We start from the raw sequence: 57,671 nt of genomic DNA, 5'->3' as shown, positions 1-57,671 counted from the left end.
CGGGCTGGAAACTCGTGACCCGGCCGCGGCTTCCGGCGGTGGGGTGGCATCGGCGACCTCGCCGACAACCCGTTCGTTCGCGCGGCCGTCGCCATCCGGGAGATGGCGAAGATCGCCCATTAGCGCTGGCACGCCCCCCGCCGCCGCCGTCGCCGAGTCGGCGGCGGCGGTCCGCGATGACCACGTAAATCACCCTCGGTCACATCGTTGCCGCTTCTGCGTGATTAGTGAACGTTCCCGCGTCCGCGCCGGCAACCTCTCGGAATAGCAGGAGACGACCCTCGATCGGGCCGCCGCCGAGCATTCGAGAATGCGTAGCCCAAGAATGTTTCGGGGGTCGTTCAAAACGTGGTAATGGCGAATGCCTTACGCAACGACGGTCACACAGTGTGACGCCCGGGGCCGCGGCTGGCTGGCGCCGCCGCGGACATGACGGCCGTCACGCGCGGCCGTCCACTGTCGATTTCCGCGAAACGGTCAGGCCGAACCGCGCTGACACAGACGGCATCGAACGACCGAGGCGCCACTATTGGGGCAATCTGGATATAGCGGAAGGGCGTCGCGGTGCCCCGGAAAGACATTGATCAACTACGCTGCACCGGAACCCTCGGCCACGCTGCGTATATGACTACTCGCCGGTCACGTGTCAGTGATCACGTTCAAGGCTCAAATTTATGGCTCGATGGCCTCCGTGTGGAACTGTCGGGAAACATTCAGGAACCCAACCGTAATGGCGCTATTGAAGAGCGCCAGTTGCCGGTCGTGAATACGGTTCGCTTTAGCGGCGATCCGTAAAGGACGGTCACCGGAATTACCGTCCCCGTCACTTTCGGTAACAGACCCCGCGAGGTGAGAGAACCGTCGATGAGTGTCACTGAAATGCCCCCAGGAAGGACCGAGCGCACCGCCGCGCCCGTACCGACGAACTCGACCGCGAGCGCGCCCGCCGGTCTGGACGACGATCGGACCGGCACATCGCTCCCCGACCCGGGCGACGACGCCACGATGGCCATCCCCGACGGCGGCTACAACTACGCCGGCTTCAGCGTCCTGGCCGGCCAGGCCCGGCACGCGCCGGCACACGGATACAAGGTCGAGATGCGGCCCCTGGCCCGCCGCCGGCCGATCTCCACGGTGCTGATCACGCTCTTCGCCTTCGCGTTCGAGAGCACCTTCTTCGCCTGGCTGCTCTCCTCGATCGAGGTTCCCGAGCGCACCCTGCACCCTGGGCTGTACGCGGCGACGATCTTCATGATCGTGGCGACCGCGCTGATCGAGCTGTTCCGGCTGGTCAACGTCGTCACGCTGTGCCTGGCAACCCTGTGGGCCCGCGACCCGGTCCCAGTGGTACCGCAGGCCGACCTGCGGGTGGCGTTCCTGACCACCATCGTGCCGGGCAAGGAACCCGTGGAGATGGTCGAGCGCACCCTGCGCGCCGCCCTCCAGGTCCGCCACCCCGGCCGGTACGACGTGTGGCTGCTCGACGAGGGTAACGACGAACAGGTGCGCGAGATGTGCGCGCGCCTCGGCGTCAACCACTTCAGCCGCAAGGGCCGACCCGACTACAACACCCCCGCCGGCGCCTTCAAGGCCAAGACCAAACACGGCAACTACAACTCCTGGGTCGACGCCAACGGCGACGACTACGACGTGTTCGTCTCCGTCGACCCGGACCACGTGCCGCTGCCGAACTTCTGCGAACGCCTCCTCGGCTATTTCCGCGACCCCGACGTCGCCTTCGTCGTCGGACCCCAGATCTACGGCAACTACGACAACGTCGTCACCCGCTGGGCCGAGTCACAGCAGTACCTCTTCCACTCCCTGCTGCAGCGCGCCGGCAACAGCCTCGGCGTCTCCATGCTCGTCGGCACCAACAACGCCGTACGCATCAGCGCCCTGCGCGGCATCGGCGGCCTTCAGGACTCCATCACCGAGGACATGGCGACCAGCCTCGCGGTGCACAGTGGACGCAACCCGCAGACCGGCAAGCGTTGGCGCTCGGTCTACACCCCGGACGTGCTTGCCGTCGGCGAGGGTCCGTCCTCCTGGACCGACTACTTCAGCCAGCAGCACCGCTGGTCACGCGGCACCGACGAGGTCGTGGTCACCTCCTTCGCCAGGTTCATGTGGAGCCTCGGCTTCCGCCGCGGCCTGCACTACGCCCTGCTCACCTCCTACTACCCGCTCACCGCACTCGCCTGGCTGCTCGGCGCGGTGAACGCCGCCTGCTACCTGGTGCTGGGTGCGAAGGGTGTGCAGGTGCCGCAGGAGGTGTGGCTGATGCTCTACGTGGACGCCGCGCTCTTCCAGGTCGGCCTCTACGTCTGGAACCGGCGCCACAACGTCAGTCCGCACGAGGAGACCGGCTCGTCCGGCCTGGCCGGCATGCTGGTGTCGACGCTCTCCACGCCGATCTACGTGTCGTCGTTCCTCGACGCGCTGCTGCGCCGCAACAGCAAGTTCGTGGTGACGCCCAAGGGCGACTCGGCCAGCCCGGACCGGCTGCTCACCTTCCGGCAGAGCCTGCGCTGGGCGGCGTTCTTCGCCGCGCTGCTGGTCATCGCCCCGTTCGCCGGCCACGTGCACGGCGCGATGTGGCTGTGGCCCGCCCTCAACCTGGTCATCTGTCTCCTGCCACCGACCATCTGGCTGGTACAGGACCGGCGCCACCGCCGCGTCCCGTCCCGTCCCGCCGGATCCGACCGCACGGGCGCCGACGCCGGCGCCACCGGACCCGCCCTAACAGTGGAGTCGTACGTATGAGCCCCCGCCCCCGCCCGACCGCGGCCCGCCGCCTGCTCAGCGGGTTCGTCACCCTCGTGGTCCTGACGGTCCTCGCCGTCGTCAACCGGCCCATGGTGGTCTTCGGCGCCGAGAAGCTGCACGAGTTCCAGATCAGCCGGCCGTCCTACACGCAGAAGCACGGATACTGGTCGCGCCTTCCGGTGCCGGCCGACTTCCGGGTCAACGCGATCCACGCCGCGCTGCTGCACACCGGCAAGGTCCTGATCATCGCCGGCAGCGGCAACAACCGGGAGAACTTCGAGGCCGGCACCTTCCGCACCGTGCTCTACGACCCCGCACACGACAAGTTCACCGAGGTGCCAACCCCCACCGACGTGTTCTGCGCGGGACACACGTTCCTCGCCAACGGCAACCTGCTCGTCGCCGGCGGCACCAAGTCGTACGAGGTCCTCGAGAAGGACATCGCCAACGCCGCGGGCGTCATGAAGATCAAGAACGAGTCCGCCGTCGGCGGGCCGCGGTTCTTCCCCAAGGGCACCCGGCTGACCGGCAAGAACGGTTTCGCGTACCTGACCCGCGCCGACGTCACCGTTCCCGCCGCCGTCACCATGAAGCACGGCGACGCGGTGATGACGCACGCCGGCGAGGCGGAGGTGTGGGTCGACGCCGAGCTCGCCGGCGACACCGCCATCGTCCGCGGCCCCGCCCAGTACGCCCTGGCCGGCCTCACCGGCGACGACCGGCGCAACCTCTACGGCGTCGCCGACAAGATCACCCGGGAGAAGCAGGAGTACGGCGGCGACAACACGTCGTACGAGTTCGACCCGAACACCGAGCGCTACATGCGCACCGGCAACATGGTGAAGCCCCGCTGGTATCCGACCCTCGCCGAGACCCCGAACGGCGACATCCTGGCCGTCTCCGGCCTCGACGGGTTCGGCCGGATGCTGCCCGGCAACAACGAGCGCTACCTCACCGGTCAGCGGCGCTGGGTCGACGCGCCCGAGCTCAAGCGGGTCTTCCCCACCTACCCCGGGCTGCACCTCATGCAGGACGGCCGGCTCTTCTTCTCCGGCTCCAACTCCGGCTACGGCTCCGACACCGAGGGCCGCACCCCCGGGCTCTGGGACCTCACCAACAACCGCTTCCAGACCGTCCCCGGGCTGCCCGACCCCCGCATGACCGAAACCAGCTCCTCCGTTCTGCTCGCACCCGCACAGGACCAGAAAGTCATGCTCTTCGGCGGCGGCGAGATCGGCGAATCACCCGTCTCCACCGCCCGCACCGCCATCGCCGACCTCGACGAACCCAAACCCACCTACCGACCCGGCCCCAACCTGCCCGAACCCGCCCGCTACCTCAGCACCGTGCTCCTGCCCGACGACACCGTCCTCACCACCGGCGGCTCCTCCGGCTACCGCGGCGGCGAATACCAGGGCAAGACCCGCAGCGACCTGTTGAACGCGCAGATCTACCACCCCGCCAGCAACAGCTTCGCCCGCGCCGCCGACTCCACCATCGGCCGCAACTACCACTCCGAGGCGATCCTGCTGCCCGACGGCCGGGTCATCACCATGGGCAGCGACCCGCTCTACGACCCCTCCGGCAAGAACCCCGGCACCTTCGAGCAGCGGATCGAGGTCTACTCCCCGCCGTACCTGTTCAAGGGCGACCGGCCCACCGTGGCCGACGGGCCCGCCGCGGTCCAGCGGGGCACCACGGTCACGTTCACGACCGCCGACGCGGGCCGCATCCGCGCCGCCCGGCTCATGCGGCCCAGCGCCGTGACCCACGTGACCGACGTCGACCAGCGCTCCGTCGCCCTTGACATCACCCCCGTGCCGGGTGGCCTGGCCCTGTCCGTCCCGAAGGCCAAGGGCCTGGTGCCCTCCGGCTGGTACCTGCTGTACCTGGTCGACGACCAGGGCGTGCCGTCCGTCGGCCGCTGGGTGCAGGTGCTCTGACCGATGGCGCGTCATGCCCTGGTGCGGCCACGCGGCCGCCGCCCACTCCTGGTGGCGGCCGCACTCTGCGCCGTGCTGCTGCTCGGCGCAGCCGCCTGGTTCGTCGCGAAGGGGGACGCGACGGACCGGGCGGGGACCGGCGGGGCGACACCGGATGCGAGGGGTTCCGATGCCGCCCCGACCGGTCGGCTGGCCGGCTGGCCGCTGTTCGTCGAGCGCACCGGGCTGGCCGTAGATCACCTGCGCGGCCTCGAGGCCGCCGGACGCACCGGCGAGGCCGCGGCGATCCGCCGGATCGCCGAGCAGCCGACGGCCACCTGGTTCGCCGACGAGGCATCCGGGTACGCCGACCGCGCCCGCCGCCTGGTCCGCGAGGCCGGCGCGGCCGGCCAGGTGCCGGTGCTGTCCGTGTACTACCTTCCCCAGCGCGACTGCTCGGGTCACTCCGCCGGCGGCGCGCGTGACGCCGCCGCGTACCGGCGGTGGGTCGGCGCCCTCGCGGCGGCGCTCGCCGGCCATCGGGCGATCGTCGTGCTCGAGCCGGACGCCGTCGCGCAGGCCGTCGACGGCTGCCTTCCCGCGGCCGCGGCGGCCGAGCGCTACCGGCTACTCGGCGTCGCCGTCGACGCGTTCCGTGCCGTGCCGGGCGTGCGGGTCTACCTCGACGCTGGCAACCCGACCTGGGTCGAGGCGGGCCGGATGGCGCCGGCCCTGCGGGCCGCGGGCATCGACCGGGCGCACGGCTTCGCGCTCAACGTCGCCAACTTCGAGAGCACGCCGGACAACATCGCGTACGGGACGGCGCTGTCGGGGCTGCTCGGCGGCGCGCACTTCGTCGTCGACACCAGCCGCAACGGCAACGGGCCGGCGCAGATGGGCACCGGCGACGGGCACTGGTGCAACCCGCCGGGCCGGGCCCTCGGTACGCCGCCGACGGTCGAGACCGGGCATCCGCTCGTCGACGCGTACCTGTGGATCAAGCGGCCGGGCGAGTCCGACGGCGCCTGCACCGCCGGCTCACCGCCGGCCGGCCGTTGGTTCCCGCGGTACGCGCTGGAACTGGCCGGTCACCCGGGCTGACTGGAGCGCATCTGACGGTTGGACACACCAGACGACCGTTGCGGGACCCCACTGCCGGCCGGTCGACCGAATCCGATCAACCCGGGGTCTTGGTCGCGGCACCGAACGCGGCGACGGCGTCGATCACCGCCTCGAAGCGCGGCGAGTGGAACAGGTCGAAGGTGTGCTGGCCGTACGGCAGCTCGAGGAAGTGCACCGGGCTGGTCGAGACCGCCGCCAGACGCTCCGCGAACCCCCGGGCGGCCGCGGCCGGGATCGTCAGGTCGTTGCCGCCGTGCACGATCAGGAACGGCGGCGCGTCCGGGCGCAGGTAACCCTCCGGTGAGGTCGGCACGTCCAGGTCCCGGTCCAGCTCACCGAGATAACCGCCCAGGCTGACGGCGGCGGCCACACCGGTGTCGGCCGCCTCGAAGCCCGGCTGGAAGCGCGGGTCGCCGGGGGTCAGCGCGCACAACGCGGCCAGGTGCGCGCCCGCCGAGCTGCCCGCGACGACCACGGTTGCCGGGTCGCCGCCGTGCTCCGGGCCGTGCTCGCGGGCCCAGGCGATCACCCGTTTGGCGTCGCTCAGGTGATCGTGGAAGCCGAACTCCGGCTTGAGCCGGTAGTTCGCGCTGATGCACACCCAGCCCTCGGCGGCCAACTGGTAGAGCAGCGGCAGCGACTGACTGTCCTTGTGCCCGGTCGCGAAGTGGCCACCGTGGAAGTGGATCAGGATCGGCGCGCCGGCCGGAGCGGACCGGTGCCGGTACAGGTCGAGCTGTTGGCGGCGGCCACCCGGACCGTAGTCCAGGCCGCGCAGGTGCTCGACGTCGCCACGGCGGCGCAGGAACGGGGTCAGCATGATCCGCGCCCAGGGCCAGCGGCGCTCCGGGGCGGCCAGCCCGGCGGTGCGCAGGAAGTCCCGGACCACCGCGCGGGCGCGCAGGCCACGGGCGAAGATCAGAGCGAGGCCGACCAGGCAGAGCACCGCGACGGCCACCATGATCCAGCCGGCCGGCGAGGTGATGTCGCCGCCCGCGACGGTCAGCACGGTGGTCAGCGCCAGCAGGTAGAACGCCAGCTGGGACAGCTCGCTGAGGACCAGGCCGGCCCACATGTCGACCCCGCCGAGCACCCGCGACCGGCGTGGCAGGACGAGGACGGCCAGGGTGGCCACCGTGAGCAGGACGACCGGAAACACGAACCCGAACGGCATCTTTCACTCCTAGGTGGACGGCCGTCTCAGCCTATCCACCCCTATCTCGGCATGATCGGCTCGTAGTCGGGATGGTCGCGCGCCGATGGCATCGCCGGAGAGGAGAGCCGTGGCCGGCACGGTCGTGTCCGAGACGAAGGCATCGATCGCGTCGAGGTGTTCGGGTTGCAGGCCCCGGTTGGGTAGGGGGCGATCCGAGTGGTGGCCGGTTCGTCGTCCGGCGACGGGACGACCTTCACGCTCACTCGCCACCCGTCGTGCCGGATCACCAGGCCAGCAACAGCGCCAAACTGCAAGCCAGCTCGAGCTCCCTGGTGACCTTGCGGTAAGTGGTGTAGCCGTCGCCTGGAGACGATGGCGGGGCATCCGGGCTGTCCGAGCGGCTCCGGCACGAGGGCGCGGCAGCCACGGCGGTCAGGTGCGGTCGGACTCCAAGGGTTCCGCCGTTGGCGACGTCCTCCCGCTCGATCTCGTCGAAGCGGATGCGCACCGCGGCTCGGCGTGCTTTGAGGATGTCGACCGCGGCGGCGGTGACGGCCTCGGCGAAGTGCCGTCGCTGATCCAGCGTGCGGCCGGACAGCAGTTCAACGGTGATGTTGGGTATTGACCCCCCTGCATCCCATAGACAGAAACATTGTTCTGTCACACGGAACACTGTCAAGGCAATCACATTGATCTGCATCTTTGTGTTCCATGTATTGACAGGCTGTTCCATGTAGCAGAACATCCACGGAACGAACCGTCCCTGTAACCCGCGCCACACACTGGAGGGGGAGCACGTGACCACGCTCGACTGGTCAGTACTCGGCGGGTATTTCCTGGTCATGGTCGGCATCGGCCTGTGGGCCAAGAGCCGCGTTCACAACGTCGCCGACTTCTTCACCGCGAGGGGCATGATCCCCTGGTGGCTCTCCGGGATCTCGCATCACATGTCCGGATACAGCGCCATCATGTTCGTCGCCTTCGCGGCCGTCGCCTACAACTACGGGCTCGCCATGTACGTCTGGTGGGCCCTCACCATCGGCCTCGGCGTCGGCGTCGGCGCCTTCATCTTCGCCGCCCGCTGGAACCGGCTGCGCTCCAAGCACGGCGTGGCGTCCCCGCTGGAGTACCTGGCCCGCCGCTACAACGTCCCCACCCAGCAGGCGCTGGCCTACAGCGGCGCGCTGCTCAAGGTGGTGGACATCGCCGCCAAGTGGGTGGCCATCTCCGTACTGTTGCGGGGTTTCGCCGGCGTGCCGATCCTGTGGGGCATTCTGATCACCGGAGCGGTCACGCTCGTCTACATCACCCTCGGCGGGCTCTGGGCCGACGTGCTCACCGACTTCGGCCAGTTCGTCATCCAGGGCGTCGCCGGAATCGCCATGTTCTTCGCCTTCATGGCCCATCTCGGTGGCGTCTCCACGCTGTGGACGATGTGGGACGACCTGCCGAAGGGGCACGGCGATCCGTTCAGTGGGCCGTACACCCTGACGTTCTTCCTGGCGCTGCTGTTGATCAAGACCTTCGAGTACAACGGCGGCATGTGGAACCTGGCGCAGCGGTACATGGCCGCCCCGTCCGGCTCGGCGGCCAAGCGCTCCGCACTGCTGTCCAGCGGCCTGTGGCTGGTCTGGCCGCTGATCCTGTTCATGCCGATGTTCGCCGCGCCGCTGATCGTGCCCGGCCTCTCCAACCCCGAACAGGCGTACGTCGAACTGGCGAAGACCCTGCTGCCCCCGGGCGTGATCGGTCTCGTGCTGGCGGGCTTCTTCTCGCACACGATGGCGATGGTGTCCTCGGACGCCAACGTGATCTCGTCGGTGGTGACCCGTGACATCGCTCCAAGGCTGGTGCGCGGGGTTCGCGACCTCAGCGAGAAGGCCGCGCTGACGTTCGCCCGGGTCACCACGTTCTCGTTCGTGGCGATCAGCATGGTGATCGCGATCAGCACCGAGGGTCAGGGCGTGGTCCTGAAGATCGTCATCGACCTGGTCGCGGCGACCATGGGCCCGATCTCGATCCCGCTCATGCTCGGGCTGCTGCCCTGGTTCCGGCGTAGCGGGCCGACCGCGGCACTGGTGTCCTGGGCCGCCGGTCTCGGCGTCTGGGCAGTGATCAAGTGGGTGCTGGAGGAGACCAGCCAGACCATGGTGGTCGGGGTCCCGCTGATCACGTCGCTGGTGCTCTACGTGGCGATCGGCCTGCTCAAGCCGGAGCGCACGGCGCCGCGCGACGAGCTCATCGATTCGCTGGACACCGATCCGGCTCCGGAGGCCAAGCCGGTCTCCGCGGCCTGAACCTGTCGGGCCCGCGGCCCACGGGCCTCGCCCCGACAGGCTATTCCATGTAGTGACAATCTGTCCTATGCAACGGGATACGAGGGAACGTTGATGGAGTCACGACCCGCCACGGCCCCCGACCAGCTGGCCGGTATGGACACCGAGCGGCTACGGAAACGGTTCCTGGTGGAAAACCTCTTCCGGCCCGGAGAAGAGGTGCGGTTGACCTACTCCCACGAGGACCGCATCGTGGTGGGCGGCGTGGCCGGTCCCGCCGAGCTGCCCTGCCCCGGCGAGTTGCGCTCGGCGTACTTTCTGGAGCGCCGTGAACTGGGTGTGGTCAACGTCGGAGGACCTGGCGCGGTGACCGTCGACGGTGTGCGGCACGAACTGGGCGCCAGGGAGGTCCTCTACGTCGGGCGCGGCGCCCGGCAGGTGAGCTTCGACGGCCGGTTCTACCTCGTGTCCACGCCGGCGCACACCAGCCACCCAACCGTCAAGGCCACGCTCGACGACGCGGAAGCGGTACGCCTCGGCTCCCGGGACGGCTCCAACGAGCGCACCATCTACAAGTTCATCCACCTCAAGGGCATCCAGAGCTGCCAGCTCGTGCTCGGCGTCACGGTGCTCGAACCGGGCAGCATGTGGAACACCATGCCGTGTCACACCCACGAACGCCGTACCGAGGTCTACTTCTACTTCGACCTGCCCGAGTCCGACCGGGTGGTGCACCTGATGGGCCCGCCCGACGCGACCCGCAACCTCATCGTCGCGCCGGAGCAGGCGGTGATCTCGCCCTACTGGTCGGTGCACTGCGGTTTCGGCACGCGCAGCTACGCGTTCGTCTGGGCCATGGGTGGCGAGAACCAGGCCTACGACGATGTGGAGCCGGTCGCGATCGGCGACCTGCGGTGACCGGTCCGGCCCCGTCGATGTTCTCGCTCCACGGCAGTACCGTGCTGGTGACCGGCTCGCGCGGCGGAATCGGCCGGGCCACGGCGGTGGCGCTCGCCCGGGCCGGCGCCGACCTGGTGCTGCACGGCCACACCGATGGCCTCTTCGGCGTGGAGAAGGACGTCCGCGAGGCCGGCGGCGACGCCACGCGCCGGGTGTTCGACCTGTCCGACACCGCTGCCATCCCGGCGGCGGCGGCCGGCCTTCCCCAGGTGGACATCCTGGTCAACAACGCGGGCATCATCCGGCGCGTACCGGCCGCCGAGCACTCCCTCGACGACTGGCGCGCGGTCCTGGACGTCAACCTGGACGCGGTGTTCCAGCTGAGCCGCGCGATCGGCGTACGCATGCTGGCCCGCCGCCGCGGGAAGATCATCTCGGTCGCGTCGATGTTGTCGTTCCAGGGCGGTGTGCAGGTTCCCGGCCACACCGCCGCCAAGCACGGCGTAGCCGGACTGACCAAGGCGCTGGCCTGCGAGTGGGCCGCGGAAGGGATGCAGGTCAATGCCATCGCTCCCGGCTACATCTCGACCGACAACACCGCGGCACTGCGCGCCGACCCGGTCCGCGAGCCGGAGATCCGATCGCGGATCCCGGCCGGGCGGTGGGGCCGGCCGGACGACGTGGCCGGCGCCGTCGTCTTCCTCGCCTCCGCCGCGGCCGACTACGTCAATGGTCATGTGCTCGCCGTCGACGGCGGATGGCTTGCCCGGTAACCGCCTCGCCGGATCCGCCCAACCGCTGCCAGTAGGCTGAATCGGTGGCCAGGGAAGGCAGTTCCATCGACAAGACGCTGGCGGTGCTCGAGGCACTCGCCGAGCACCACCGCGTGACCGACATCGCCGTCGCGACGGGCGTCTCCAAGTCGACCGTGCACCGGATTCTCCAGGCGCTCGTCACGTGGGGTTTCGCCCGCCCCGACGGGCTCGGCACCTACGAGCCCGGCCCGCGGATCCTCACCCTGGCGGGCCGGGTGATGCACCGTTTCGACCCGGCCCGGCAGGCGTCCGGCGCGCTGCTGGCCCTGCGCGAGACCACCGGCTTCACCACCCACTTCGCGATCCGCAGCGTCGACGAGGCGGTGTACGTCGACAAGCAGGAGGGACGCCGGCCGTACCAGATGCCGTCCCGCATCGGCATGGGCGTCGCGCTGCACACCACGGCCATCGGCAAGGCGATTCTGGCCGAACTCAGCGACGAGGAGGTGCTGGCGATCTGCCGGCGCACCGGCCTCGCCCCGCGCACGCCCCGCACCCTCACCAGTGAGGAAGACCTGCTGACCCACCTGGCCCGGGTCCGGGCCGTCGGCTACGCGGTCGACGACGAGGAGAATGAGCCGGGCATCCGCTGCGTGGGAGCGGCCGTCTTCGACCACACCGGGCAGGTGCTCGGTGGCATCTCCGTCTCCACCCTCGCCATGGACATGGGCATGGCCGGTCTGGAGGCGCGGGCACCGGAGGTCATCGCCGCGGCCCGGGACGTCTCCGCCGCGCTCGGAGCCGTCGCACCGACCGCTCGCTGACCGCCATGACGACGCGGGCGGCCGGCGGCTCCCTTCACCACCGTCGAGATCGTCCACGACCGGGCCGACGGCGTCGTCGTCGAATGCGTCGAGGAGTCCGAACGCCTCCGCATTCGGGTGGTGTCCGCCGGTTACCGCCCCGACTGGCAGGTTCAGTTCCCCAAGGCATCCGTGAGAGCGGCACCCGCCACGTGGTGACCGGCGTCCGGGAGGCCTCCCGAGGCGGCTCCTACCGCACCTGCGGTGACATCCGCCGGCTCCGCTGGTTCTTCTCCGCGGCTTTGGGGTTCTGGCACCGGAAGTGTGATCGATCATCTCTGATTGATCGTTGGTCGACGGTGTGACGCGACGATCCTGCGGAGGTGGGATCCGACCTGGCGAACAAAATGCAGGTGAGCGCCGGATCGGATGTCGATCACCGCGATGCTGATGCCACCTCGGCTGACGGCGGCGACCGCAGCGCGCAGCGCACCATGAAGGTGAATACGGGCGTCCTTCCTCACCTCTCGGGCGCGGCAAACAGCCAGCGCAGTGCGTCCGGAAGAAAGACACCGGCATGGTTGGGGCTGTGGCCACCGTCGCCGAGTACGAGCCGGAAGTCGTAGCCGGCTTCGGCCAACGCGGCTGCGACGCGCAGGTTGCTGGCGAGCCAGTTTCGTTCGGGCTCGTTCCAGTGCAGGTCTCGGTGGCCAGCCTGCATGAAGATGCGCAACGGCTTGCGCGGGACGGTAGGGATCAACTCCGGGTAGGGGTTTCCGGTGGGCATCTGTACGAAGCTGGACAAGCAGCAGATCACCCGCCGGAACTTGTCCGGGCGTTGCCACGCAGCCGTAAAGGCGCCGTTCCCGCCGCTGCTGCCACCGCAGATGCCCCACCGGTCGGGGTCGTCAGTGATCGAGTAGCGCTGCGCGACCTGCGGGATTATCTCGGTCAACAGGAAGGTGACCAGGCGATCGTCGAAGGCGTCGTACTCGACGTTGCGGTTCTTCGGCTCCTGCGTGTCCGCGAGGACACCGGGGTCGACGAACAGACCAATGGTGACCGGGATATCACCGCTGTGGATCAGATTGTCCAACACGATCACGCCGCGAACCTCGCCCCGCGGATCGAGGTACCACTGTCCGTCCAGGAAAACGATCAGCGACGCGGGCTGCGACCGGTCGTACTGAGCCGGCACGTGAACCCAGAACTTCCGCGACGTACCCGGGTAAACGGCGCTGCCGTCCCAGCTGAACTCGACCGTCTGACCCACCGGCACCCCGGCCCGCCGACGCGAGTCAGGCCCATGGGCGTAGCAAACGTTCGTCTGGTCGACGACGAGCGGACGGAACGGCACCTCAACGGTCACCCCGGGCACGCTATGTGCCGATCCTCGACCCGGCAACAAGATTCCCCTCAGCCAAGCCGGCCCTCTCCAGGGCGGATCCGCAACTCACGAACACAGAAGTCGGCCGCCGAGGAGTGGGCTCGACAAAGGGATCCGAACTGCTTTGGACACCGGTTGAACGTCAGTCTCAGCACCGCATAATCGTCTGAGGATTTCGTGTCCATGAGTTTCGACACCATCCCAAGGCCGCTGCTTCGATGCCGGTCGGGCGGGCTCAAGCGGGCGCGGTCAGGGTCGGCCAAAATCGCTTGTGACCCGACTGCATCATGGTGATGCTTGCGCTCTGTCTAGGGGCGATGAGCGACGAAGGGGCACCTGAGTGGAATCTTCAGAGCAACTCGGGACTTGGGGCTCCGGCACGCATGTTGCGGACGCGGTTCTGCTCGATGGGGTGGTGCGCAAGACGGTCGGGCCTTGGACTCCTGCGGTGTTCGCTTTGCTCAGGCATCTTGAGCAGGTCGGTTTCGCGGGCGCGCCGCGCGTGGTCGGCGACGGGTACAGCTTTGTTCCGGGTGAGTCTCCGCATCCGCACGCCTGGTCCGACAAGGCCGTAGGTGGAGTAGGGGTGCTGCTGCGTGGCCTGCACGATGCCACCGCGACGTTCACGCCGCCCGCCGATGCCGTGTGGCAGGTCAACTGGCTGCGCCAGCTTGGCGGTGACGACGTGGTGATCGGGCATTGTGATCCTGGGCCGTGGAACATCGTCGGCGAACACGGGCGGGCGGACGCCTTCATCGACTGGGAGTTCGCCGGCCCGGTGGATCGCCTCTGGGAACTCGCCGAGACGGTGTGGCTGAACGCCCAGCTCGTCGACGACGACGTCGCAGAGATGCAGGGCCTACCCGATGCGCTCACCAGGGCTCGTCACGCTCGAGCCATCGTTGACGGGTACGGCCTGCCCCGAAACGCGCGAGACGAACTCGTTGATCGACTTGCCGACGTCGCGATCCACAACGCCCGCCACGAGGCGGTCGCCCAAGGCATGACCATCGACAGCACCGCGGCGATCACCGACGACGGCTACCCGATCTTGTGGGGCATCACCTGGCGAGCGCGAAGCGCCTCGTGGATCGCGCGGAACCGCACCACGATCCGCCGGGTCATGCTCGAATAAACACCGCTCGACTCTCGACTTCACGTCGAATCCTCCGAGACGGCGGAAGGTCCTGCTTCACCCGTCGATTGTCGGTTGCCATCGAGGTTTGTCCCTCGTCGACGGGCCGGCCGGTCCGCTGCGGAACGCCAAATCATCAACACCGACCACGGTCACGACTCCTGCCTCAGGCACCGGCAAGGCGCGGACCAGCCGTAACAGGGTCGTGCGTGACACTTCGGCAGCCAGAAGCCGTGTCATCCGTGCGCCCGGCCGACCGCCCAAGGCCAGGGCGATCTTTCCAGAAGGCCCCGTAGCAGTGGAGTCCGCCGCGCGTATGGCGTGGTGACACCGGGCACCTGCTCGGCGAAGGTCCGCCGGGAACAGACGGTGTCGTCGCAGAAGAACCGCCGAACACGTACCTTGACCAGCGTCTGTTGACCGCCGATCGCTGAGTCCGCCAGGATCCGCCAGCACCGGCTGTGCACCTGTACTGACCAACCTCCACAGCCTGGACACTGCGCTTCACCAGCTAGAACGTCGGTGTCCAGCCAGATCGACCGTCCTCCGGCACGTACCTGATTGATCCGCAGCGCCGCGAGATGCGGCAGCAGAACCCCGAGTCCAAGATCACCACACCGCGAACATGATCATCCATATCAGACCGGCGCTGCGCCTCGTGCGGCTCTTGGACGAAGAACGTCAGCGTTACGGCGCGACCCCGTGGCCGGAATCGTCGGCCGTCGGCCACGCCGCACCCACACCACCGATCTGTACGTCCGCTGGCTGCGGCGGAGGGCCTTGGTCATCTGATGCGTGGACGCGCCACGGTCCAGGTGACAAGGGCGCTCGCGGCCGTCGCAATGGCTAGGCTGCCGAGAATGGCCCAGGTCAGGGTGCCGCGGTTGAGGTGCATCGTCACCCGGGTCCCGGTCTCCGCGCTGAGGCCCGAGGCGACGCCGGCCAGTGCTGGCAGGGTGGCGATGAGACCTAGCATCGAGCCGATCATCACCAGCAGCCAGGTCTCGCCGACCGCTAAGCCGAGCAACTGCCGTCGGGTGCCTCCGACCGACTTCATCACCACGAAATCGGTGCGCCGCCCGTATCCCGCCATGGCCATGCTGTTGGCCACTGCTAGGCCGCTGAAGCCGACCGAGACCACCGTGAGCATCGTGGCCAGGCTCTCGGTCAGCTTGGCATCGGTGTTGTAGTCCTGCAACGCGAACTGCTCGGCGTCCTGCAGCCTTGCTCCTGCGCTGAGGTGATCCGGCGCCAGATCTGCGGCCATGAAGAGGTTGTCGGTCAGAGCCGTCGGGTCGTGTCGGCGGACCGTATCCCGGGACAGCACGAGTGAACCCCGCTTCTCGTCGGGCGGCAGCACCTGGGCGACCCGCAACCGGGCGCTGAGGCCGTCGGCGAACCGGACGGTTACCGTCGAGCCGGCCTGAACCTTCAGAAGCTTCGCCATGGTCGTGTCCAGAGTCGCCTCGCCTGGCCGCGACCAGCGCGGATCCTGCGATCCGACCCCGTCGATCACGGTGATGTCGCCACCAGGCGGGGTCACGAACAATCGGGTCGGCAGCGGCGCCCGGCCGGCCGGGTTCTCCCGGATCACCGCGTCGCTGAGCCCGGGCGCGTTGCCGGGGTCGATGAGCACCTGCCCGGCCAGTTGCCGGGTGACCTCGGCGGGGTAGGCCATCCGCATGGTGTCGACCAGGCCACTGATCAGGACGGCGAAGCCGACCGCGACGATGACCGGAGCCGCGGTGGAAGCGGCTCGCCGGGTCGCGGTGAGCAGCTCGGCCTGGGTGAGCATCGAGCCCGCGCTGGACGACCAACGGGCGAACGGCGCCGTCGCCAGGCGTGCGATCGGACCGATGACGATCGGCGCCAGCAGAGCCACGGCGGCGATCAGGCACATCGACGTCGCGATCGCCAGGTTGAGGCGGCGGTCTGCGCCACCGACCGCGGTCATGAAGGCCAGGACGACACCGAGCCCAAGCATCGCCAGTCCTGCGATCCACCTGCCCCGGCTCATCGGGCGCTGCTCCGTCGCGGCGTCGAGCAGTGCTTCGATCGGCGCCACCCGGGCGGCCGAGCGGCTGGTCACGCAGGCGCCCAGCACGGCGACTCCGGCGCCGATCGCGGTGGCGGCCAGCAAAGGCCACGCCGAGATGGTCATTCGGGAGTCGGGCGGGGTGACGCCGAGCCGATTCAGCGACGCGAGCATGGCGGGCGCGGCGAGGATGCCAGCCAGACAGCCGCCCGTCGAGCCGAGCAGGCCGATGATGACCGCTTCGCCGAGCACCATCCGGCGGATCTGGCGCGGGTCGGCACCAATCGTGCGCAGCAGCCCGATCTCGCGGCGGCGCTGCGTCGCGGCTAGGGCCAGGGTGGCGGCAACCACGAACAGTGTGGTGAACAGAACCATGATCGCCATCGCGCCCATCAGCTGAGCGCCCAGGAACCGCTTGTGGGTGATGTATCCCGGCTCCACGACGCCACGGGCGTCACCTGCCAGCGCAGAGCCGCCGTCACCTACGATGCTGCCAGCCCCTTCGGTGACGGCCCGGGCGGAGGAACTCCGTGACACCAGCAGCCCGATGGTAGTCACCCCAGTGTCTCGCCGGGCAGCCTCGGCGTCGGTGAAGTAGAAGCCATGGCCGTCCGTCGTGCCGCTCACCGTGTAGGTGTGCACGCCGTCGGTGTGGCCGATCAGGATCGCGGATCCGGTGGCCACGCCCAGGTCAGTGCCGACCACCACCTCGCTGTCGGAGGCCGGCGCTCGGCCGGAGGTGAGCTCGTACGGCGCCAGGCGGATGCTGGACCAGCCGTGTCCGGCCTCCATCGCGGCTTCGTCGGTTACCGGCTCGTCGTCGGCGAAGGCCTGGGCGTAGAAGTTGCGATCGATGATCGCAGCCTCGACGCCGCCGATTCCCTCGAGCTGCTGGACCAGGTCACCGGCTTCGCTCTCGCTCCACGGCACGCGGTCTCCGATACCGCCGACCTGGTTCACCGCCTGGTTCGACACCACCAGCACCGCGGCGTTGGCCACACGCGGCTGCAGCCTTGGCTGGATCGAGTCGTAGAGGATGAGGGTGACGGCGATCAGGCCGACTCCGACGATGACGGCGAGGACGGTGGCGAGAAAAGCGCGCCAGTGTTCACGGATGTTGGCGGCAGCGAGCATCATGCCTCCAGCCGGGCCATCTGGGCGGCGATCCGGCTGGGCTTCGACCCGTCGGCCTGGTCGAGCTCCATGCGGTCGGCGATCCGGCCGTCCTTGAGAAAGATCACCACATCGGCGTACGACGCGGCGACCGGATCGTGGGTGACCATGAGGATGGTCTGCGCCTGCTGGTCGACCAACAGGCGCAACAGCGCCAGCACCTCGCGCGAGGTCTGGGTATCGAGTGCGCCGGTCGGCTCGTCGGCGAACAGCACGTCGGGCCGGGTGATCAGCGCACGGGCCAAGGCGACCCGCTGCTGCTGACCGCCGGAGAGCTCGCTCGGCCGATGCGCTGTGCGCTCGCCGAGCCCGACCGCGGCCAGTGCGCGGATCACCTCGGCGGGGTCGGGACGTCGGCCGGCGAAGCGCAGCGGCAGCTCCACGTTCTGCGCTGCGGTCAAAGACGCCACCAGGTTGAAAGCCTGGAACACGAAACCCACCCGATCCCGCCGCAAGGCCGTTCTCCGGTGCTCGTCCATCCCGCTGATTTCCTCGCCGACGACGAAGATCTGCCCCGAACTGGGCTCGTCCAGGCCGGCGGCGCAGTGCAACAGGGTGGACTTGCCGGATCCGGAGGGGCCCATGATCGCGGTGAAGGTGCCCTTCACGAAGCGGATGGACACGCCGTCCAGCGCCTGCACCGCCTGGGATCCCCGGTGATAGACCTTGTGCACGGCACGGAGTTCCACCACCGCCCTCAAGGACGAATCTCGAGTCGCAGTCATGCCTTCGATTCGACCGTGGTGGCGCTCGCGAGCGCACTGACCCGGAAAATAGTCTTTAAGGTAGAGCCCGCACTACCGCGCCGGGATCGATCGATGACCTACCGTGGCTTCGTGCGAAGCCTCGGCGCGATGCCAAGCCGAACCGCCTGGCAGGCGATGGCGCTGGAACCAATCGGATTCCTCACCTCGGCCTGGCCCTGGCGAGCCCTGCTCTACCTGATCTCGGGTGTGCTCACCGGCGCCCTGACCATGATGTTGTTTGCCACAGCGGTCGCCGTCGGCGTCGTGACCGCCGTCGTGGCCGTCGGGGCCGTGCTGCTACTGGCCGCCGTGCTGATGGGACTGCCCTTCGCGCGCCTGGAACGCTGGCGGCTGCGACTCGTGGATCTGGACGGCACCCAGAATCCGCATTGGCCGCCGACGGAGCCAGGGCTCCGGGCATGGTTGCGTACCCGCCTGAAGGAGTCGGCGACCTGGCGTGAGCTGATCCTGATGGTGGTCTCCTTGACCGCGCTCTGGTGGGTCGACCTCGCGGTGCTGGGCCTCGCCATCGTGGTGCCGGCGGTACTCATCGAAGCGCCGATCAGGGACCCTGTCACCTGGCCCTGGGGCGTGCTCGGTGTTCTGCTGCTGCTCGCCGCACCCTATTCGCTGACAGCCTGGGCGGGCGCCCGCGCAACCCTGTGCCGGATCATTCTCGCGCCCCGAGACACCGAACTCGACCCGGACCTGAGAGAGATCAGCAAGTCGCGGGCACGGCTGCTCGACGCGTTCGAGGCCGAACGGGCCCGCATTGAACGCGACCTGCATGACGGCGCCCAGCAGCGGCTCGTCTCGCTCAGCATGACGCTGGGCCTCATGACCCTCGACATACCTGACGAGTCCCCGCTCCACGGGCATATCGATTCGGCGCAGGAACAGCTCACCCTGGCATTGGCCGATCTGCGCCACCTGGTCCGCGGGCTGAACCCGCAAGTACTCACCGACAACGGGCTGATAGCCGCGGTCGAGGAGGCGGCCAGCCGATTTCCGGTCCCGATCTCGGTCGACCTGCAACTCGCCAGGCGGCTCCCACCGCAGATCGAGACGGCCGCCTACTATGCCATCACCGAGGCACTGGCCAACGTGGCCAAACACAGCCACGCTACCCGGGTCGACCTGGTCGGGCGGCACCACGCCGACATCCTCGTCCTGGAGGTCAGGGACAACGGCGTGGGCGGCGCGGACGCCTCCGCCGGCACTGGGTTGACCGGATTGGCGGACCGGCTCGCGGTGTTGCACGGGCGCATGCGGATGTCCAGCCCACCCGGCGGTCCGACTCTCGTACTGATGGAGATTCCATGCCCCTTCGGGTGACCCTGGCCGAAGACTCCGCGCTCCTTCGCGAGGGCCTGGTGAGCATCCTCGGCCGGTTCGGGCACGACGTCATCGACGCGGTGGCGGACGCCGACGCGCTCACCGAGGCCGTCCACGCCCGACTTCCGGACATCATCATCACCGACGTCCGGATGCCGCCGGGCAACACCAACGATGGGCTCCGGGCGGCCGTACGGCTGCGCCGGTCCTTCCCCGGCCTGCCCGTACTGGTCCTCAGCCAGTACGTTGACCAGTCGTACGCGGCGCAGTTGCTGGACTCCGACGACGGCGATGGCGTCGGCTACCTCCTGAAGGACCGGGTCGGCGCGGTCGTGGAGTTCAATACCGCGGTGGAACAGGTCTCGGCCGGGCAGACGATCATCGATCCCGAGGTGGTCCGCCAGTTGATCAGCCGACGGCCCGATCCGAGGCAGCGGCTGACCGCCCGCGAACTTGAGGTCCTGGCGCTGATGGCACAGGGCCGCTCCAACGACACGATCGGCAAGTGCCTGCACGTGACGGACGCGGCGGTCAACAAGCACATCGGCAACATCTTCAGCAAGCTCGACTTACCGACCACGACCGACGGCCATCGGCGGGTACTCGCCGTGCTGGCCTACCTGCGGAGCTGATCCGCCGCGCACCACCAGGTCACCAACCCTGACACGGCTCTGGCAGGGCTCTGGCACATCGATGGATGTTGTCAAGTATCAATCGACAGAATCCGACATGGATACCTAACTATCACGCGTATCGATGAACGTTCGGTAGTTGCCCTCCGAGGATCGGGAATGCCACACGAAAGAAGTCCTACCGTGACGTCCGCCACATCGCCTCTCATTGAGGAGCACGGATGCTCATACGGCTCACGATCCTCGGCATAGCAGCAATCACTGGCCTTTCGTCTCCGCACCCGCCCAGGCCGCGCCACCTCCGCAGGAACCGGGCGTGACCTTGCGGGTCTTCGATGTACAGAACCCACTGGACAAGATCTGCACCTTGAAGCCCGCCCAGACCCCGAACATCGACAAGCTGATGCCGACAATCAACTGGAGCGGCGGCGACTTCGGCATCGAGGACAACTTCGTCGCGCAGGTGCTCGGCAACGTCACCGTCCCGGCCGCCGGCACCTACACGTTCCGCCTGACCAGTGATGACGGCTCCCGCCTGAGCGTGGCCGACCAACTGGTGATCAACCACGACGGCCTGCACGGAGCGACGGCCAAGGAGGGCGCGGTCAATCTGGCGGCCGGCATCCACGCGCTGCGCATCGACCACTTCGAACGCGGTGGCGGGCAGGCACTGACCCTGGAATGGCGTGTCCCGTGCGCCAGCTCCTTCACGGTGGTGCCGAACTCGGCCCTGAGCACCGACGCGGGCGTGGTCCGCGTGACGGCGCCCGGCCGCAAGGAAGTGCGAGAGCGCCGGCGACAGCCCGGGCGACGGGCTGCCGCTGACCAACGGTGCGCCCCGACTACACCCCGACCAACCTGCGTCCCGGCTCCTTCCAGCCCAAGGTCACCGGCATGGACCCACCCAGGCGGCAACGGGCCCGATCAGACTTTCGGTCGGTCCACAGCGCCAATTTCTAGTTGGGCAGCCAAGCCAGTTGGTCCATCGTGGATAGATGGGAGGCCTGCAAGCCGGAGTCCGACAGCGTCCACAGGACGTTCCCGGCGACCAGTGAACGCTGAATCATCGACGGGTAGCCCTTCGCCGCGGGCTGGGAGACCTCGTCGGCCAACCTGATGTCGTCGGTCACCCGCAGCACGAGGGCCACGCTCTGCGAGTCCTGTCCGTTCCAGGACGACACCGGTGTGACCAGGAGGTTCGCAGCGGGCCACCAGAGCAGGGCGTGCGGGTCGTACTCGGCCTCGGAGTAGGCCCCGGGGACCTGGTACCGCGCCAGCCGCCGGGGCTTCGTCGGGTCCGAGACGTCGAAGAGCGACACCTGGGTACCCTGGGTCCGGCCGTCGCCGTCCGCCTCCTGCCCGATGCCGATCAGCCGGTCCGCGCCGACGGGTTGCAGGTGGGCGGAGTAGCCGGTGATCTTGAGTTCGCCGGTTACCGCAGGCTTCCCCGGATCGCTGAGGTCCAAACTGTACAGCGGATCGGTCTGCCGGAACGTGACGACGTAGCCACGGTTGCCGAGGAAACGGACGGAGTAGATCCGCTCGCCCTTGCCGAGCCCGTCGACGATGCCCATCTGCGCGAGTTCGCCGTTCTGTTCGGTCAGCACCCGCACCGCGGACCGGTCGGTCTTCGAATCGGTGGTGGCGACCCGAAGACGACTCTCCCATTCAGACAATGCGTACTGGTTGATCAGAAAGCCCGGTACGGTCCCGGCCGCCCGGTAGACCGGCGGCTGGCTTCCCTCAAGCGCGAACTTGTAGAGGTCCGTCTCCTGGCGTACCGGCTTCGCCGCCCGGCCGGCGAAGCGGTCGAAGCGCCAGCGCTGGTCACTAGCCAGGTAGAGGCTGTTCGCCGTGGCATACACGGTGTCGCCGTCGGCGACGACGGCGACCGGGTCGCCGCTGCCGAGGGCGGGCCGGGCCAGGTCGAAGGTCAGGATGCTGACGAGCGAGCCGCCCGAATAGTCAGTGGGCCGACTGACCCGACCGCAGTCGACCCTGCCGGTGGTAGTCACCGCACCGTCGGTCACCTGCCAGCCGGGCAGCCAGACATCCGCGGGGGCGCGGTCGATCGCGTCGCGGTTCTCGGCGATCCGCCGCTTCTCGTCCGAGATGGTGGGCAAGTCGGGAAACTGGATCCGCGGCGTCGTGCGGAGCACGATCCGCGCGGTGGCACCGGTCATCCGGGCGTCGACCAGCTCGCCCTCACCCTGGTACCGGCTGACGACCTTCGGCGGGCCGGACAGGTCGACGCGCAACAACTGGGGACCCTCGGCGATCTCGACCTTCTCGCCGACGACGAAGCTGCGCTGGTAACCGGCCGGCACCAGCACGAGGACGGAGTCGCCGGTGAGCAGCAACTGGAGTTGACCGGCGTGCTGGACACCCAGGTCAACCCTGCCGGTTTCCTTGCGGGTGGCCACGTCCACCACGCGCAGCACACCCTGGCTGACGGTGACGATCCGTCGGCCGTCGGTCTTGACCAGGTCGGGCTCGTCCGCCTCCGACTCGTGCACGTTGGTGCCGGAGAAGGCCGGCCCTGGGGCGCTGTCCAGCTTGCTCGCGGAGCCCTCCACGGTCCGGACAGAGTCGTCGAGAAGTTCGGGCCCGCCGCCGAAGCCATATGGTCCGACGCTGGCCTTCGCCGCCCGACGCAGATCGGCGATCAGCTGATCGCACGAGTCGAACGCCACCAGGCGCATCGCGGCGCCGGTGGACGGGGACGCCGCGGGCCGCGCACTGGGAGCCGCCGTGCAGCTGGCTAGCGGAGCGATGAAGACGAGGGCTGCGCACATGATCAGACGGCGTGACATGGGGGTGTGACGCCACGCGGCGGGTCCTGGTTCCGCGAGCAGCTGTCGAAGCCGGTTGCGGAGGCGTAGCAGGCCCGTTCAGCCGAGCTGGGCGGTGCCGGGTGCGGTGTGGGCGGGCCGTGGGGTGTCGGCGTGGGCGAGGATCCCGGCGACGGCGATCAGGCTGGCGGCACTGGTGCTGAGCAAGACGGTCAGGTAGCCGCCGGTAGCGGTGAGCAGAAGGGCCGCGGCCAGGGGTGCGCCGGCTTTGGCGAGGGTGACGAACGCGGCGAGAGTGCCGGCGATGCCGGCGTACGCGCCGGTGCCGTACCGGTCGGCGAGAAGCTGCGGGGTGGCGAGGCTGACGATGCCGAAGCCGATCCCGAACGCGGTGACGGCGAGGATCGCTCCGGGCCGGCCTGGTCGACGCCGAACGGCGCGGCAGTTGGGTGTACTACCGCGCCCGGCCGGACATGATGCGGCAATTGGCCAGCCTGCTCACCTGACGCACCCCGCCGGCGTTTCGCTCGGGTGGCAGTGGTGGGCGCCCTGTCGCCTTGGGAAGCCACACTCAACCCGTTCAACCGACGTTCGCTTGCCAGATCACTTTTACCTCAGCAATCATTGAGTCAATGAACGCTGATTCTTTGTCGCTGACGGCGCGGGCCCGGGTGCACGCGGCCCTCGGCGACCCCGCCCGCCTCGCCATCGTCGACGCGCTCATCCTCGGCGACGCCTCCCCCGGCGAGATCGCCGCCGACCTCGCCATGCCCACCAATCTGGTCGCCCACCACGTCAAGGTCCTCCAGGAAGCGGGCCTGCTCGCGCGCACCAGGTCTGAGGGCGACCGCCGCCGCACCTACCTGCGGCTGGTCACTGGCGTGCTGTCATCGCTCACCACACCAAACCTGGAGAGCGCGGAGCGGGTGGTGTTCGTCTGCACCCACAACTCGGCCCGCTCCCAGCTGGCCGCCGCGCTGTGGCGTGACCGCATCGGCGGCGAGGTCGCCTCCGCCGGCACCGCCCCCGCCCCACGGGTGCATCCACGGGCGGTCCGGGTCGCCCACGAACACGGCCTCGCCCTCGACCCCACCGGCACCAACCATGTCGACGACATCCTCGGCGAGGGCGACCTGATCATCGCGGTCTGCGACAACGCCCACGAAGACCTCACCGGCCCGATCCGCCCGCGCCTGCACTGGTCCGTGCCCGACCCCGCCCGCGTCGACACCGACGAGGCGTTCGAGGCCGCCTACACCGACCTGGCCGACCGCATCGACCGGATCGCCCCCGCCATCCACACCGGAGCCGACCACGGCTGACCCCAGCCGCCCAGTGACATCCCCGCCAACGGAACCGGAGCCATTTCAACCCATGTACCAGATCACCCTGTGGCGGCGCCTGCTCGCCGAGTTGCTCGGCACGATGCTGCTGGTCACCGCCGTCGTCGGCTCCGGCATCATGGCGGTCCAACTGTCCCCGAACGACGTCGGCCTGCAACTACTCGAGAACTCAGTCGCCACCGCATTCGCCCTCGGCGCGCTGATCCTCACCTTCGGCCCGATCTCCGGCGCCCACTTCAACCCGATCGTCTCCGCCGCCGACTGGTTCCTCGGCCGCCGGACCGGCACCGGCCTGAAGATCAAAGACCTTGGCGGGTACGCCGTAGCGCAAACCCTCGGAGCGATCGCCGGATCGATCCTGGCCAACCTGATGTTCAACCTGGCACCCGTCACCATGTCGACCAAGGACCGCACCGCCGGCAACCTGTGGCTCGGCGAAATCGTCGCCGTCGTCGGCCTGCTTCTACTGATCTTCGCCCTCGCCCGATCCGGGCGCGCCGCCGTCGCCCCGGCCGCGGTCGGCGCCTACATCGGCGCCGCCTACTGGTTCACCAGCAGCACCAGCTTCGCCAACCCGGCCGTCACCATCGGCCGCGCCTTCACCGACACCTTCGCCGGCATCGCCCCGACCTCGGTGCCCGGCTTCGTCATCGCACAGATAGCCGGCCTGGTCATCGGCGTCGGAGTTCTGCTCGCCCTTTACCCGACGGCCGGTGATGCCGCCGACGATGTCGTCGTCGAGCCCAGCCGTGCCCTCTGAGATTCATCCCTCGAGAAAGTGACACTCATGAGCACCACAAAGCCCACCGTCCTGTTCGTCTGCGTTCACAACGCCGGCCGCTCCCAGATGGCCGCCGGATGGCTGCGCCACCTCGCCGGCGATCGCGTCGAAGTCCGCTCCGCCGGCTCCGCCCCCGCCGAGACGATCAACCCTGCAGCGGTCGAGGCCATGAAAGAGGTCGGCATCGACATCACCGGCCAGACCCCCACCAAGCTGACCTGGGAAGGAGCCCTGGAGCCCGACGTGATCATCACGATGGGCTGCGGTGACGCCTGCCCCGTCTTCCCCGGCAAACGCTACGAGGACTGGAAGCTCGAGGACCCGGCCGGCAAGGGCGTCGACGCCGTCCGCCCGATCCGCGACGAGATCCGTACGCGGATCGAGGTCCTGCTCGCAGATCTGCTCCCGCCTGCCTGATCCCGCATGCCGGAAGGGCAGCGGCATCAGGTCCGAGCGCTGCCGCAAGCAGTCGCAGCCGGGTGCACAACCGCAGGCATCCGGACTCTCCGGCGCCGTCTCCGTCGCGGTGCCAGTGCGCAGCAGGCGTCGCCGCGCCAGGCCTCGCGGCCTTCCTTGACCGCGACTACGGACCCGATGACGAGGGCGGCGACCGGGTCGGCCCAGGACCAGCCGAACAGGCTGTTGACTGCCAGGCCCACCAGCAGGACCGCAGAGAGGTACGTGCACAGCAGGGTCTGCTTGGAGTCGGCGACGGCCGAACGGGAGCCGAGTTCGCGGCCCGCCCGCCGCTGGGCGTACGACAGGCCAGGCATGATCGCCAGCGAGAGGGCGGCCAGAATCAGGCCCACGCCGGAGTGCTCGGCCTCCGCGCCGCCGACCAGTGCCCGGATCGACTCGACGCTCACGTACACGGCCAGGGCGAAGAATGAGACCGCGATGACACGCAGCGCGGCCCTCTCCCGCCGCTGCGGATCTTTACCGGTGAACTGCCAGGCCACCGCCGCGGCCGAGGACACCTCGATCACCGAGTACAGGCCGAAGCCGATCAGCGCGGTCGAGGAGGCGACGGTGCCCGCGGTGATCGCGACGACTGCCTCGTTGACGTTGTAGGTGATGGTCGCGGCGACCAGCAGACGCACTCGCCGGTGCAGCGCGGTCCGGCGTTGCGGCGACGGGCCGGCCGGGGTGATCTGGATCAGCGGTCCGGTCATCAGCAGCAGCCCATCGTCGCGGAGTCCGGGCAGGCGTCGGGATCCACGGCGAGCACCACGCCCAGCAGGTCACCCAGGGTGTGGGCCAGCCGGGGGTCGGCGAGTTCGTAGCGGACCCGCCTACCTTCCGGGACGGCCACGACCAGGCCGCAGCCGCGCAGGCAGGTCAGGTGGTTCGACACGTTCTGCCGGGTCGCGCCGAGCAACTCGGCCAGCTGCGCCGGATATCCCGGACCGTCGAGCAGCGCCAGGAGCAGCCGCGCCCGGGTCGGATCCGAGATGGCGTGCCCGAACCGGGCCAGCACCGCGCCGTGAGTCAACGTCCGCACACCCGAACAGTACAGCTATGGCTGTACTGTTCGCAGCCTGCAGACGCTGCGATAATCGAGCGCCGTGACCTGTCCGACAAGCCCGGCCTCAGCCTGGGCGGGCACCGCCCGCATCCGGCTGAGGCGGTCACCGTCCTGCGGGTTATCAAGGCGGCGCGGCGTCTCGGATTCACCCTCGACGAGGTCGCCGGGCGCCGTTTACAGTCACTCCGATCTCGGCTTGACCGGGAGTTCGATGGTGAAGGTGGTGCCGGGGCCGTCGTGGTCGTTAAGGGTGATGGTGCCTTGGTGGCGTTCGATGATGGTGCGGGCGATGACCAGGCCGAGACCGGTGCCGGGAATACATCGGTCGAGCGCGCTGGAGGCGCGGTAGAAACGGCGGAAGAGGCGGGGTCGTTCAGCGGCGGGAATCCCGATACCGGTGTCGGCGACGGACCAGGTGATGGTCCGGCCGGTGTCGTCGAGGGCGGCGGTAATGGTGATCGTTCCGTAAGCCGGCGTGTACTTGACGGCGTTCGACACCAGGTTGTCGGCGACTTGGCGTAGCCGGTCCGGGTCGGCGTGCAACTCGAGCTGTTCAGGCAGCTGTGTGGTGATGGTGAGGCCTTTGCCGGCGGCTGGTGAGGCGGCGGCGTCCACCACTTGCCGGATGATGGCGCACAGATCGGTGCTGGTGGGGTTGATGGCGAGGTGCCCGGACTCCAGCCGGGCCAGGTCGAGCAGATCGTCGGCCATGACTGACAGCCGTTCGGCGTTACGGGTGACGATGCGCAGGTAGTGCCGTTGTTCGTCGTGGGTAAGGTCGTCGAATTCCTCTTGCAGGAGAGTGACGGTGCCGGTGATCGCGGCGAGCGGGTTGCGTAGTTCGTGGGTAACCATGGCGAGGAACTCGTCCTTGGTACGGGCCAGTTCGATGGCGAGTTCTTCGGCGCGGCGCCGTTCCACGTACTGCCCGATCTGGGCGGCGAGGCCGCTGAACAGGCCCAGCAGGGTGTCTTCCGGGTCTTCGACGCGGTCCCCGTAGACGCACAGCGCGCCGATGACATGGCCGGCCGCGCACAACGGGACGCCGATGGCGACACGTAGTCCGATCCGGGCGGCGGCCCGGCTGCGTGGAGATTCGGTGTCAGCGCCCAGGTTGGGTATCCAGTGCGCCGTGCCGTCTTCGCATACCCGGCCGGGCAGCGTGATGCCGGGCTCCACGGTGTCGACGGCGAAGTCGTGCAGCCGCCGGCCGGGATGGGCGTAACGGGCGGCGCAGTTCAGCAGTTGCCGGTCGTCGTCGACGACCCACAGCTCGGTGACCGGCCAGCCCATCCTGACGCCGAGAGCCTCGACAACCCGGGCCGCGGCGGTGGTGCTGGAGTCGGCTTCGGCCAGGCCGCGGATGACGGCGGCTTCGGTGGCGGCGAACCGGCCGGCTCGCTGGGCGGTGGTGATGTCGTGGGCGAAGACGTGAAACACCCGGCCGGTGGGCTCGTCGGTGGCAATCATTGTCATCTCGATCGGGACCTCGTGACCGTTGGCGTGCCAGGCGGCCCACTGCAGCCGCCGGTCCCGCGTCTGCCCGGGCAGCCCGCTGGCCAGTGCCGCGATTTCGGCCCGGCCGGCGGCCCGCATTTCTGGATGCATGATCAGCTCCACCACGGACCGGCCGCACGCCTGCGCTGAGGTGTAGCCAAACGTGGTCTCCGCAGCGGGGTTCCAGGCGATCACCCGCCCGGTGGCGTCAAACGCGAGATAGGCGTCCAGCGCCGCGGCAAGCACGGCCGGCAGGCGGGGCAGTGCGGCGCCGGAGTTACCGAAACTCTCAGACTCTGCTGGCATCGGCTCCCCCTCCCATGAAAACGGTGCGATCGACCTGGCCGCATCGCCCCTGCCCGCAACGCTTATCGCGTACGGGACCGGGCCGGGCCCGGTAAGGGGCCATGCCTGGGCGGTATCGGCTGTTGGCTTCCCGCCCGCGTTCGGCCTCCCGGCGTAGCAGCGGTGAAAAGATTTTTGCGGTAATCAGATCTGCGAGCCCTTCGGCCAGGAAGGCGACCTTGCCGGCCATCGATGCGAGGGTGATGAACAGGAAAAGGACCAGTACGCCGAGTGCCATGACGACAAGTCTTCGCCCGATCGGCTGTGGCCGAAAGCGGCAGAAATGCCATATACATTAAATATCCTGCCAACCCGCCGTAACCTGTGTCACATGCTGCGTAACGTGGCCGTGATCGCCCTCCCCGAGGTCGCGGCCTTCGAGCTGGGCGTGCTCTGCGAGCTGTTCGGATATGACCGCAGCGACGAGGGTCTGCCCACATACGACTTCGCCGTCTGCTCGCTCGACGGGCGCCCGGTGCCCACCCACACCGGCTTCGCCATCAGCGTCCAGAACGACCTGTCCCGGGTCGAGGAGGCAGACCTGGTCGCCGTCGCGCGCTACTACCACAACGGCTACGCGGTGGCCCCCGAGGTGATCGGGGCGCTGCGCCGGGCGTACGAGCGGGGCGCCTGGGTGATGAGCGTGTGCACCGGCGCGTTCGCGCTGGGCGAGGCCGGCCTGCTCGACGGGCGCCGCTGCACGACCCACTGGCGGCACACCGACGAACTGGCCCAGCGCTACCCGGCCGCCAAGGTCGACCCCGACGTGCTCTACGTCCAGGACGGCAAGATCCTGACCAGCGCGGGCACCGCCGCGAGCCTGGATGCCGGGCTGCATCTCGTACGCCAGGAGCACGGCACCGCGATCGCCACCGCCCTGGCCCGGCGGTTGGTCGTGCCGCCGCACCGGGACGGCGGCCAGGCGCAGTTCATCGAGACCCCGCTGCAACCGGTTCAGTGCGAGACGCTGCAACCGGTGCTCACCCACCTGCTCGGCACGCTGGACCAGCCGCACACCGTCGACACGATGGCCGAGTTCGCCCACATGGCGCCGCGCACGTTCGTCCGCAAGTTCCGCAACGAGACCGGCGCGACCCCGCACGACTGGCTCACCAATCAGCGGCTACTGCTCGCCCGCCGGCTGCTCGAGGACTCCGACCTCGGCGTGCACACGATCGCCGAGCGGGCCGGCTTCGGCAGCGCGGCCACCCTGCGGCATCACTTCGCCCAGCGGCTGAGCATCACCCCGCAGGCGTACCGCGGAACGTTCCGGTCACACTCGGCATAAGCCCCCGGGCCGCTACCAGGGCCTTGCCGGCCGTGGTGGCGTCGGAGTCGCAGAGGACGATCTCGCCGATGGCGCCGCAGTCCACCCATGCGCACACGCCGAAGTTGATCTCGTACGCGGTGTAGCCTTCGCACTTGACCGACCCGCCAAACCGGCCGGGTCCACCGGGTGGTGGTCGCGGAGCTGGTGGCCCCCCGGGGCCGAAGTAGCCCGGCTGCCGGCGCTGGGCGCCACCCGTGATGTCGGGCGGAACGGCGATGAGGGGCTCACCGCTCTCGCCGCCCCGAAGGCAACGAGTTCTGCGTACTTCATCGCCCGTGAGGACCAGCGAACCTGCGCGGCTACGACGGAACTTCGCTTCGGGCGGATAACCGCTCTTGTCGCTGAGACGGTTCAGGGCCCGGAGCGGCTCGTGTGCCGGGAGTGCTCGGCGAGTTCGGCCAGCCGGCGCAGGGCTTCGACGTTGCGCCGGTACAGGGCCAAGTCGTTGATCTTGTTCTTGAACCAGTGCAGCGAACTCGCCCGGAAGTCCTCGTACATGGTTACCCGGGTCTCGCCCGCGTTTGTAAGTTCGAGGGTGATACGAACAGTGGCCTCACCGAGCGGCCAGATCCCGGCGCGCAGCGCGATTCCCCGTCTCGGGGTCAGGGCAGTCACGGTCGACGTGTCATTGATCGAGAGCGGCCACGGACCAACCTTATGGTGCAATCGCGAGCCCGGCTGTGGCCACGACGCGTCAACGTCACGGAATTGGGCCGTCCCCACGACCCAGTCGCTGTAGGTCCAGCCGTCGGCCAGGATCGCGTACACCTGCTCGGCCGCGGCGCGCATCGTACGAGGCACCTTCGCCATGACTGTCAGTTACCCGGCTGCCTGCGCGGCGAACACGTGACCAGCATGTTTACGGCTGAGGCGAGGGGTGAGCTGCGGATGCGTAACGCGACCACAGCTCGACCGCTGCTCGCGTCACCGTGGCGATCGTGTACGCGACCTCGTCGACCAGTTCCCGAGCCAGGAACCCGGTCCGGCCGAAGCGTGGGGCCAGCCGCTGGCCGGTGACCGCGTAGGCGAAGGCGCCCCAGCAGGCGGCCTGTTCTACACGGTGGTCGACGCGGCTGACGGCGCCGCAAGCACTGCGGGCGGTACGCCCGGTGACCCACGCCCCGTGACCGCGTTGGCCACCGCGACGCTGCGCAAGCCGTTCCTTCCCCGGGAACTGGTGAGCTGTGGGCAGAACGCCGTGCAGTCCGGCCACCGCGACTGCCAGAATCCGGCCGCCTGCCAGTAGACGCCGTCACGGTCAGGTGCTGCTGTGACTGGCTCCCCGTTTGTCAGAGGCGCGGCAGGGTGGCAAAGATCAGGGGTCTGAGGCGGTGGGACAGGCGGCACTGGTCACCTATACGGTCGAGCCTCGTACTGCGACCGAGGTCAGATTCTGCAGTCCGTCGGCGGCGCGCAGCAGGGTCGGAGCCCTGCTGGCCGCGTCGATACCGGCCACGTGTTCTGGCCGACGAGGGCGGCAACTATATGGTCGGTGCCGTTGCCGACGAAGCTGAGGTCGTCGATACCTTGGTTCAAGGAACTGACGCCGGCAAGCAGCGTCGGCTCTTCCCGACGCAGCCCGCTCACCCGTCGCCGGTCGCCGTAGGCCCTTGCCAGGGGTAGGTCCCGCAGCGCCCATGATCACCGGGGCGGCGGCACACCACCCATCGTCGTGCGCGGTTCTTCCGCGCGCTTTGCGTCCCGAACTATATGCTCGATCGACATGTGCTCGCGGCCGCTGATCACGACGTGAGGCGGAGGTGTTGGTGGCCGATCTGCTGCAGTTGCTCGATCACCTGTTGACGGTGTCGCACCATGCCCGGCCCGAAGACATCGCGGCCGCGGCGACGCGGTTCGCGCCGCTGGTCGACGCTCGGGAAGTGGTCGTCTATCTCGTCGACTACGACCAACGACAGTTACGGCCACTGCCCGGTCCGGACACTCCCTCCAGGGCTCCGATCGCTGTCGACGGCACCCTGCCCGGCCGGGCGTTCGCACTGACCGAGATCTACGAGACCACGAACGAACAGGCACACCACCTGTGGGTGCCACTGCTCGACGGCACCGAGCGCCTCGGCGTACTGGAAGCCGTCACCGATGCCATATCCGACCAGCACCGGCGTGACCTCCCGGTGGTGGCCAGCCTGCTGGCCGAACTGGTGATGACCCGGCGGGCCTACGGCGACGCCGTCGAACTCACCCGCCGTCAGCGCCCGATGCAGCTGGCCGCTGAAGTGTTGTGGAATCTCCTGCCACCGCTGACCTTCATCGGCCACGGCATCGCTGTCAGCGCCGCGCTGGAACCCTGCTACGACGTCGGCGGTGACGCGTTCGACTATGCCGTCAACGGCGACATCCTGCACCTGGCGATCTTCGACGCCGCCGGTCACGGCCTCGACGCCAGCACGATCACCTCGCTGGCGATCAACGCCTACCGCAACGCCCGCCGCAGCGGCCTCGACCTGGCGGCCATCTACGACTCGGTCGACGACTGGATAGCCCGCAAACACCCGCAGGCCTTCGTCACCGCTGTCCTGTGCGAACTCGACACCGCCACCGGCGCATTACGCCGAATCTCCGCCGGACATCCCGCCGAGCTGCTCCTGCGCGAAGGCAAACTGGTCACGGACTTCGTCGCGCCCACCGCGTTGCCGCTCGGGTTCGGCCGCCGGTTCGGGCGCGTCCCCACGGTGACGGAGGAAACCCTGCAGCCCGGCGACCAGATACTGCTCTACAGCGACGGCGTCATCGAAGCCCGCACCCACGACAACGAGTTCTTCGGCACCGCCAGACTTGTCGAGTTCATCACCCGTGCCCTGGCCGGCCGGCTCTCGGCGCCCGAAACCATGCGCCGGCTCGTCCACGCCATTCTCGAGCACCAGCACGGACAACTGCAGGACGACGCGACCGCGGTCCTCGTCGAATGGCAACCGGCAACAACGCCCGGCACCGACCCACTGCCCTGAGAGGGCGGCGGTCGAATGGCTGGTCTCGGTGGCCTTGCGGGCGAGGGGGTCGGGCAGCATACCGGCCGCATTTCCGTTTCATGGCTGGTCAAACAGGCACTCGGCCGCCCATGAAACTGCCGTCACCGCGCGGGCCCCTGTCCAGCGCCCTGATCGACACCCTCAGCGGTGGTTCCGGTGGCCTGACCGTCGAACCCGGCGACATCGAGGACTTCCACCTGTGATCCACCGGTCGGTCTATCAGTTGCGTGAGGCCGACCCGCACACCTGGGCGATCCCGCGACTGGCGGGCCGGATCAAGGCCGCGCTGGTCGAGATTCAGCTCGACGAGTACGGTGCGGGCGTCACCGGGCGGATGCATCAGGAGTTGTTCAAGCAGACGATGACCTGGTTGTCGTCACTGCCGAACCGGGCGTACGGCATCGGTCTTCGCCGTCTCGGCGGTGACGCGGCCGCGACGGCGTTCTACCTGGCGGCGTCTTCGTCAGGACGCCCTGGCTATGCTCTTCACCCGATGGAAAGCAGCCCTTCGTACCGCCAAGCCAGCCGGGCACGGCTTCGTGACATCCTGATCGGTGCCGCTCGGGACCTCGCTGTGGAGCGCGGCTGGGAGAACGTGCGTATGGCTGACGTGGCTCGCGCCGCCGGAGTCAGCCGGCAGACGGTTTACAACGAATTCGACGGCCGCGGCGGGCTCGCCGAAGCGCTGGCGCTGCGCGAGATCAATCAATTCGCTGCAGAGGTACGGAGCCGACTCTTTGGCCATGGCGGCGACGTACGCGCCGCCGGACATGCCGCGATTCTGCACACCCTGCAGGAAGCTGCCCGCAATCCGTTGGTCCATGCCATCCTGACCGGCGCGCGCGGCCGAGCCGACGAGTTGCTTCCCTACCTCACCACCCGCTCCGGCGCTGTGCTGGCAACCGCCGGAGCGGTCATTGAGGAGTGGGCGGGGGTTCATGTACCTGACCTCGAACCCAAAACTGTCACGCTGGCCGCGGAGTCCATCGTGCGGCTTACCGTCAGCCACATCCTCCTGCCGCTCGCGTCCCCGGCCGAGTCCGCCGACGCGCTCGCTGACGTGTTCGTGCGCCTGATGCGCTGAAATCAGTCAAGCAGGGGCGGATCGGAAGACGTCCCGGCACAACGGGGGCGATGGGGTGGGACGCCTTCCGATACCGAAGCGGACTGTACATCAACCTAGCCCGTGTAAACTATATCGACGCTCTTCGCGTCAATGTCAACACTCGCGTCGACGCCTCCGGGATGCCTCATTCACGTTTGACGGGGTGACGAACCATGTCCATTTGCTTGACATAATCACCATCGATGTAAAGCATCGGGGCATGGACACCGCCGTAACGCCGTGGCGCGACGCCAAACGCCCGCTCTGGCCGCTCGCGCTCGTCGTGCCAGCGCTGCCGTTCGCCGCAGTGCTGCTCGCCGTGGGCACCGGCTCCATGTGGGCCTGGTGGCTGACCCCGCTCTTCATCCTCGGTGTCATCCCGCTCATCGATGTCGTCATCGGCGACGACCACGCGAACCCACCCGAGGAGGCGGTGCCCGCGCTGCAGGCCTCGCCGTACTACCGCTGGATCACCTACCTCTTCCTGCCCGCCCAATACGCCGCCCTCGCTGTCACCTGCGCGGCCTGGGTCGCCGGCCCAGGACCGATCGGCGGCATCGGGCTCGTGCTCACCACGGGGCTGGTCAACGGCATCGCCATCAACACCGCCCACGAGCTGGGCCACAAGCGGGAGGCGGTGGAACGCTGGCTTTCCAAGATCGCTCTGGCGCCGACCGGGTACGGGCACTTCTGACCTCGGCCGAGGAGCTGCCGAGCTTGCCGACCGTCTCGTTGGTCGCCTGAGCCACGCTGACCGCCTCGGTCGCGACGGCCGCAGCCTCGCTGGCGTTCTGCGCGATCGCCCGGATCGCGGCGCCGATCTCGGTGCTTCCAGCAGCGACGGCGTCGACATTCACCGACACCTGCGCGGCGGCTCGGGTGACCTTCTGAGCCTGTGCGCTGGTCTCGTCGGCCGACGCGGCAATCTGTTCAGCTGTCCGGGACAGGTCGTCAGAAGAGCCGGCGAGCGAGTCGGCGTGTCCGGACACCACACCGACCGTACCCCGCAGGGATTGGACGGTCTCGTTCAGCGCCGTCCCCAACCGACCGAGCTGGTCCTCGCGCCTGATGTCGACTTCCATGGTCAGGTCTCCCTTGGCGAGCCTGCCGAGCGCGGCGACGACGACCGACAACGGCCGGACGACGGAGCGCGTGACCACAATGGCGAGCACGACGGCCAGGGCCGGCGCGACGAGCAGAGCACCGCCGAGGGCGTACCGGCTCACCCGATCGGCGTCCTGGCTCTGCTTCCGGGCCTCATCGACCCTCTTGTCCACGGACTTCCCCAAGGCGTCGGCCGTGTCGTAGATCGTGCCGAGGGACTCCGCCGCGGGGGGTTCCTCCAGCCGCCGCAGGGCCCGGCGCGAGCAAGGTCTCGTCGCCGCGGACCTTGTTGACCACGTCGCCCACCGGGCGCGATTAGCACAGATTCCCCGGAATCGTCGAGCCGGCGCTGGACGTCTCGCCCGGGTCGGGGACGGCTCTCCCCGAGGGACCCTCGTTACACATGGAGGTATACGCCGGGGCGGGCAATGAGCCGCCCCGGCGCGAACGTTCAGCGTTGCCGGGTGAGCAGACCGGGCCGCCACGGCAGTTGGTTGTAGTCGCCGCCGGCGTTGGGGTTCTTGCCCTGGTAGAGCAGTTGCAGGTTGCAGGGGTCGATGGTCTTGGTCTGATCCGGGTTGGTGCGGACCAGGTCGCCGTGGCTGATGTCGTTGGTCCAGGTGGCGCCGCTGTTGGCCTTGCCGGCGAACGGGTTGCTCTCGGTGGCGGCCTGCGGCGTCCAGTTTCCGTTGAGGCTGGTGGCGGTGAACGACCGGAAGTACCGGCTGCCGCTGGCCCCGATCGCCTCGACGATCATCAGGTACTGATTCTGGCCCTGCACCTTGTAGACCTCGGGCGCTTCGAACAGGTTGTTCCTCGTGTCGCTCATGATCGTGGTGTACGAGGAGCCGAAGTTTCCGGGGAAGTTCCCGATCGGCATGCTGGCCCGATAGATCTTGCCGTTGTCACCGGCGAAGAACAGGTACATGTTCTGCCCGTCGGCGATCAGGGTCTGGTCGATCGGGCCGGTGCCGGAGTCGGAGATGCTGCCGGTGAACAGCGGCTGCGGCGCGGACCAGCCGTTGGGGTTGGTCGGGTCGCTGGAGGTGCGGTAGATGAACGGCCACGCGCCCCATTGGTAGGCCAGCACCCAGATGTTCTTCGGGGCGAAGTAGAGCAGCGTGGGGGCCACGGTGCCCTGGCTCATCCCGTTCTGGCCGGTGGTGGCCATGTCGGACCAGTTGGTGAACGGGGTGAAGTTCATCGAGCCGTACGAGGAGCCGTTGACATTGGAGGCGTACACCAGGTGTTTGCCGTTGTGGACGACGTTGGTGAAGTCCTTGAGTGAGACCCAGCCGTTCTTCGGGTTCGCCAGCACACCGCTCGACGTCCACCGGTAACTCGACGGCAGCGTGCAGTTGCCGCCGGGGGTGGACGGTGAGGTCGACGGTGCCGGGCTCGACGGTGAGCTCGGCACCGGCGCTCCGGTGCACGCCACGCCGTTGAGGCTGAAGGCCGACGGGACGGGGTTGCTGCCGGTCCACGAGCCCGTAAAGCCGAACGACACCGAGCCGTTCGTCGGCACCGAACCGTTGTAGGCCACGTTGGCCGCGGTCACCGTCGTGCCGCTCTGGCTCACCGTGGCGTTCCACGCCTGGCTGACCTTCTGCCCGGCGCCGTAGGCCCAGGTCAGCGTCCAGCCGGAGAGCGGGTCGCCCAGGTTGGTGACGGCCACGTCGGCGTTGAAGCCGCCCTGCCATTGCGACGACACGGTGTATTCCACCGAGCAGCCGGCCGCGGCGGCGCCCGCGGGCAGGGCCACAGCGACCGCCGCCGAGGCCGTCACGAGGGCGGCCGATACCACGCCGACCTGAATCGATCGAGATCTGGTCATGAATTCTCCTTAAGGCGCGGTGAGCTCGAAGCGGTTGACGGTGACCGCGCCGCCGAGGGACTGGGTGGCGTAGTTGAAGACGCCGAAGCGGTAGCCCATGAAGAACTGCCATGCGTTGTTGAGGGTGAACGCCGGGCCCAGCGTGGTGAAGGTGCTGCCGTTGGTGCTGTAGGAGAAGGTGGCCGTACGGCCGGATCCGGGTCTGATGTCGGCGGTGGCCCGCAACCAGATCTTGCCGCCGGAGACGCTCGCGCCCGCGGCCTCGGTGCCGGTGCCGGTGCCGGTGGTGGCCCAACTGGAGTTCATGGTGAGGCCGTTGGTCATCGAGACCCGGGTGACGCCGTTGTCCTTGCGGATGCCGATCCAGGCTGACGAGTCGCGCAGCATGGCCAGCCCGGCCCGATCGCCGTTGGCCATCTGGGAGTAGTCGAGTTCGATGGTGGCTGTCGACGACGGTCCCTGGATGCGGTGGGTGAGGGTGTTCCGGGTGCTCCTCTCATCGTCTGGTCCAGTTCTGTGCGGCGGACCCGGTACAGGTCCGGAGGGTGACGGTGGAGCCGTTGGTGGTATTACCGCTCTCCGCGCACAGACCCGATTGGGCGTTGCGGACCGTGCCGCCGGAGGTGTGGCTCCACCGCTGGTTGGCGGCGCCGCTGCAATCCCATAGCTGGGCCTTGGCGCCGCTGGTGGCGCCGGTCGGCGAGTCGAGGCATTTGCCCAGCGAGCGCAGGGTCTGCCCGTCGTAGGCCCACTGCTGGTTGGCCGCGCCGCTGCAATCCCAGATGATCGGCTGGGTGCCGTTGGCGGTGCTGCTGCCGGGGACGTCCAGGCAGCGCCCGGAAGCGGCACTGACCAGCGCGCTGCCGCTGCCGCTGCTCGGGTCGCCGATGGTGCCCGGCACCGAGCGCAGTGCGGCGTGCCAGGTGGCGGCCATCTTGTCGTAGCCGGCGGCGGTCGGGTGGACGCCGTCGATCAGGTCGGCGGTGGTGAGGGCGGCGTGCATGTCGACCAGGTGCACTCGCGAACCCTTGCTCCGCACGATCGTGGACAGGGCCGCGTTGTAGGTGCGGGCGGCGGCCTCCTGACCGGAGTTGGCAAGCGGGATGATCGTGGCCACGAAGACGTCCGCCGACGGCACGGTGCTGGTGATCCGGTCGATCAGGGTGGACAGCCGGCCCGGGGCGCCAGGCACGTTGTAGTTCTGCAGGATGTCGTTGGTGCCGATGTGCAGCAGCACGGTGCGCGGGGTGGTGGTGCGCAGCCAGCCGGTGACGTTGGCATCGATCTGGTCGATGCGCCAGCCGGGATGGCCCTGGTGGTCGTGGTCGCCGAGGTTGGCCGGCCCGTTGAACTGGGTGCCGACGAAGTCGACGCGGTATCCGGCGGACGCCAGGCGCTGCCAGAGCCCGATCCGGTAGCCGCCAGGGATCTGGGTGCCCTCGGTGATGGAGTCGCCGAGCGGCATGACGCGGGTGCCGCCGTTGGATTCCGCGGCCGCCGCGGCGGGATGGAGGAACACCAAGGCAACGGCAAGAGCAGCAGCGAGTACGGTCGAATGGAGTCGCCGGCTTCGAGTGGGCATGGCAAAGCCTCCTGGGGGAATGAGCAGGCTTGTTATCGCTCACCCGCCCGCTTTCTGAGGAGCGCGGACGGACGGGGGGATGAGAGCGCTAACACTCCCCTCGGAGATTGCCAGGATGTGTCGAGACATTCAAGGATGACTTTTTGACGCTCGACCGCGTTCACATCGCGAAAGAAGTTGTTTCCGCGAAAGTGTTATGCGGCCGACCTGTTCATTGTCGGGCTCGCATTCCCACCCAGCTGACGCTCGGCCAGGCGCGGATGTGGGCTGGGCGGCCAGGCCGGAAAACCAGTACGCACCGCCTTTGGGGCCCATGAAATGAGGAACCGGCGATGGCAGCCGCCGTCAGCGGTTCCGCTGGTTTCCAGTCGCTGGCGGGAGTCTGTCCGGCGCCTGCGCCGGAGCGGGCTCGGATCAGGTCCATCGCTGGTTGGCGCCGCCATTGCACGACCAGAGGATCAGCTTGGTGCCGTTCGTGGTGGCGGCGTTGTTCGCATCGACGCACAGGCCGGACTGGACGCTGGTGATGGTTCCGTCGGCGTTGACGTTCCACTGTTGGTTGAGGGCGCCGTGGCAGTCCCAGATGATGACCGCGGTGCCGCTGGTCGTGCCGTTCCCGGAGGCGTCCAGGCACTTGTTCCCGTACACCATCAGCTGTTTGCCTCCGGTGTAGGACCACCGCTGTTTCGCACTGCCGTCGGACGATCGACGTGGACTCGGCCGATCGATTGCCCTGGGCATCGAGGACGAACAGCCGATGGTCGCCGGACGACGAGGGCACCTCGATCGAGGTGACGGTGCCGTCCGCCGTCGTCATCCTCGGCCCGGCGGCTGCCGGCCAGTTCCTCCAGCTCGCGTCACCGGTGCTACGGATCCTCACCGACGATGTCCCGCCGGCGACGGCCGTACTGGCCGGCAGGGCATTGTTCGGCGGGGAGCGACGGCCCGACGGAACCATGTCCCGGAACGCGTCCCGGAGCCCGGGTCCGGCGGAGTGCCGGACCCGAGCGCGGTGGATCACTCAGGCCCGGCACCCGCGTGGGAGTCGACGTGGAGCGGTGGTCGCCCAGGCCGAGCTGTCCGTCCAGGCCGTGACCCCAGGTCCACACCGTGGGCCGCAATGAAAATTGTTATTAGCTTGCATTCATTGACATCGTAAAAGTTTTTGCCTTCTCATTGACGGAGGTCGACGGTGTGGTGGTGCGTGATCACTGCGGCGCCCGTGCGGCCCGGCTCATCCCCCGTCAAGGAGCTATCTCGTGACCAGATCTCCCGTCCGCCGCATCCTGGTGACGGCCGCGGCTGTGGCCGTGACCGCAGCAGTGACAGCCGTCGGATTCACCACCGCCCACCCGGCGAGCGCCGCGGTGGCCTGCGGCGTCGTCTTCGACGACTTCAACTACGGCTCCAGCTCCGACCCCGCGCTCGGCCAGCGCGGCTGGCACGTGCGCACCAATCAGGGTGGTCCTGGTGTGCCGGGAGCGAGCTGGTCCGCCGCCAACGTCTCGTTCCCCACCGTGGACGGTCAGAGGGTGGCCCGCCTGCAGGCCTCCACCAACGGCACCGCGGGCGGCACCAGCCACGCCGAACTCTCACTGTCCGACCGGCGGTTCTTCGAGGGCACCTACCTGGCCCGGATCAAGTTCTCCGACACCCCCGCCTCCGGCCCGGACGGCGACATCGTGAACCAGACCTTCTACACGATCAGCCCGCTGCGGTACGCGTTCGACCCGATCTACAGCGAGCTCGACCTCTCCGAGTACCTGCCCAACGGCGGGTGGGGCGAGAACGGCCCGACGAACTTCCAGACCACCTGGTACACCTACCAGCCCGACCCGTGGGTGCAGGACCGCCAATACAGTAAGCAGAACGCCAGCATCGCCGGGTGGCGCGACGTCATGGCCACCGTGGCGAACGGCGAGATCAAGTACTACATCGACGGCCGGCTCGTCGGCACACATGGCGGCAAGTACTACCCACGGCAGAACATGTCGATCGACTTCAACCAGTGGTTCATCGACCTGACCGGCCACTCCGGCGGCACCAGCGTCTGGCACGAGCACATCGACTACGTGTTCCACGCCAAGAAGCAGGTGCTCACGCCGGCTCAGGCGACCGCGCAGGCGAACGCTTTCCGCGCGAGCGGCACCACACACACCGACAACGTCACCGGCGACAACAACTGCACGCCCGGCTCGACGGACAACCCGCAGCCCACCGGCGTTCGGATCGCCAGCAACTGGAACAACAAGTGCATCGACGTGTCCAACGGCAACTTCAACCCGGGCCAGCGACTGCAGGTCTGGGACTGCGCCGACACGGTCAACCAGCGGTTCGAGTTCACCGGTGGCACGCTGCGCGCGCAGAACAACACCTGCATGGATGTCGCCGGGGCCGGCACCGCCGACGGCACACCCATCCAACTCGCCACCTGCAACGGCAACTCGGCTCAGCAGTTCGTCCTCAACGCGGCCGGCGACCTGGTGAACCCGATGTCCAACAAGTGCGTGGACATCGCGGCCTGGAATCCGAACAACGCCGCACCCCTGCACCTGTGGACCTGCGTTGGTGGCGCCAACCAGAAATGGCGCCGCATCTGACGCGTCCGTCCTGATCAGCTCGGCCCGCACCCGTGGGCCGGGCTGATCCCGGTCGATCATCGACGGGCGCCGACCGCCATCCTTCCCCCAGCACCGCCTCACGCCCGCGAGCCGAGTAGCACCAGCTCGCGGGCTACCGGAAGACCTCAGTACCCGTAGATCATCTTGTAGGCGACCGCCGGCAGGAACTGACCGCGCTGGAACCGCCACCCACGCCGCAGTTGCCGTCGGACTCGCCCGGCGTCTTGAGCCACAGCAGCATCTCGGCACCCCCACCGAGCTGGCTCGGAGTACCGATCCGGCGGTCGGCGGGGTTGCACCACTGGCCATTGGCGCCGTTGCCGTTACGGCTGGTGTCGATCACGAAGGGCTTGCTGTAGCCGTACCGCCGCCGGGGCGGCCCTGACGGTCAGGCCTACTCGTACGAGATGGCACCCAGTACGTTCGTCCGCGCGGCCCGGCTCGCCGGCAGGATTGCCGCGACCACGCCGACCAGCGCCCCGAGGAGCAGGTAGAGTCCGATGCGCGACCAGGGCAGGGCGATAGTGGTGATGCCGTTGGCGTGGAGCGCCCGCACGGCCGCCGCCCCGAGCCCGGCACCGGAAGCGACGCCGAGCATCGCGCCGAAGGCGGAGATGACCATCGCCTCGACGGTGACCATCCATATCGTCTGACCGCGCGAGAGGCCGACCGCCCGCAGCATGCCGAGTTCCCTGGTGCGTTCAAGCACTGACAGCGCCAGCGTGTTGATGACGCCGAGGACCGCGATGAGCACGGCCAGCGCCAGCAGAATCTGCGACATGGTCAGGATGAGATCGTACTGGCCGGTCCGCCGCTTGATGTACCCCTCCCGGTCGGTGACGGTGATCTCCGGGCTGTCGCCGAGCACCTTCTCGATGTTGCCCCGGACCTCCTGGACCGGCACGACGCCGGTGAGCGTCAGATCCACGTTGGACAGCTGCGGTACGGCGAGCTCCGGCACCATCGAGGTGGGCAGCAACCACTCGCCGACGGGGTCCGCGCCGGTGTAGACGGCGGCGACGGTCATCTTGCGGGCGTCCCCATAGTGAAGTTTCACCTCGACGACGGAACCGGGTTGCAGCGAGCGCTCCCGCGCGAGCTGGTCGCTGACAGCGACCTGATCGGCGGCCAGCTCGCCCAGTGTTCCCTCGGTTGCGCTGACCGAGTACATCCGGGCGATCGCGGGCACGTCGGTCACGACAGCGATGCCGGCCGGGTTCCCGTCGATTTCCGCCTGACCCCGGTATGTCCCGGCCACGGAATCCACACCGCGCAGAGTTCGTATCCTCTCAAGGATTGCCGGGTCGAACGTCGGCGGGTCGTCGGCCAGCGACGTGTCACCGGCGACCAGCAGATCAGCCTTCATCCTGCTCACGACACGGTCGCGTACGCTGGCGGTGGTCGATGCCAGCACGGTGTTCATCCCGGTGATCAGCGCGATGCCGACCATCAGCGCGGTGGCGGTGACCGCCGTCCGGCGCGGATTGCGGCCGGCGTTGAGTCGCCCGAGTTGTCCGGCTGCGCTCCAGGCGAAGGCCCGCCCGATGCCTGCGACGAGCGGCCGGGCCAGTACCGGGGTGAGCAGGATGAGACCGAGGAATGCGGCGGTCGCGCCGGCACCGATCATCCATGGCTGTCCGTCTCGGGCGGCGCCGGCGCCGAGCACCGCCGCGCCGATCACCGCTACGACGCTGCCCGTGACGGTCGTCGTCGTGAGCGGGCGGTCCGGCGTGACCGACTCCTGCAGTGCCTCGATCACCGGGATGCGGGAGGCGCGGAGCGCGGGCACCACGGCGGCCACCATGCTCACCAGCACGCCGACGCCGAAAGCTGCGATCGGTGCGGCCGCGGGGACGCCGATTCCGGCGAGTTCCAGTTGGGTGCCCCGGGTACTGAAGAGCCACGCCAGTGATGCGCCGGCGCCGATGCCGAGCGCGAGTCCGACAGTCGCCGCGGTGACGCCGACCACGAGCGCTTCGAGCAGGACCGAGGCGATGATCTGCCGGCGGCTGCCGCCGAGCGCCCGCAGCAGGGCCAGCTCTCTCGTGCGTTGCGCGACGATGATCGAGAAGGTGTTGAGGATGAGGACGACGCCGACGAGCAGGGAGACGGCGGCGAAGCCGAGCAGGATGCCGTTGAACAGCGACAGGTCGCTCTGCGCGTCTTCGCGCGCGGCGGCCTGCAGTTGCGCCCCGGTCTGCACCCGGAAGTCGCTGCCCAGTGCGGCGCGAAGGCTGTCTCGCACGGCGGCCGGGGTGACACCGGCGGCGGGTTTCACGTCGACGGCGGAGTAGACCCCGTCGCGGCCCAGCATGAGCTGCGAGGCGACCGACTCGTGGAAGGAGACCTCGAGGTTGCCGCCGAGGCTGTCCCGTCCGCCGGTGTACTCCATGACGCCGACGACGGTGAACGTGCGCTTCGGTTGCATGGTGAGGATGCCGACCCGGTCGCCGACCCGGACGTCGGCGGCGGTCAGCAGTGCCGCGTTGAGCACCACCTCGTCGCCGGTGGCGGGGGCGCGGCCGGAACGCAGTCGGACCAGGGCGTTCTCCCCGGTCCAGTTCGACCCGAGCCGCGACGAGCCGGTCGTGGTGACGACCTTGCCGTTGGCGCCGATCACCCGGGCGCCGTCGACCGAGATGATGCCCGTTGCGGCGGCGACGCCGGACACGGCACGGACCCGGGAGACGACCTCGGCCGGCAACCCGGTACGGATTTCGTCATCGTCCTCCGTGGTGGCCCGCGGTGGCGCCTGCCGTACCTGAACATCGACGGCGCGGTATTGCAGGGCGTAGAGGTCGTCGAAGGACCGGCCGAGCGTGTCGGTCAGGACGAACGCTCCGGATACGAAAGTCACGCCGAGCACGACGGCGAGCCCGGACAGCAGCAGCCGCAGTTTGCGGGCGAGCAGGCTCTTGAGGGTGGTGCGAAGCATCGGGTCTCAGCAGCCGATCCGGTCGAGGATCTTCATGGTGTCGAGCACGGCCTCCGCGGACGGCTCCCAGATCTCGGTGATGATCGAGCCGTCGGCGAGGAAGACGACGCGGTCGGCGTAGGCGGCCGCGACCGGGTCGTGGGTGACCATCACGATGGTCTGGCCGAGATCACGCACGGAGGCCCGCAGGAACCGGAGCACGTCGGCACCGGCGCGAGAGTCGAGGTTGCCGGTGGGTTCGTCGGCGAAGATGACCTCCGGTCCGGCCAGCAGTGCCCGGGCGCACGCCACCCGCTGCTGCTGGCCGCCGGAGAGCTGGTGGGGACGGTGCTTGAGCCGGTCGCGCAGGCCCACGGCGTCGATCACCCGATCCAGCCGGGCCGGATCGGGTCTGCGGCCGGCGATGGTCATCGGCAACCAGATGTTCTCCTCGGCGGTCAGTGTCGGCAGCAGGTTGAACTGCTGGAAGATGAAGCCGATGTGGTCGCGGCGCAGCCGGGTCAGCCCCTTGTCCCGCAGTCCGGTCACCGTGGTCCTGCCGACCATGATCGTGCCGCGGGTGACCGTGTCCAGGCCGGCCATGCAGTGCATCAGGGTCGACTTGCCGGATCCGGACGGACCCATGATCGCCGTGAATTCGCCACCGGCCACCTCCAGGCTGACGTCACGCAGCGCGGTGACCTGGGCCTCTGCGCTGCCGTAGACCTTCCACACGTTTTCGACGCGTACGGCTGGGGACGCCCCGGTGTCACGGGTGGTGCCGTTGAGCATGCTGGTTTGCATCTGATGCCTTCCTGGAACGGATGTCACGCCGGTCGTGCTGCACTACCGTCGCGGGCGCTGTGACTGATCCGCTTCGGCGCCGGACAGTAGATCGGCCCTACACCAGCGGGAGTAGGACGACGGCGTCGGCTCCGGTCTCGCCCCTACTGCCCGCAGACGATGTTCGGACGCGCCCGCCTCGATATCGTGATCGTCATGTCAGCGTTGATCGGGTGGAAGGGGCGCGTGCGTGGCGAGGTGCTGCGCCACCCGCAGCTGACCGATGCCGCCCTCGGCGTAATGATCTTGTTGCTGGTCCTCGGGGCGATGGTGGCCGACGGCGACGACCACGAGAGCCACAACCTGCGCGGCATGGGTTACGCGGCGGCCGCGGCGGCCGCCGCGCTCATCGCCGTACGGCGGCTGTGGCCGGTGCCGATCCTGGCGGCCGCGACGCTGGCGACGGCCGCCGCGACAGCCGTCCCGGACCTGCTCCCCCAGTTCGCGGTGGCCGCCCTGGTGTGCGCGTACACCGTCACCTCGATCGAAAACAGGCGCCGGGCCTGGCTGAGCGTCGCGGTCGCAGCCGTCGTCGTCTATCTCGCCGCGGTCCTGGTCGGTGGCTCCGCATGGCGGCAGCCGGAGACGGTCACCGCCCTGGCCTGGGCGGGCATGGCCGCCGCCCTCGGCGACGCGGCCCGGATGCGGCGCGGATATCTGGCCGCCGTTCTGGAACGCGCGCGGCGCGCGGAACACACCCGCGAGGAGGAAGCGCGCCGGCGGGTCGTCGAGGAACGACTACGCATCGCGCGTGAACTGCATGACGTGGTGGCACACCACATCGCCGTGATCAACATCCAGGCCGGGGTCGCGGCGCACGTCCTCACCGCGCAGCCGGGCAAGGCGCAGGAGTCGTTGACCGCTGTCCGTCACGCCGCCCGAACCGTGCTGGAGGAGATGTCCACGGTTCTCGGCGTGCTGCGCGCTCCGGATGATCCGGCGGAGCACCTCGGGGAGCCGCCTCCGGGGCTGAGCCGGCTGGACGCGTTGCTCAGTACCGTGGCTGCCGGCGGCCTTCGCGTCGCCCACGTGCAGCAGGGTTCCGCCAGGCAACTCCCCGCGGCGGTGGACCACGCCGCGTTTCGGATCGTCCAGGAGGCGCTGACCAACGCCCACAAGCACGGCGCCGGGGACACCGTCGAGCTGCGCCTCGTCTACACGAACGAGGACGTCCAGATCTACGTCGACAACGCGGAAGCCCTTCACCCTTCGACGCCGCCGGCCGGATCCGGCCATGGCCTGCTCGGCGTACGCGAGCGCGCCGCAGCCGTCGGCGGCACCGTCACCGCCGGCCACGACGGCACCGGAAACTTCCGTCTCCAAGCCCGCCTGCCAGCGCCTCCGACGAGGAACGAGCCGTGACACACATTCGCGTCCTGCTAGCCGACGACCAGAAACTCATCCTCACCGGCCTGCGGGTCCTCATCGAGTCAGCCCCCGACCTCGAGGTCGTGGGCACCGCCACCACCGGCCGCGAAGCGGTCGAGATGGCCCGCGCCACCCGGCCCGACGTCGTGCTGATGGACATCCGGATGCCCGAGCTGGACGGAATCGAAGCCACACGCCTGATCACCGAAGACGACGACCTCGCCCCCGTAAGAATCCTCATCTTGACCACCTTCGAGCTCGACGAGAACGTTCTGCACGCGCTTCGCGCCGGCGCCAGCGGGTTCCTCAGCAAGGGCGTCGAACCGGCCGACCTGCTCAACGGCATCCGGCAGGTGGCCGCCGGAGAGTCGCTGCTGTCCCCACGGGCGACTCAAACTCTCATCTCACGCTTCCTGGACACACCACCACCAGGCCCCACACATTTACCGAACGCGATCAAAGGGCTCACTCCCCGGGAAACCGAGATCGTCGCCCTCGTCGCCGTCGGGCTCTCCAATGACGAAATCGCCCAGCGCCTCCACGTCTCACCACTGACCGCCAAGACACACGTAAACAACGCCATGGGCAAGCTCGGCGTCCGGGACCGGGTACAACTGGTCGTCCTGGCGTACCGCAGCGGCCTCGTACGCGCCGGCGACCACGTCGACCACCAGCTCTGAAGCAACCTGCCTCGACCGAGTAGCACATCGAGGTCCCGGCGCCGGAAAGGAATGACGGCCGATCCCGGCCAACGCTCCTCGCGGATACAAGACAACCCGCCGGTGCAGGATCTGCCTCGCCCCGGGCGGTGCCGATGTCACCGAGTCGCGCGACCGGGTCCGCCATCTGAGCCGGGCTCATCTGCGACGCCGGCGCGCCACCGTTGGGCCCGATCAGGCCCCGCACGGTCATCAGCACGAAGAAACGCACGACGACCAGCGCCAGGGGTGTACGAACCACAGCGCGCCCGCCAGCATCGCCACACCCGCGGCGACCTGCCCAGCCAGAATGACGGCGCGGGTGGCGCCACGACCAGCAACGCCGGCCGGGCCCTCACCAGCGCTCAAACCAAGTCAGTCTGCGCCGGAGGGTGCCAATCGGCGTAGCGGGCCATGGAGCGCAGCGCCACACGCGGCGGCGTCAGGCGCATCACCGTGTTGCGGGCGGCCACCGCGATCGGGTTCTCGAGCTGCTGGCCGAAGCGGCCCATCATCCGCGACGCCTTCGCCACCTGCTGACTACGAGGGCGGCGCTGGACGTCGTAGGCGGCGAGCCCGTCCGGCCGGCCGGCGACGCCGGCCAGCACGACGGCGTCCTCCAAAGCCTGGTTGGCGCCCTGGCCGAGGTTCGGCGTCATCGCGTGCGCGGCGTCGCCCAGGAGCGCGACGCGGCCGCGGACGTACGTCGGGAGCGGCTCGTCGAGGCAGGCCAGGTCGTCGCGCAGCACGGTGCCGGTAGCCGCGACGAGGGCGGGTATCGGCTCGTGCCAGCCGCCGAACCTGTCCAGCACCAGGGCCTTGTCGTCGCCGGCCGGCCCGCCGGGCACGGCGTTCACGGCGGCGAACCAGTAGACACGGCCGTCCACCAGCGGCACGATGCCGAACTCGGCGCCCCGGTCCCAGGTGAACGCGACCGCGAGGTCGCCGTCCCAGGGCGGCGTCACCCCGCGCCAGACCCGCACGCCGACGTGCACAGGGGCGGCGGCCGGCCACATCAGCCGGCGCACCGTGCTGTGTATGCCGTCCGCGCCGACCACGAGGTCCGCCGCGATCCGAACCGGTCCGGCCGGGCCGTCGTAGTCGACCAGGCCGTCCGCGGTGACGGCGGTGACCTGCGCGCCGGTCACCACCGTGCCCGCCGGCAGCGCGCCGAGCAGGATCTCGTGCAGGGCGGCGCGGTGGATGCCGACCGCGGACGTCTTGAGCAACCGTTCCAGGTCGCCCGCCGGGACGCGGGCCAGCCACCGGCCGTCCGGCCGGCGTGTGCCGGCGGACGCGTCGGCGAGGCCCCGCATCCGCACGGCCTCGCCAAGGCCGAGTGCGTCGAGGCAGCGCAAGCCGTTCGCCTGCAGCACCAGGCCCGCTCCGACCGGCCCGAAGGCCGCGACCCGCTCGAGCACCGTCACGTCCCAGCCCTCGCGGCGCAGGCCGATCGCGACGCTCAGTCCGCCGATGCCGGCCCCCACCACGACTGCCGTCCGCGTCATTCCCCGCTCCTTCTACAAAAGTAGAGGCGCCACACTACAGCCGGCACCACCGCTGACGACAACCACCCAAGATCTAACTAGGTCACCGCCCCATCGCAAACCGTCACCACCGCAGGTACAGCAACAACCAGCAACCGGCACCATCAAATGCTTCGTGGGTACGCACCGCCGGCAACCCGGCATCGATGCGGGCCGCACCGATCGACGTCGAAGGGACACCACCACCATGTCCGAGGACGCCCGCTCCACCGAAAACCAGAAGACCGATGACGCTGCCGCCGAGGAGGAACAGGACACCGCAGCGCAGCAGCCTCCTAAACGCGCCGACGCACGGATCGGCTCGGCCGGTGGAGGCCCCTACCCGCTCGCCGATCCGGAGCCAGAAGCGGACCAGGGTCCGTGACATGCCGTGGACAAGGTCATCTCGCGTCGATGCCACCGGTCGTCCTGGCCCGGCCTCTGAACGGGTCCGGAACTCCTCGAACAGGTCCGCCTCACCGGCGCACGAGCAGACCGGCCACTGTGCCGAAGGCGACCTGCTTGACAGTCAGCCCGGCTGCCGGGCAGGCGTCTGCGGTGCGGCATGGCGCACGCGGAGGATGAGCAGGATGACGAGGGCCATCATCCAGGTGGGAAACAGCAGCACGAAGGCCGAGTTGAAGGTGGCCATCAATAGCAACAGCAGCCCGACCAGGTAGCTGGGCCAGACGAACCAGGCGGGTATGAGCCCGGTGTGCCGGCCGATGCTGGCGGTGGTGAGCACGAAGATGCCGGCCATTCGGCTGCCCAGTAGCACGGTTACCACCAGGCCGAACTGTGGGAAGCCGGCGAACCGGCTCGGGTCGACCGGTTCGCTCGAAAGCTCTGCCAACGCCGAGTTCACGCTGAACGCGGCAGCGGCGACCAGCAGCAGTGCGGCGTAGAGGATGCCGGAGACGACCTGCAAATTGGAGAACAGGAAATGCTCGGGCCGCCCGTGCACAGCCACCCACATCCGCACCGTCACGGTGAACCAGACGAACGCGATCGCCGCCAGCGGTAGCAGGTAGACCCCGACCGCCAGCACCCATGCCCCATGACCTCCGCCGTAGAACGCGGCCAGTTCAGCGGCGGACGCGTCGGCCGCGGGCGCCTGCCACATGATCCAATAGGCCCACAGATACAACACCGCGTGTGCCACGCCCATCGCGGTGGCCAGGTACGCCGTCGCCCGCGCGGGCAGGTGCACCATCTTTATGGTCATCGGTCTTCCAGGCTCTGCGACTGTCGCGATCGCCGACTCGATCTCCTTCGTACCAGGCGCCGCCGAACCCTGTTCACCACTCGCGTCAAGTCACCCGTGTCGCGTAAGACGTGCGACATGAACCTGTACGGGCAGGGACAGCGGGCATCCGACGGGCATCACGGGTCACGAAGACCAAGTGGACGTGCATCGCGAAGACGCAGTGTCTGCCAATGCGGACGCCTGTTCAGAGCGAGCGCAGGTAGTCGCGGACGCTACGGCCGTCCCCCGGCTCGGCGACCAGGCCGACGTAGCCGTCCGGGCGTACCAGGACAAGGGTGTCTGCGCCGTAGGCGTTCGCTGCATGCCCGCCTAGGTCGTGCAGGCCGCCCGGCCCGACCGCCCAGGAGCCGACGATCGCGGGATCCACACCGTCAAGCGACGGGACACCGTGTTCACCGATGCCGAGCAGGGTGAAGCGCGGACCGCGGAACAGATCGAAGAGGTGAATCGGCGCGCCGGCGGTGTCACGCAGCGGCGCGTCCGGCGCCCGGTCCCCCGGCTGAACCCGGGCGGGCCGGCCGGCCTGACGGGAGAGCCGGCTCCACGGATATCGGAGCGCCAGCTGGGTCAACTCGGGCGAGGCCACCGCGTCGAGACCGCCACCCTTCTCCTTGACAGCGTCGAGGACCGCGGCGAGCCGTTCCGAGGTGATGTCCAGCAGCCAGCTCGCGATCGGGAGCCGCTCCTCGTCATACGTGTCCAGTAGCGTCGGGGCGGCCCTCCCGGCAACCACCAGACCGAGCTTCCAGCCCAGGTTGTACGCGTCCTGGATCCCGCTGTTCATGCCGAGCCCGCCGGCGATCGGATGCACGTGGGCCGAGTCCCCGGCGAGGAACACCCGGTCCACCCGGAGCCGGTCGACCATCCGGACGTTGACGCGGTACGTCGAGCGCCACGCCAGATCGTGCAATCGCACACCCGGCAGCCCGGCCAAACGATCGAAGGTCTGCTGGAACCGTTCCAGGGTCGGTTCGAGCGGTACGCCGTCCGCGTCGAGTTCGGGGGTGGCCTGTATCTGGAACACGTCGGTGCCGGGCAGGGGGCACAGCATGACGATGCCGACGTCGGTGAACCACTGATGCCAGGCGTCGCGGCCGAGCCCGTCGACCCGGACGTCACCGACCGCCATGATTTGCATGTCCGGTGTCTCGCCACGCATCGGCAGGCCGAGTGCCTTGCGGACGGTGCTGCGGCCACCGTCGCAGCCGACCAGGTATCGGGCCCGGATCCGCTCCTCACCGACCGTCGTGGTCACCCCGTCGGCGTCCTGCTGGAAGTCGCGCAGTTCGGCGCCGCGCTCGACGGTGACGCCGAGGCCGTCCAGCCGCTCGCGCAGGATCTGCTCCACCCGCCACTGCGGGATCATCAGGGCCGCGGGGTACGGGACGTCGGGCGTGGATACCTGATCGGCCTGCGGATCGACCTCGGCGATCACCTCGGTCCCCTGGTACTTGCGGTGCCGCAGGTGGCTGATACCTGACGCCAGGATCCGGTCGGCGACCCCCAGATCGTCGAGCACCTCCTGACTGCGCGGGCTCAGCCCTTTCCCCCGGGAGCCGGTGGGGAACTCCGGCGCCCGGTCGACGATCCGCACCGCCACGCCACGACGGGCGAGGTCGCAGGCGAGCGTGAGACCGGTCGGGCCGGCACCGGCCACGAGAACATCCGTGACGGCCTCGGCACTTGCGGCAGCCGGGTTCATCGGAAATCGATGACATCGCCGGTGAGCGGGTACTGCCCGGTCCGGTCCGGTTCGGGCGGGGCGGCCACCCGTACCGGCGCGGGCGGGTCGCTGTCCAGACCGGAGATCCGGTGCTGGAGCCGGAAGTGATCGAAGGTGTACGGAATGCTGTCGCCGGCCACGCCCAACGGCAGACCCGGGTCGTCTAGGAGCAACGCCGCTCCCCCGACGATAATCGCGACCCTTCTCCGATACATGCCCGGCCGGGCTGCTCCGGACGATACCGGTGAACATTGCGACATCGTGGCTCCCGCTGCTGGACTCGAGCGTCGGCCCGAGAAGAGGTCGGCGTGTTGCCCGCCGACTCCTTCGAGCCAGTTCCTGATGCTGCTACCTGCCGTCCTCGTTCACACACTGTTCGGCAAAACCTCGGGCCTCCGCGGTCGGCGCCGGTTGAAGCGGTGGGCGGCATTCGGCCACGGCGGATGAGGCCCGTCAAGCGGACGCCAAGCACACGCCAAGTCGACCGCAACCGCTTCGCGTCAGGATCATGTCCGGCCGGCATCAGCCGGTCGGGATCTCATGGGAGGAATGACGCGATGAAGCTCTTCAACGCGCTCGGAGACCGGTTGCTGGGTCTGGTGCTGCCGAAGGCGACCGTGTCGGCGGCCGCCGCGGTCAGCTGCTGGAACACCGGCCAGAGTTGCGGTGTCGGCAAGACCCGCTACTGCTGCAGCACCGGAAACTGCTACTGCACCCCCGGCTGATGTGACCGGACGCGGGTCCGGGCGGCCGTGTGCCGTCCGGACCCGCACCTGACGGGAGGTGTCATGGCGTACGTCGCGATTGCCGGCCGATGCCTGATCGGTGTGGTCTTTCTCTGGGCGGTGGTGGGCAAGCTCCACCCGCGATCGGCTTTCCACTCCTTCGCCGCGTCGATCCAGGAGCTACCCGGCATGTCCGGCCGGAACCCCCGGGCGGTAGCCGGCCTGGTGGTCACCACCGAGGCGGCAGTGACGTTGCTGCTGATGTCCGGGACGACCGCCCTCGCGGGTCTCGGGCTGGCCTGGGTGCTGCTCGCCGCGTTTGTCGTGGTGATCGCCGCGGCACTGCGGCGCGGTGCCGCTGCCCCGTGCCGGTGCTTCGGGACGGCCGTGGTCCCGCTCAGCCGGCGGCACCTGATCCGTAACGGACTGCTCATCGTCGTGACGTCGGCCGCCGCGGTGGGCGCCGCCGGCTCCGGATCCGCCCTGCCCGCCGGGATTCTGGTAGCGATTCCGGCCGGTGTGCTGGGCGCGTTCGTGCTCGTGTTCTTCGACGACATCGTCGGACTGTTCGCCGACCAGCCTTCACGGCGTTCGGCGGTTACTCCAGGGAGACCAGGATGATTTTCATTGTCGCTGCACTCGTGCTGGTGGGAGTGCTCGGCATGCTGAATCTCGTACTCACCGTCGGGGTCATCCGCCGCCTGCGGGAGTCGCAGGGCCATCACCCCGGTGGCGCGGATCCGGTCCTGCCGGTAGGTACGGCCGTCGATGAGTTCACGGCGACGACGATCGATGGTGACCCGGTGGACGCCTTTCCCGCTCTGGTGGGCTTCTTCTCGCCGGGCTGCGCGCCGTGCACCGAGCTGCTGCCGGAATTCGCCGATTACGCCCGGCGGATGCCCGGCGGCCGGCAACGGGTGCTCGCGGTGGTCGCCGGCACTCCGGAGACTGCCGCCGACTACGTGAGCGTTCTCTCCGGAGTGGCGCGGGTCGTCGTCGCTTCCGCGGACGCTCCGTTGCTGCGGGCTTTCCGAGCCACCGCGTTCCCTGCCGTCTACCTGCTCGACGCCGAGCGGCGCGTACTGGTCAGCGGCGGACGGATGGGCTCCTTCCCGGCGCCGGTCGCGGCGCGGTGAGCGGCACACCGTCGGCGCGCGACCTCCGGGCCGCGGCCACCCAGGCCGCCGATCTGACGGTACGCTCTGCGCCCGCCGTGGTGGCCGGTTATCTCCTGGTGGTGGTGCTGGAGTCGGCCGTCCCCGTCATGACGGCCTGGCTCACCAAACTGGTCCTGGACGGTCTGACCAGCGCGGCCCCGGCCGGCACGGTCCTGTGGCTGGTCGCCGCGCTGGCGGTGACCGGTGTGCTCGCCGGCGCCGCAGGGTCGTCCGGCGAGTACCTACGCGCGGAACTCGGCCGCCGGGCCGGGCGGCGGGCCATGGACCGGCTGTTCGCCGCCACCGAACGTTTCACCGGTCTCGGCCGATTCGAGGACCCGCGATTCCTGGACCGGCTGCGCCTGGCACAACAGGGCGTGGACAGCTCGCCCGACTTCGTCACCGGCGTCTTCGGCCTGGGCCGGGCTTCGCTGACCCTGATCGGGTTCGTCGGCTCACTGCTGGTGCTGAGTCCCGTCATGACCGGAGTCGTGCTCGCGGCCGCCGTACCGATGCTGGTGATGGAGACCCGGTTGTCCCGGCGCCGTGCGGCGGTGGCCTGGCAGGTGGGTCCCGCCGAGCGCCGCGAGCTCTTCTATCGCACCCTGTTGACCAGCGTGGACGCCGCGAAGGAGATTCGCCTGTTCGGGTCCGGCGGCTTCCTGCGGCAGCGGATGACCGCGGAGCGATCCGCGGTGGACGCCGCCCGCCGCCACATGGATCTGCGCACCCTGCGGGTCGAGGGAGCGCTGGCGGCGCTCGCCGCGCTGGTCGCCGGCGGTGGCCTGGTGTGGGCGGTGCTGGCCGCCACCCGCGGGGTACTCACCGTCGGTGACGTGTCGATGTTCGTCGCCGCGGTGGTCGGGGTGCAGGGCGCCTCGCGCGCCATGGTCTCGGAGCTGGCCACCACCCATCACAGTGTCCTCATGTTCGACCACTACCGGGCGGTCGTGCAGGCCGGCCCGGACCTGCCGGAACCGGCCCGGCCCCGCCCCTTGCCGGCACTGCGGCGGGGTCTGCGGCTGGATGACGTCTGGTTCCGGTACAGCGACGAGCACCCGTGGATCCTGCGCGGGGTGGACCTGTTCGTTCCGTACGGCTCGACGGTCGCCCTGGTCGGCCTGAACGGAGCCGGCAAGAGCACGCTGGTGAAGCTGCTGTGCCGGCTCTACGACCCGCAGCGGGGTTCGATCACCTGGGACGGCGTCGATCTGCGGGAGGTTTCCCAGGCCCGGCTGCGGGACCGGATCAGCGTCGTGTTCCAGGACCACATGAACTACGACCTGACCGCGGCGGAGAACATCGCGCTCGGCGACATCGGCACTCTTGAGGACCCGTCGCGGATCCGGGCCGCGGCCGGCCGGGCCGGGATCCACGACACCCTGACGACCCTGCCCCGTGGCTATGACACCCTGCTGACCAGGATGTTCTTCGAGGGCGCCGAGCCCGATTCCGGCGCCAGCGGAGTGGTGCTGTCCGGCGGGCAGTGGCAGCGCCTGGCATTGGCGCGGGCACTGGTCCGCGATCGGCGCGACCTGATGATCCTCGACGAACCGAGCTCCGGGCTCGATCCGATGGCCGAGCACGAGGTGCACGAGCGGGTCCGCGACCACCGGGCCGGAGCGACGAGCCTGCTGATCTCCCACCGGCTCAACACGGTACGGCGGGCCGACCTGATCGTGGTGCTGGAGGACGGCAGAATCGTCGAGCAGGGCGACCACGACACCCTGATGGCGTCCGGCGGCGGCTATGCCGCGCTGTTCCGCCTGCAGTCGGAGGGCTACCGCGAGGCGGTCGGGTGAGATCGATCGGTCTCTGGAGATGGACCCGGCACTGGATCGCCGTGGTGGACGGGCGGAGCATGGAACCGGCCCTGCGGGCTGGCGACCGGCTCCTGATCCGGCGGTGCACCCCGGCTCAGGTGCGCCGGGGTGCGATCGTCGTCGCCCGCGAGCCACTGCCGATCCTGCCGGTGGACCGCGTCATCGTGAAACGTGTGCTCGCCGTGCCCGGTGACCCGGTGCCCCGAGATCGGGTGCCCGCACTCCGTGACGTCGCCGGCGACGTGGTGCCGGAGGGCTCACTGGTCGTCCTCGGCGACAACCCCGCCGAGAGCCGGGACTCCCGCGAATTCGGTTACCTGGATGCCGGGCATCTGCTGGGCGTGGCGGTCCGGCCCATGCGCTGACTCATGCCAGCAGCCGGGCCGCCTGGGCGGCGGCCGACAGACAGTACTCCAACGAGCGCCGCAGCCGGGCACGATGCTCGTCGGCGATGGAGCCCTGCCGGTGACAGCAACGGATCAGGCCCCGCATCTCCTCGGTGATCTCGTCGACGTGCCCGGCCGCGTCGGCGGCCAGCGGCAGCGGCCGGCCGGGTTCCGGCTTCGGCTGCAGCAGCGCCTGGTGCAGCCGGCGCAGCTCTGGCCCCGGTTCGACCCCGAGGTGGTCGGCCAGATGCCGATGCAATCGGCGATAGGCGGCCAGCGCCTCGACCGGCTGGCCGCAGCGCTGCAGCGCGACCATGAGCTGTCCGGTCAACTGCTCGGCACCGGGATGTTCCGCGACCGCCTCCGTCAGGACCGCCACCGCGTCGTGGCGCCGGTCCAGGTCGAGCAGGGCCCGGGCGTGTACGGCCAGCAGACTGAGATGCTCCCCGACCAGGCCGGCGCGGACCCGATCGGCCCAGGTTCCGGTGACACCGGCGAGCGGTTCGCCGCGCCACAGGTCGATCGCGTCCCGGGACAGCCGGGACGCCTCGCCGTGGTCACCGGCCTCCAGACTGGAGCGCGCCTCTTGGGCGAGACGGCGAGCCCTGTTCACGTCGACATCCGGCCAGGGCAGGTTGAGCTGGTAGCCGTCGCCGGCCCGGGCGATGTCGATCGGCTGCTCCGGCCCCGTGAGTCGCCGCAGCCGGGTCACATAGGCTTGAATGCTCGTCCGCGCCTCGGCGGGTGGGCTGTCGCACCAGACCCGCTCGATCAGCACACTGACCGGCACCGGTTGCCCCACCGAATAGGCCAGGACGGCCAGGACCGCCCGCTGTTTCGGCGGCCCCACCCTGATCGGTTTCCCCTCGGTCCAAAGTTCCACCGGCCCCAACAGCCGCAAGTCCACGATTGCCTCCCCGTGTCACGTATGCCCGATCGGCTCCGTCCACCGTGATCCCTCGTGGATGATCACGGCAGAGACTGGGATCGATACTAAGCGCAATGATGTTCATGTTGCGCTGCAACCTTTGGCTCCCGGTGAGGCATATCGCACCGGCTCTCCCGCCGGCGCCCACTCCGTCACCACGCCTCACCACGGCGCGATACGGAATCGCGGCCGACCACCTCGGCGAGGATTCACCGCCGCCAGGTTCACCGGCATGAGCCGGCATGGGCCGGCATGGGCAAACCTGAGCCGATGGCCGACACACGGGTACGAGTGGCCGGCCGTGGGCAGTACATCGACGAGGCAGCCACCGTCTGGGCGTCACGTGCGTACCGCTTCAATTGGATCCTCAGCCGGACAATGGCGATCGTCATGGGAATGGTGATGCTCGTAGGCGGCACCTCAAGAGCGATCGGCATTGACTGGCGCGACATCTACCGCTAGCCCTTGCAGGAAACGACGGGAGCCTGTCGGCACGAGCGGCTCGCAGGCCGTGGCCGGTACGGGCCCGGATGACCCCGGCCTCCGGGAGGCAAGGGCGTACGGCGGCGGCAGCAGAGGCCGTCGAGGGACGGTGGTCTCCTGTCATGCCGGATCGCTTACTCGCGTAGTGCGGTCTCGTAGGCCGAGTGAAGCTCCTCGGCCGCTCGCGGCGCGTGAGGATCCGGCCGGGGGATGCCGAGGTGCAGGTGGCGCAGATCGTCCATGAAGCGAGTAAGAAGTTCCTGGCCGCCGTCGCGTAGCAGCTCGGCACGTACCCGCAGGCGACGTTCGCCGCTGCGGTGGGCGAGGCCCCACGAGCCGAGCGCTGTCATGATCGGCAACGTTTGGATGCCGGCTTCGGTGAGCGAGTAGGCCGCCCGTTGCCCGCGCCGGGCGTCCTGCCGTGTGAGCAGGCCCGCGTTCGAGAGCCGCCGCAAGCGGCTGCTGAGGATGTTCGGGGCGATGCCTTCCTCGCTGCCGGCGAGCAGTTCGCGGAAGTGACGCCGATCGCCGAACATGATGTCGCGCAGCACGAGCATCGCCCACGGGTCGCCCAGAACCTCGACCGCCTGATTGATCGGGCAGTCCGAGCGTGGCGCGGGATCCATCGACATCCTCCTCGTAAGTGATTGCAGATTACTATCACTCTATTTAGGGTGACGGCTAGGACCTGTATCAAAGTCGGTTACAGCCATTCGTTGATCGCGGCGATGGTCACGGTGGCTTCGTAGCGGACGGCGAGTTTGTCGTACCGACTTCGTAGCGGACGGCGAGTTTGTCGTACCGAGTAGCGACGGCGCGGTTGCGTTTGAGCCTGTTGATG

Annotated in this window: 52 protein-coding genes and 5 pseudogenes; 30 read left to right on the top strand and 27 right to left on the bottom strand. The window is 69.0% G+C overall.

From position 1 onward, the window contains the following. The first annotated feature begins 879 nt into the window (after positions 1–879). The 3 genes from KZ829_RS39260 to KZ829_RS39250 are packed head-to-tail and all read left to right on the top strand — an operon-like array spanning position 880 to position 5,789. Positions 880–2,763: a glycosyltransferase family 2 protein gene (locus tag KZ829_RS39260; RefSeq protein ID WP_246637014.1), complete on the top strand. Its 1,884-nt coding sequence runs from the start codon at positions 880–882 to the stop codon at positions 2,761–2,763. Further along, positions 2,760–4,709, top strand: a complete 1,950-nt coding sequence (gene glxA, locus KZ829_RS39255; RefSeq protein ID WP_220148910.1) for a radical copper oxidase GlxA — start codon at positions 2,760–2,762, stop codon at positions 4,707–4,709. The genes KZ829_RS39260 and glxA overlap by 4 nt, the downstream gene beginning before the upstream one ends. Before the next feature lie 3 nt (positions 4,710–4,712). Beyond that, positions 4,713–5,789 (top strand): glycoside hydrolase family 6 protein, encoded by a 1,077-nt coding sequence (locus KZ829_RS39250; RefSeq protein WP_220148909.1) that lies wholly within the window; start codon positions 4,713–4,715, stop codon positions 5,787–5,789. 76 nt (positions 5,790–5,865) lie between these two features. On the opposite strand, the gene KZ829_RS39245 is transcribed toward KZ829_RS39250, so the two are convergent. Together KZ829_RS39245 and KZ829_RS39240 are read right to left on the bottom strand one after the other, a co-directional pair. Then, positions 5,866–6,984, bottom strand: coding sequence for an alpha/beta hydrolase (locus KZ829_RS39245; RefSeq protein WP_220148908.1), 1,119 nt, complete (start codon positions 6,982–6,984; stop codon positions 5,866–5,868). Positions 6,985–7,249: 265 nt separating this feature from the next. Beyond that, positions 7,250–7,699: a tautomerase family protein gene (locus tag KZ829_RS39240; protein ID WP_220148907.1), complete on the bottom strand. Its 450-nt coding sequence runs from the start codon at positions 7,697–7,699 to the stop codon at positions 7,250–7,252. Between the two features lie 64 nt (positions 7,700–7,763). Between KZ829_RS39240 and KZ829_RS39235 the strand changes: the two genes are divergently transcribed. From KZ829_RS39235 to KZ829_RS44740, 4 genes are all read left to right on the top strand, one after another. Beyond that, a complete protein-coding gene (locus KZ829_RS39235; RefSeq protein ID WP_220148906.1) occupies positions 7,764–9,263 on the top strand; it encodes a sodium:solute symporter family protein in 1,500 nt (499 codons plus the stop codon). 93 nt (positions 9,264–9,356) lie between these two features. Beyond that, on the top strand, positions 9,357–10,160 hold the full coding sequence (gene kduI / locus KZ829_RS39230; RefSeq protein ID WP_220148905.1) for a 5-dehydro-4-deoxy-D-glucuronate isomerase: 804 nt from the start codon (positions 9,357–9,359) through the stop codon (positions 10,158–10,160). Positions 10,161–10,207: 47 nt separating this feature from the next. Next, entirely contained in the window at positions 10,208–10,915 is a 708-nt protein-coding gene (locus KZ829_RS39225; protein ID WP_308285853.1) for an SDR family oxidoreductase, read from the top strand. Positions 10,916–10,959: 44 nt separating this feature from the next. Beyond that, entirely contained in the window at positions 10,960–11,721 is a 762-nt protein-coding gene (locus KZ829_RS44740; RefSeq protein ID WP_220148904.1) for an IclR family transcriptional regulator, read from the top strand. Between the two features lie 499 nt (positions 11,722–12,220). Here the strand turns inward: KZ829_RS44740 and KZ829_RS39215 are convergent, their stop codons facing one another. Continuing rightward, entirely contained in the window at positions 12,221–13,069 is an 849-nt protein-coding gene (locus KZ829_RS39215; protein ID WP_220148903.1) for an alpha/beta hydrolase, read from the bottom strand. A gap of 358 nt (positions 13,070–13,427) precedes the next feature. On the opposite strand from KZ829_RS39215, the gene KZ829_RS39210 reads away from it, so the two are divergent. Further along, a complete protein-coding gene (locus KZ829_RS39210; RefSeq protein ID WP_220148902.1) occupies positions 13,428–14,222 on the top strand; it encodes a phosphotransferase in 795 nt (264 codons plus the stop codon). A 236-nt stretch (positions 14,223–14,458) separates the two neighbouring features. Here the strand turns inward: KZ829_RS39210 and KZ829_RS44970 are convergent, their stop codons facing one another. From KZ829_RS44970 to KZ829_RS39195, 3 genes are all read right to left on the bottom strand, one after another. Continuing rightward, the gene (locus KZ829_RS44970; protein ID WP_372454015.1) at positions 14,459–14,752 is read right to left on the bottom strand and encodes a transposase family protein; all 294 of its coding nucleotides are present in this window, start codon (positions 14,750–14,752) and stop codon (positions 14,459–14,461) included. A 254-nt stretch (positions 14,753–15,006) separates the two neighbouring features. After that, complete coding sequence (locus tag KZ829_RS39200; protein WP_220148900.1) at positions 15,007–17,391, bottom strand: ABC transporter permease; 2,385 nt, start codon at positions 17,389–17,391, stop codon at positions 15,007–15,009. Beyond that, entirely contained in the window at positions 17,391–18,119 is a 729-nt protein-coding gene (locus tag KZ829_RS39195) for an ABC transporter ATP-binding protein (protein WP_220148946.1), read from the bottom strand. The genes KZ829_RS39200 and KZ829_RS39195 overlap by 1 nt, the downstream gene beginning before the upstream one ends. A 129-nt stretch (positions 18,120–18,248) precedes the next feature. Between KZ829_RS39195 and KZ829_RS39190 the strand changes: the two genes are divergently transcribed. From KZ829_RS39190 to KZ829_RS43670, 3 genes and pseudogenes are all read left to right on the top strand, one after another. Next, a complete protein-coding gene (locus tag KZ829_RS39190) occupies positions 18,249–19,511 on the top strand; it encodes a sensor histidine kinase (RefSeq protein ID WP_246637012.1) in 1,263 nt (420 codons plus the stop codon). After that, on the top strand, positions 19,508–20,143 hold the full coding sequence (locus tag KZ829_RS39185; RefSeq protein ID WP_220148944.1) for a response regulator transcription factor: 636 nt from the start codon (positions 19,508–19,510) through the stop codon (positions 20,141–20,143). Before KZ829_RS39190 ends, KZ829_RS39185 begins: the two co-directional genes overlap by 4 nt. Positions 20,144–20,459: 316 nt before the next feature. Continuing rightward, positions 20,460–20,798: pseudogene (locus KZ829_RS43670) on the top strand (PA14 domain-containing protein); the annotation flags it as partial. A gap of 301 nt (positions 20,799–21,099) precedes the next feature. On the opposite strand, the gene KZ829_RS39175 reads toward KZ829_RS43670, so the two are convergent. Beyond that, positions 21,100–22,938 carry a beta-propeller domain-containing protein gene (locus KZ829_RS39175; protein WP_220148899.1) on the bottom strand — a complete coding sequence of 613 codons (1,839 nt, stop codon included), beginning with the start codon at positions 22,936–22,938 and terminating at the stop codon, positions 21,100–21,102. 410 nt (positions 22,939–23,348) lie between these two features. Here KZ829_RS39175 and KZ829_RS43665 point away from each other — a divergent pair. The 4 genes and pseudogenes from KZ829_RS43665 to KZ829_RS43655 all read left to right on the top strand — a co-directional run. Continuing rightward, a pseudogene (locus tag KZ829_RS43665) lies at positions 23,349–23,441 on the top strand (transcriptional regulator); the annotation flags it as partial. Positions 23,442–23,567: 126 nt separating this feature from the next. Further along, positions 23,568–24,257, top strand: a complete 690-nt coding sequence (locus tag KZ829_RS39170; protein ID WP_220148898.1) for an arsenate reductase/protein-tyrosine-phosphatase family protein — start codon at positions 23,568–23,570, stop codon at positions 24,255–24,257. Positions 24,258–24,309: 52 nt separating this feature from the next. Further along, positions 24,310–25,017: pseudogene (locus tag KZ829_RS43660) on the top strand (aquaporin); the annotation flags it as partial. 48 nt (positions 25,018–25,065) lie between these two features. Then, on the top strand, positions 25,066–25,476 hold the full coding sequence (locus KZ829_RS43655) for an arsenate reductase ArsC (protein WP_246637009.1): 411 nt from the start codon (positions 25,066–25,068) through the stop codon (positions 25,474–25,476). A 26-nt stretch (positions 25,477–25,502) separates the two neighbouring features. Here the strand turns inward: KZ829_RS43655 and KZ829_RS39160 are convergent, their stop codons facing one another. The 4 genes from KZ829_RS39160 to KZ829_RS39145 form a co-directional block, all read right to left on the bottom strand. Continuing rightward, a complete protein-coding gene (locus tag KZ829_RS39160) occupies positions 25,503–26,231 on the bottom strand; it encodes a cation diffusion facilitator family transporter (RefSeq protein WP_220148897.1) in 729 nt (242 codons plus the stop codon). Beyond that, the gene (locus KZ829_RS39155) at positions 26,231–26,560 is read right to left on the bottom strand and encodes an ArsR/SmtB family transcription factor (RefSeq protein ID WP_220148896.1); all 330 of its coding nucleotides are present in this window, start codon (positions 26,558–26,560) and stop codon (positions 26,231–26,233) included. Before KZ829_RS39155 ends, KZ829_RS39160 begins: the two co-directional genes overlap by 1 nt. A 204-nt stretch (positions 26,561–26,764) precedes the next feature. Then, positions 26,765–28,387, bottom strand: a complete 1,623-nt coding sequence (locus KZ829_RS39150) for a sensor histidine kinase (RefSeq protein WP_220148895.1) — start codon at positions 28,385–28,387, stop codon at positions 26,765–26,767. Continuing rightward, a complete protein-coding gene (locus KZ829_RS39145; protein WP_220148894.1) occupies positions 28,371–28,664 on the bottom strand; it encodes a hypothetical protein in 294 nt (97 codons plus the stop codon). The genes KZ829_RS39150 and KZ829_RS39145 overlap by 17 nt, the downstream gene beginning before the upstream one ends. Positions 28,665–28,757: 93 nt before the next feature. On the opposite strand from KZ829_RS39145, the gene KZ829_RS39140 reads away from it, so the two are divergent. Then, on the top strand, positions 28,758–29,714 hold the full coding sequence (locus KZ829_RS39140) for a GlxA family transcriptional regulator (protein WP_220148893.1): 957 nt from the start codon (positions 28,758–28,760) through the stop codon (positions 29,712–29,714). A gap of 393 nt (positions 29,715–30,107) precedes the next feature. Here KZ829_RS39140 and KZ829_RS39135 read toward each other — a convergent pair whose 3' ends face one another. Continuing rightward, the gene (locus KZ829_RS39135) at positions 30,108–30,545 is read right to left on the bottom strand and encodes an SRPBCC family protein (RefSeq protein ID WP_246637008.1); all 438 of its coding nucleotides are present in this window, start codon (positions 30,543–30,545) and stop codon (positions 30,108–30,110) included. A 334-nt stretch (positions 30,546–30,879) separates the two neighbouring features. On the opposite strand from KZ829_RS39135, the gene KZ829_RS44300 reads away from it, so the two are divergent. The 4 genes from KZ829_RS44300 (at position 30,880) to KZ829_RS39120 (ending at position 34,542) form a co-directional block, all read left to right on the top strand. Next, positions 30,880–31,002 carry a hypothetical protein gene (locus KZ829_RS44300; RefSeq protein ID WP_281428350.1) on the top strand — a complete coding sequence of 41 codons (123 nt, stop codon included), beginning with the start codon at positions 30,880–30,882 and terminating at the stop codon, positions 31,000–31,002. Between the two features lie 520 nt (positions 31,003–31,522). Beyond that, a complete protein-coding gene (locus KZ829_RS39130; protein WP_220148891.1) occupies positions 31,523–32,722 on the top strand; it encodes a PP2C family protein-serine/threonine phosphatase in 1,200 nt (399 codons plus the stop codon). 220 nt (positions 32,723–32,942) lie between these two features. Further along, positions 32,943–33,827 (top strand): iron-containing redox enzyme family protein, encoded by an 885-nt coding sequence (locus KZ829_RS39125; protein WP_220148890.1) that lies wholly within the window; start codon positions 32,943–32,945, stop codon positions 33,825–33,827. Positions 33,828–34,068: 241 nt separating this feature from the next. Then, complete coding sequence (locus KZ829_RS39120; RefSeq protein WP_246637007.1) at positions 34,069–34,542, top strand: fatty acid desaturase family protein; 474 nt, start codon at positions 34,069–34,071, stop codon at positions 34,540–34,542. On the opposite strand, the gene KZ829_RS39115 is transcribed toward KZ829_RS39120, so the two are convergent. The 6 genes and pseudogenes from KZ829_RS39115 to KZ829_RS44965 form a co-directional block, all read right to left on the bottom strand. Beyond that, positions 34,448–35,125 (bottom strand): HAMP domain-containing protein, encoded by a 678-nt coding sequence (locus KZ829_RS39115; RefSeq protein ID WP_220148889.1) that lies wholly within the window; start codon positions 35,123–35,125, stop codon positions 34,448–34,450. The genes KZ829_RS39120 and KZ829_RS39115 overlap by 95 nt on opposite strands. 278 nt (positions 35,126–35,403) lie before the next feature. Continuing rightward, entirely contained in the window at positions 35,404–36,786 is a 1,383-nt protein-coding gene (locus tag KZ829_RS39110; RefSeq protein WP_220148888.1) for a non-reducing end alpha-L-arabinofuranosidase family hydrolase, read from the bottom strand. 9 nt (positions 36,787–36,795) lie between these two features. Beyond that, positions 36,796–37,278, bottom strand: a pseudogene (locus KZ829_RS39105) (beta-xylosidase family glycoside hydrolase); the annotation flags it as partial. 4 nt (positions 37,279–37,282) lie between these two features. After that, complete coding sequence (locus tag KZ829_RS39100) at positions 37,283–38,305, bottom strand: ricin-type beta-trefoil lectin domain protein (protein ID WP_372454010.1); 1,023 nt, start codon at positions 38,303–38,305, stop codon at positions 37,283–37,285. 477 nt (positions 38,306–38,782) lie between these two features. Then, on the bottom strand, positions 38,783–39,019 hold the full coding sequence (locus tag KZ829_RS39095; protein WP_372454009.1) for a ricin-type beta-trefoil lectin domain protein: 237 nt from the start codon (positions 39,017–39,019) through the stop codon (positions 38,783–38,785). Between the two features lie 215 nt (positions 39,020–39,234). Continuing rightward, positions 39,235–39,477: an RCC1-like domain-containing protein gene (locus KZ829_RS44965; RefSeq protein WP_372454014.1), complete on the bottom strand. Its 243-nt coding sequence runs from the start codon at positions 39,475–39,477 to the stop codon at positions 39,235–39,237. A 150-nt stretch (positions 39,478–39,627) separates the two neighbouring features. On the opposite strand from KZ829_RS44965, the gene KZ829_RS43645 reads away from it, so the two are divergent. Further along, complete coding sequence (locus KZ829_RS43645; protein WP_308285852.1) at positions 39,628–40,968, top strand: ricin-type beta-trefoil lectin domain protein; 1,341 nt, start codon at positions 39,628–39,630, stop codon at positions 40,966–40,968. 160 nt (positions 40,969–41,128) lie between these two features. On the opposite strand, the pseudogene KZ829_RS39080 reads toward KZ829_RS43645, so the two are convergent. The 3 genes and pseudogenes from KZ829_RS39080 to KZ829_RS39070 form a co-directional block, all read right to left on the bottom strand. After that, positions 41,129–41,338 (bottom strand): annotated as a pseudogene (locus KZ829_RS39080) (glycoside hydrolase family 6 protein); the annotation flags it as partial. Between the two features lie 45 nt (positions 41,339–41,383). Beyond that, the gene (locus tag KZ829_RS39075; protein ID WP_220148883.1) at positions 41,384–43,924 is read right to left on the bottom strand and encodes an ABC transporter permease; all 2,541 of its coding nucleotides are present in this window, start codon (positions 43,922–43,924) and stop codon (positions 41,384–41,386) included. Positions 43,925–43,930: 6 nt separating this feature from the next. Next, positions 43,931–44,695, bottom strand: coding sequence for an ABC transporter ATP-binding protein (locus KZ829_RS39070; protein WP_220148942.1), 765 nt, complete (start codon positions 44,693–44,695; stop codon positions 43,931–43,933). Positions 44,696–44,902: 207 nt separating this feature from the next. Between KZ829_RS39070 and KZ829_RS39065 the strand changes: the two genes are divergently transcribed. Further along, on the top strand, positions 44,903–46,108 hold the full coding sequence (locus tag KZ829_RS39065; protein ID WP_220148882.1) for a sensor histidine kinase: 1,206 nt from the start codon (positions 44,903–44,905) through the stop codon (positions 46,106–46,108). Further along, entirely contained in the window at positions 46,105–46,794 is a 690-nt protein-coding gene (locus KZ829_RS39060) for a response regulator (protein ID WP_308285851.1), read from the top strand. The genes KZ829_RS39065 and KZ829_RS39060 overlap by 4 nt, the downstream gene beginning before the upstream one ends. Positions 46,795–47,177: 383 nt before the next feature. Here the strand turns inward: KZ829_RS39060 and KZ829_RS39055 are convergent, their stop codons facing one another. Beyond that, the gene (locus tag KZ829_RS39055) at positions 47,178–48,320 is read right to left on the bottom strand and encodes an FAD-dependent monooxygenase (RefSeq protein WP_220148881.1); all 1,143 of its coding nucleotides are present in this window, start codon (positions 48,318–48,320) and stop codon (positions 47,178–47,180) included. 154 nt (positions 48,321–48,474) lie between these two features. On the opposite strand from KZ829_RS39055, the gene KZ829_RS39050 reads away from it, so the two are divergent. Further along, positions 48,475–48,723 (top strand): hypothetical protein, encoded by a 249-nt coding sequence (locus KZ829_RS39050; RefSeq protein ID WP_220148880.1) that lies wholly within the window; start codon positions 48,475–48,477, stop codon positions 48,721–48,723. A 144-nt stretch (positions 48,724–48,867) separates the two neighbouring features. Here KZ829_RS39050 and KZ829_RS39045 read toward each other — a convergent pair whose 3' ends face one another. From KZ829_RS39045 to KZ829_RS39035, 3 genes are all read right to left on the bottom strand, one after another. Beyond that, positions 48,868–49,551, bottom strand: a complete 684-nt coding sequence (locus KZ829_RS39045; protein ID WP_220148879.1) for a hypothetical protein — start codon at positions 49,549–49,551, stop codon at positions 48,868–48,870. 238 nt (positions 49,552–49,789) lie between these two features. After that, positions 49,790–51,307, bottom strand: a complete 1,518-nt coding sequence (locus KZ829_RS39040) for an FAD-dependent monooxygenase (protein WP_220148878.1) — start codon at positions 51,305–51,307, stop codon at positions 49,790–49,792. Next, a complete protein-coding gene (locus KZ829_RS39035) occupies positions 51,304–51,501 on the bottom strand; it encodes a hypothetical protein (RefSeq protein WP_220148877.1) in 198 nt (65 codons plus the stop codon). The genes KZ829_RS39040 and KZ829_RS39035 overlap by 4 nt, the downstream gene beginning before the upstream one ends. Before the next feature lie 384 nt (positions 51,502–51,885). Between KZ829_RS39035 and KZ829_RS39030 the strand changes: the two genes are divergently transcribed. The 5 genes from KZ829_RS39030 to KZ829_RS39010 all read left to right on the top strand — a co-directional run bounded on the left by KZ829_RS39030 (position 51,886) and on the right by KZ829_RS39010 (position 55,398). Continuing rightward, positions 51,886–52,053: a hypothetical protein gene (locus KZ829_RS39030; RefSeq protein ID WP_220148876.1), complete on the top strand. Its 168-nt coding sequence runs from the start codon at positions 51,886–51,888 to the stop codon at positions 52,051–52,053. A 63-nt stretch (positions 52,054–52,116) separates the two neighbouring features. Next, entirely contained in the window at positions 52,117–52,674 is a 558-nt protein-coding gene (locus tag KZ829_RS39025) for a MauE/DoxX family redox-associated membrane protein (protein ID WP_220148875.1), read from the top strand. Next, positions 52,671–53,189 carry a TlpA family protein disulfide reductase gene (locus tag KZ829_RS39020; RefSeq protein ID WP_220148874.1) on the top strand — a complete coding sequence of 173 codons (519 nt, stop codon included), beginning with the start codon at positions 52,671–52,673 and terminating at the stop codon, positions 53,187–53,189. Before KZ829_RS39025 ends, KZ829_RS39020 begins: the two co-directional genes overlap by 4 nt. Next, a complete protein-coding gene (locus KZ829_RS39015) occupies positions 53,186–55,012 on the top strand; it encodes an ABC transporter ATP-binding protein (protein WP_308285850.1) in 1,827 nt (608 codons plus the stop codon). Before KZ829_RS39020 ends, KZ829_RS39015 begins: the two co-directional genes overlap by 4 nt. Further along, positions 55,009–55,398: a S26 family signal peptidase gene (locus KZ829_RS39010; protein ID WP_308285849.1), complete on the top strand. Its 390-nt coding sequence runs from the start codon at positions 55,009–55,011 to the stop codon at positions 55,396–55,398. Before KZ829_RS39015 ends, KZ829_RS39010 begins: the two co-directional genes overlap by 4 nt. Before the next feature lies 1 nt (position 55,399). On the opposite strand, the gene KZ829_RS39005 is transcribed toward KZ829_RS39010, so the two are convergent. Then, positions 55,400–56,326 carry an AfsR/SARP family transcriptional regulator gene (locus KZ829_RS39005; RefSeq protein ID WP_220148873.1) on the bottom strand — a complete coding sequence of 309 codons (927 nt, stop codon included), beginning with the start codon at positions 56,324–56,326 and terminating at the stop codon, positions 55,400–55,402. 291 nt (positions 56,327–56,617) lie between these two features. Between KZ829_RS39005 and KZ829_RS39000 the strand changes: the two genes are divergently transcribed. After that, positions 56,618–56,809, top strand: coding sequence for a hypothetical protein (locus KZ829_RS39000; RefSeq protein ID WP_220148872.1), 192 nt, complete (start codon positions 56,618–56,620; stop codon positions 56,807–56,809). Positions 56,810–56,964: 155 nt separating this feature from the next. On the opposite strand, the gene KZ829_RS38995 is transcribed toward KZ829_RS39000, so the two are convergent. Next, entirely contained in the window at positions 56,965–57,456 is a 492-nt protein-coding gene (locus KZ829_RS38995; protein ID WP_220148871.1) for a winged helix-turn-helix transcriptional regulator, read from the bottom strand. Positions 57,457–57,671 lie beyond the last annotated feature (215 nt).

Origin of the sequence: Actinoplanes hulinensis (assembly GCF_019429605.1) — a bacterium.
Lineage (GTDB): Bacteria > Actinomycetota > Actinomycetes > Mycobacteriales > Micromonosporaceae > Actinoplanes > Actinoplanes campanulatus.
This window is presented reverse-complemented; position numbering and strand designations above follow the sequence as displayed.

Coding starts and splice junctions, on each gene's coding strand:
- KZ829_RS39260 (WP_246637014.1), top strand. CDS start 880: ATGCCCCCAGGAAGGACCGAGCGCACCGCCGCGCCCGTACCGACGAAC.
- glxA (WP_220148910.1), top strand. CDS start 2,760: ATGAGCCCCCGCCCCCGCCCGACCGCGGCCCGCCGCCTGCTCAGCGGG.
- KZ829_RS39250 (WP_220148909.1), top strand. CDS start 4,713: ATGGCGCGTCATGCCCTGGTGCGGCCACGCGGCCGCCGCCCACTCCTG.
- KZ829_RS39245 (WP_220148908.1), bottom strand. CDS start 6,984: ATGCCGTTCGGGTTCGTGTTTCCGGTCGTCCTGCTCACGGTGGCCACC.
- KZ829_RS39240 (WP_220148907.1), bottom strand. CDS start 7,699: ATGGAACAGCCTGTCAATACATGGAACACAAAGATGCAGATCAATGTG.
- kduI (WP_220148905.1), top strand. CDS start 9,357: ATGGAGTCACGACCCGCCACGGCCCCCGACCAGCTGGCCGGTATGGAC.
- KZ829_RS39200 (WP_220148900.1), bottom strand. CDS start 17,391: ATGCTCGCTGCCGCCAACATCCGTGAACACTGGCGCGCTTTTCTCGCC.
- KZ829_RS39190 (WP_246637012.1), top strand. CDS start 18,249: ATGACCTACCGTGGCTTCGTGCGAAGCCTCGGCGCGATGCCAAGCCGA.
- KZ829_RS39175 (WP_220148899.1), bottom strand. CDS start 22,938: ATGTGCGCAGCCCTCGTCTTCATCGCTCCGCTAGCCAGCTGCACGGCG.
- KZ829_RS39170 (WP_220148898.1), top strand. CDS start 23,568: ATGAACGCTGATTCTTTGTCGCTGACGGCGCGGGCCCGGGTGCACGCG.
- KZ829_RS43655 (WP_246637009.1), top strand. CDS start 25,066: ATGAGCACCACAAAGCCCACCGTCCTGTTCGTCTGCGTTCACAACGCC.
- KZ829_RS39160 (WP_220148897.1), bottom strand. CDS start 26,231: ATGACCGGACCGCTGATCCAGATCACCCCGGCCGGCCCGTCGCCGCAA.
- KZ829_RS39150 (WP_220148895.1), bottom strand. CDS start 28,387: ATGCCAGCAGAGTCTGAGAGTTTCGGTAACTCCGGCGCCGCACTGCCC.
- KZ829_RS39145 (WP_220148894.1), bottom strand. CDS start 28,664: ATGGCACTCGGCGTACTGGTCCTTTTCCTGTTCATCACCCTCGCATCG.
- KZ829_RS39140 (WP_220148893.1), top strand. CDS start 28,758: ATGCTGCGTAACGTGGCCGTGATCGCCCTCCCCGAGGTCGCGGCCTTC.
- KZ829_RS39135 (WP_246637008.1), bottom strand. CDS start 30,545: ATGCGCGCCGCGGCCGAGCAGGTGTACGCGATCCTGGCCGACGGCTGG.
- KZ829_RS39120 (WP_246637007.1), top strand. CDS start 34,069: ATGGACACCGCCGTAACGCCGTGGCGCGACGCCAAACGCCCGCTCTGG.
- KZ829_RS39110 (WP_220148888.1), bottom strand. CDS start 36,786: ATGACCAGATCTCGATCGATTCAGGTCGGCGTGGTATCGGCCGCCCTC.
- KZ829_RS39095 (WP_372454009.1), bottom strand. CDS start 39,019: ATGGTGTACGGGAACAAGTGCCTGGACGCCTCCGGGAACGGCACGACC.
- KZ829_RS39075 (WP_220148883.1), bottom strand. CDS start 43,924: ATGCTTCGCACCACCCTCAAGAGCCTGCTCGCCCGCAAACTGCGGCTG.
- KZ829_RS39070 (WP_220148942.1), bottom strand. CDS start 44,695: ATGCTCAACGGCACCACCCGTGACACCGGGGCGTCCCCAGCCGTACGC.
- KZ829_RS39065 (WP_220148882.1), top strand. CDS start 44,903: ATGTCAGCGTTGATCGGGTGGAAGGGGCGCGTGCGTGGCGAGGTGCTG.
- KZ829_RS39055 (WP_220148881.1), bottom strand. CDS start 48,320: ATGACGCGGACGGCAGTCGTGGTGGGGGCCGGCATCGGCGGACTGAGC.
- KZ829_RS39045 (WP_220148879.1), bottom strand. CDS start 49,551: ATGGTGCACCTGCCCGCGCGGGCGACGGCGTACCTGGCCACCGCGATG.
- KZ829_RS39040 (WP_220148878.1), bottom strand. CDS start 51,307: ATGAACCCGGCTGCCGCAAGTGCCGAGGCCGTCACGGATGTTCTCGTG.
- KZ829_RS39030 (WP_220148876.1), top strand. CDS start 51,886: ATGAAGCTCTTCAACGCGCTCGGAGACCGGTTGCTGGGTCTGGTGCTG.
- KZ829_RS39025 (WP_220148875.1), top strand. CDS start 52,117: ATGGCGTACGTCGCGATTGCCGGCCGATGCCTGATCGGTGTGGTCTTT.
- KZ829_RS39020 (WP_220148874.1), top strand. CDS start 52,671: ATGATTTTCATTGTCGCTGCACTCGTGCTGGTGGGAGTGCTCGGCATG.
- KZ829_RS39000 (WP_220148872.1), top strand. CDS start 56,618: ATGGCCGACACACGGGTACGAGTGGCCGGCCGTGGGCAGTACATCGAC.
- KZ829_RS38995 (WP_220148871.1), bottom strand. CDS start 57,456: ATGGATCCCGCGCCACGCTCGGACTGCCCGATCAATCAGGCGGTCGAG.